Below are 57054 nucleotides of genomic sequence, written 5' to 3'. Positions count from 1 at the left end.
TCAGGCGAGGCCAATACCAGCGCCAGGTGGTCAAATTCCAGCACATAGCTGGGCGCATCCAGCGTGACTTTGCCCTGGTTCCACAAATTGGCGAACTGCATAAAGCGCTCAACGCTGCTGCCGTGCTCTTCGTTACCCATAATCGGATAAAACGGCAGGCTTAGCTGTTGCAGCACTGGCGTGGCATTTTCGTATTGCACTAAAGTGCCCTTGTGGGCGATATCGCCTACGCCAACAACAAAATCTAACCGCTGCTGCGTTGCCAGCCGGTTAATATCAGCCACCGCCGCAGCCATATTCGGAAACGCAGGTTCAGGTTTCGGCTCGGCATCGCCCAGTACGGCAAAGCGTAGCAGTACGTCATTCGCATCTTGCTGCGCTGCGGTATTGGCAGCATCGTTAGGTGAACAGGCTGACAATAACAGGCTAAGCAGCAGTGTCAGGCTGAGGCGGTAACGTGGTTTCATCTAATGTCCTTGAAAAATGTGGCAGGTTAGTGGGGATTAAACAGGCCTTTAAAGCTGCTGGGGATCACACCGGTCCAGCGTTTAAAAGCGCGGCGAAAGTTATGCTCGTCGGAGTACCCCAGCCTGGATGCAAGCTGGCGGTTGGAATAATGGCCTTGTTGCAATAATTGCCGGGCGGCATCACGGCGCACCCCATCCAGTAATGCAGCAAAGTGCGTGCGGTGCTGGCTAAGCTGGCGTTTCAGGCTGCTACTGCTTAACCCCAGCATAGCGGCAACCTGGTCCTGACTGAGCAGTTGTGGTAAGGCGCGCCGCTGCAGTCGGCAGAGTATTTCAGGCAGGGCCCGTTGTTTACAAAGTACACGGTTAAGCTGGCGGCAGCTGCGCGTTTTGGCACTGAATTGCACGGCGTTGGCATCTACAAAGGGCTGTCGCCAAAATGACAGCGGGATGCAAAGGCAATCAGCGGCCTGATTAAAACTGACCGCAACGCCCAAAAATTGTTGCTGCTGGGCTGATTCAGCATGCTGCAACTGCAAGCTGATGCCGCTGACGCTACCCAGCTGCTGCTTTATCAGGCCTAAAATCAATGAACACAGCAGGCTGAACATAAAGCCATGCTGGTTTGCCAGCCCCAGTGCTGGTTTAAATTCTATTGCTATGCAGTGTTGTTGCCGGTAAAGCCGGACATAGAAACAGGGAAACAGCTGATGACGGAAATAGTACAGCTGCGACAGTGCCTGCGACAGGTTTTGCGCATAGTGCAGGCTCTGGCACAGTGAAATATAACGGCTGTTAAGCAGCGCATTGCCCAGCAAATACGCTAGCTCCGGGCTGTTAAGCTGCTGCTGGCAGTTTTTTAGCAGGGTTAACCAGTCGCTAAAATGCAACCTGCCAAGCGGTTTATGTAAGTCTTGCTCAAAAATGCCGGTGCCACTTAGCAGCTTATGCAGCTCTGCGCCACGTCGTTGCGCCAGTGCCAGCAAGTCAGTACAGCCATGCTGCAGCAGCAAAATTTTATCCTGATAGCCAAAGTGGCGTGGGCTCATAACTCAGGCTGCCACTTTAATACGTTGCCGGCTTTGGCCTGTTTGATGGCGATGTCGGCCTGTTGCAGTGCCGTTTGGGCACTGCGCTGCTGCACCGTCATTCCGGCTACCGTTAGCTGCGGCGCTTCCTCCGCTGATACCAATTGCGTTATTTGCTGGCGTAAATGCTGCGCCATTATCTGTGCCTGCCCCGGCGTGGTGTTCGGTAACACCGCGACGAAGCGGTCACCGGCGTAGCGGCAGATCACATCACTATGTCTAAGCTGGCTGCTGAGCAATTCACTTAACCGGCTAAGGTAGGTATCTCCCGCAGCAATACCGTGGCGGCGGTTAAAACCGGCAAAATCATCAATATCCAGCACCAGCAAGCACAGGGTTCTGTGCTGGCTTAAGTGCAGTTCAATTTCACGCTGTAGCACGGCGTGCAAGTAGTCGGCACCATACAGTTGGGTGAGCGGATCGATCAGTTGATGATCGCGTAAAAACAGCTCGCGGCCACGCAATTGACGGTTAATAGCGCGCTGTTCTCGGTGCCAGCCTACCAGGCCGTAAGTCAGTACTAACATACCAACCGGCGCCGGTAGCGATTCCAACCAGCTCATCAGCCGGACTTGCTCCTGATAGCGGATAAACTCATCGAGCAGATCAAGAAAATACGAAAACACCAGCAGCAGGCTGCCGTAATACAACCATTCGGTAACCCGCCCGGCAGGGCGACTGCTGATAATCAGCCCCAGCCAGCCACAGGCAACCAACAAGGTGGTGCCTTCACCGAGAATATCCAGCGCATCAAATTCGCTGCTGTGTTTGGCCGCGCCGGTATTAATCGCCAGCAGTAAGCCGCAGACCAGTAAAATAAGGCTCAGCAGTATTTTATAACGATGTTGTCGCCACATGGTCAGGTTATCCCGGTAAATAAACGCCATTTTCTGCGCTGCGTATGACAACGGCATGACAGTTGACGGCGGTTGTGGCAGGGCGCTGCACTGCTAAGACCCGGGTCAGTACAGCGCAGCCTGAGTTGTTAATAAACGGCATTTTGTCACACAGCCGCGGCACACTTGCAGGCAACTATTCGCCGTGATCTGAGAGCAACCGATGAAACCGACCAAGCCTAAACTTTCCTCCCCCAGTGTTGTTGCCTGCGCCGTCAGCCTGGTACTTACAAGCGCAGTGCTGCCGGTGTTGGCCGATGCCGATGTGCAGGGCCGCATTACCGATAACCGCAGTAATTTGCTGCAGGGCGCTGAAGTCATTATTCCTGAGCTGAAACTACGCCGTACCACAACCGCAGATGGTCGCTTTGTGTTTAACCAGCTGCCGAGCGGCACTTACACCCTGCTGGTCAATTATCTCGGCGCTATGCCGGATACCCGGGTGCTGGTGGTGGCCGATAGCGCGCAGCAACTGGGCGATATTAAATTACTGTCGGCTACCGACAGCATTGAACATATTGAAGTGGTAGGTCAATCCGGTGCAGTAAGTAAAGCACTGAACCGCCAGCGCAATGCTGCAGGCATTGTTACTGTGGCCAGTACTGATGAGCTGGGTCAGTTTCCGGACAGCAATGTCAGTGAAGCGCTGCAGCGGCTGGCCGGTTTATCAGTAGAACGCGATCAGGGCGAAGGCCGTTTTGTCCGGGTACGGGGTTTAGCGCCGGATTACAACGCGGTAACCTATAACGGCACCCAGTTAGCGGCGCCGGAAGCCGGCCGTCGGGCGGTGGCGCTGGATGTGATCCCATCCGATTTACTCGAGTCGGTTGAAGTGAGCAAAACCATTACGCCGGATATGCCGGCCGGCTCTTTAGGCGGTACGGTAGAGATAAAAAGCTTATCGGCGTTTGACCGCAGCAATGACTTTTACTCCTTTACCGCTGAAGCGGGCTATAACGAACAGCAAAGCCAAACCAGCCCGAAACTGTCCGGCGTGTTTAGCAAAATTCTCGATGCCGGCGGTGAAACCGACAGCTTAGGTGTCGCAATAGCGGCCAGCTACGCTGAGCGTAAATTTGGCTCTGAAAACGTCGAAACCGGTGGCAGCTGGGATTTTGCAGACGGCTTAGAAGAGTTTGAACTGCGCGACTATAGCATCAGCCGCGAGCGCATCGGCCTGGCGCTGAACCTGGATTACCGGCCCGGCAACCATAACGAATATTATCTGCGTACCCTGTACAGTGAATTTAGCGATGATGAAACCCGCCAGGGCTTAGTGGTTGAGCTGGCTGAGCCGCAGTTTGCTGGCCAGCTGGGTGAAGCAGAGATAATCCGCTCACTAAAGCAGCGCAAAGAAACCCAGACCATCAGTGCTGTGGTGATCGGTACCAAGCAATTTTCAGGCAATTGGCAATGGCAACTGGAAGCTGGCGCCAGTAAGGCTGATGAAGACACGCCCTTTAATATCGCCTCAGCCGATTTTGAGCAGGCGTTTGACGCAGGTGTCGGTTTTAGCGGCAGCAATATTTTACGCTTAACGGCGCCGGATGAAGCCCGCCTGGCTGACGGCTATGCACTTAACGAAGTGGAAATGGGTGACACCTATGCTAAAGAAACCGAGCGTAATATCCGCTTTGATATCAGCCGCGAGATCATACAAGCGGCAGGCAGTTTAACGCTTAAAACCGGCGCGAAATTCAGCCAGCGCGAGAAAACCGCCGCCGAAGACGTCTGGCTGTTTGAAGACTTTGCAGAAGTGGGCATTAGTGCGTTAAGTCTGAGCGATTATGCCAGCGGCGTCATCGATTACAGCCTGAGCACTATGGGCCCGGCGGTCAGCAGCGGCAGTATTTATCAGCTTATCAGCACGCTTGACCGCGATGATTTTGTTGACGAGGTGGAGTCACAAATTAATGATTATCAGGTGGATGAAGATATTAGCGCTGCCTATCTAATGGCGCAGTGGGAGCGTGATAACTGGCAGTTAATTGGCGGGGTGCGCTTTGAACACGAACAGCGTGATGCAAGTGGCAGTCGTTATGATGCGATAGATGAGGAGTTCAGTACTAACAGCGACAGTACCTCTGAAGGCTATTGGTTACCGGCGCTGGTAGGCCGCTATAACCTGTCTGAGCAGACCATTATGCGGGCGGCGTTTAGCACCGGCCTGGTGCGGCCTAACTTTGAACAGCTGTCACCGGCGTTTATTCTGGAAGAAGACGACGATGAGCTGGAAGCGGCTTTTGGTAACCCAGAGCTTAAAGCGCTGACCAGCAACAATCTGGACCTGGGCATTGAGCACTATGCTGATAAATTAGGCGTGTTATCGGCAATGCTGTTCTATAAACAGATAGACAACTTTATCTATGAGGCCGATTTAGCCGGCCGTGGCGACTATGCCGATTTTGCCAAAGCCGAAACTTTTGTTAACGGCGGCAAAGCTGATTTATATGGCCTGGAGCTAAACGCCATTCATAAGCTGTCGGGTTTTGGTAACTGGTTAGATAACCTGTTGCTATCCGCTAACCTGACCTTAACCGATTCTGCCGCTGATATTGAGTGGTTTGATGACGGCATGCTGTTAAGCCGCGAAGTGGCACTGCCGAGCCAGTCAGATAAAACCGCTAACCTGAGTTTGGGGTATGAAACCGACGCTATCAGCCTGCGTCTGGCGGCCAACTATAAGTCTAAGTACCTGGCTGAAGTGGGTGATATTACCGACAGCGGCTATGATGTGTATGCCGACGACCACCTGCAGCTGGACTTTACCGCTAAGTGGACCTTTGCCCGCGGTATGCAGCTGTATTTTAATGTGGTTAACCTGAATGACGAGCCGTATTACGCTTACACCGGCCGCAAACCCTATAACTTTCAGTATGAGCAATACGGCCGCACCCTGGTGCTGGGCGTGCAAATCACTAATTGGTAAGCAAGGACAGCACTATGTTAGTAGCGAAAAAGTTAGCCACGAAAAAAATGTTTTTAGTGAGTACAGTCAGTCTGGCGCTGCTGGCCATGCTTAGCGGCTGTCAGGCTGGCAAGTCTGCCGCACCCATATCAGCTGCGGTCAAACCTTTATCTGTCAATGCCAGCCACTACTATAAGGTGCAGCTGGCCGGGCAGGATTATCAGCTATTCACCACAACCATGGCCTTGCAGATCCGTCAGGGCAGTAACGAACCGGTGCAGCAAGCCGGCCAGTTTAGCCGCCTGGTGCTACAGCCGCTTGATACGGATACGCTGTTATTGGCGGCGATGGATGTAAACAGTAATAGTTTGTTTCTATGGCGTTTTTCACCAGAACAAACACCAAAACTACAATTACTGCAACGCCGGTTGATCAGCAGCCGGGTGGTGGACGATCTGTGTTTTTATCACAGCACAGAAAACCAGCAGCTAAGCCTGTTTTTACTGGGGGGGCGCGGCGGTGCTGATCAGCTATTGCTGCAACAACAGCAGCAATGGCTGGCAACGCCACTGGTGATCCGCGAGTTGAATATCCCTTATGACAGTACCGCCTGTAGCGTAGACCAGCAAAGCGGCGCCCTGTATATCGCTGAAGCAGACCGCGCGATCTGGCGTTATCAGGCGGAGCCGGAAGCCGATGAAAGCCGCAGTTTAGTGCAGGTGAATAAGCCCTTTGGTCAGCTGCAAGGCGAGGTTAAAGCGCTGCAGCTACTCAGCGATGGCAGTTTGCTGGCGCTGGAAGAACAGCCAGCGCGGCTGCTGCATTTAAGCGCTAACGGCGAGTTGTTAGCCACGGCCCTGGTGCCGGCACTGGCCGAAGCCAGTGGTTTAGCGGTGCAGCAAAATGCTGAAGGCTTAACGGCTTTTATCAGCAGCGAACAGGCTGATGGCGTGCAGCAGCTTAAGCTTGCGGTGCCGGCCAATACCATGCGCAGCGCCAAAGCTGCTATGGTACAACTGATGCCAACCCTGCAGACTGAGGCCGCCAGTCAGCGCGGTGATGTGATAGATGATCCGGCAGTGTGGCATCACCCGTCAGCGCCGGCACGCAGCCTGATCCTGGCAACGGATAAACGCGCGGGGCTGGATGTGTACAACATGCAGGGTAAGCGCGTACAGCTGCTTAGTGTGGGGCGGCTAAACAATGTGGATGTGCGTTACGGTTTAGCTTGGCAAGGTGCTCAACATGATATTGCTGTCGCCAGTTTGCGTGATGATAACAGCCTGCAGCTGTTTGCTATTGATAGCAGCGGCACACTGCATAATGCCGGCAAGGTTGCTACCAATATGGCTGATATTTATGGCCTCTGCATGTACCAGAGCCGCAAAACCGGCCAGCACTTTGTGTTTGTGAACGATAAATCCGGCCTAATCCAGCAGTACCGTATTGATACTAACAGCCATGCCTGGCAGGGAAGCCTGGTGCGCAGTTTGCAGGTGCCGTCGCAGCCTGAGGGCTGTGTCGCCAATGATAAAGCCGGTGTGTTGTTTGTTGGCGAAGAAGACGCTGGTATCTGGCGCTTTGCCGCCGAGCCGGATGCGGCTGTGACCGGTGAGCAAATCATACTGGTTGACGGCGAAACCCTGGTTGACGATGTGGAAGGGTTAGCACTGGCAACGCATGGTGATAATCAATATTTGATTGCTTCCAGCCAGGGCAATGACAGCTACGTGGTTTATGATGCGGTAGCACCTTACGCTATGCGTCTGCGCTTTCGCGTTAGCACAAATCCGCAGCTGGCAATAGATGGTAGTTCGGAAACCGATGGTCTGGAAGTTACTACCCGTTCATTAGGGCCGGGCTTTGAACAGGGGGCATTAATAGTGCAGGATGGCCGTAACCGCATGCCGGAGCAGGGGCAAAACCTGAAACTGGTGCCCTGGGCGGATATTTTGCAGCAATTAAACTCGCCCTAACCATAAAGGCCGCGTGTATCGCGGCCTTTGTCATAGCGTTGCCAGGTTGGTACCTGTGTTAATTCAGTTTTGCTGCCAGGCAACGTTCAACGATGTTTTTGATTTTCAGTGGCGAAAACGGCTTGGCAATAAAACCGCTGGCACCGGCGGCAATACTTTGCTGCACGTTGTCGACTGAATTATGTGCTGTGACCATTACCACATGGGTTTTGTCGGCCTGGGTTTTAATTTGCTGCAGTAATTGCTGGCCGTTGATGTCGGGCAGCTCAATATCGAGAAAGACCAAGTCATGCTGGTGCTGATTAAATACCGATAAACCTTTATTACCTGATGACGCTTCATGCACCTGGCTAATGCCCAGATGCATCAGCGTCTGGCGCAGGTATTCGCGCACCGTGTAGGCATCGTCAATAATCAATACTGAGCATTGTTGTTGGGTCATAGCCGTTCCCTTGCGTTTGTACAAACGCTATCAGTGTAATGCATAAACAACATCACCGGGTAAAAACAGCGGCAAAGTGTAGTGTTGTTGCCTGAATGGCATATGAATGTCAGTAGGGTAAAGCTGTAAATTAAAAGTAGTGATTTGCAATATTATTGTTTAAGTGTATGGTAATTTTTCTTTTTGCTTATCGTTGATTTATTGCAGCATGTTGCTATTTTTACAACTTAACGATGCCCGTTATAGCAAGGAGCCAACTTTATGCGTCGTAACATGCCGGTTACAAATACCGAGAGAACCTTTCCTGCAGAACAAAAACTGATCTCTAATACCGATCTCAATGGCACTATCCGGCACTGTAACGATGCGTTTATTGCAATTAGTGGTTTTGCGAAAGACGAACTTATCGGCCAGCCGCACAATATAGTGCGCCATCCTGATATGCCGCCTTTGGCTTACAAAATAATGTGGGAACATTTAAAAGCCGGTAAACCCTGGATGGGACTGGTGAAAAACCGCAGTAAAAATGGTGATTACTATTGGGTTGATGCCTATGTTACCCCGGTTACCGAAAATGGCAAGGTGGTGGGCTATGAGTCGGTGCGCTCTTGTCCATCACGTAACGATATTCAGCGTGCCGAAAAACTCTATGCGGCTATTAATAACGGTAAATTTAAAGCCAGCCGTTTTCATTTACACTATTCAACGGCGGCCTTTGTTGGTGCATTGATTGTCGCCTGGCTACTTTACGCGCAAGGCTATCCGGCAGCGGGCATGGGCTTGCTGATGTTGTCAGCGCTGGCCTTCGCACTTTGGAGCAACATCAGTAAGAAGAATGCGCTGGAGAGTGTAAAAACGCTGCTGGCCAATGCGTTTAGCCATGAACTGGCAGTAAGAACCTTTACTGATGATCAACCTGAAGTAGGGGAGTTAAAAGTAGCGGTAATGAGTTCTAAAGCGCATTTAGGTGCAGTGCTAAGCCGGATGGAAGATGCGGCGAAAAGTGTATCCAGGCAATCTGATCAGGGTTTAGCTCTGGCGCAGGCATCAATGACGTTGATCCAACGTCAGCAGCAGGAAACGGAGCAGGCGGCAACCGCAATGCATCAAATGACGACGACCATAGCGGAAGTGTCGAAACATGTGCAAGAAACCGCTCAGCAGGCAGAGCAATCGAATGAGTTAGCTGGCCGCAGCCGCCAGACCGCTGTGGTGACCCGCCAGGCTATAGAGGCGCTTGGGCAAACGGTGAGCGAAATTAGTCATTCTGTCAGCGAAGTTTCTGAGCAGACCAAAAAAATTGCCAGCGTAGCGCAAATGATTGAGCAAATTGCCGAGCAAACCAATTTACTGGCGCTCAATGCCGCCATAGAAGCTGCCCGCGCGGGCGAGCAAGGCCGTGGCTTTGCCGTGGTGGCAGATGAGGTACGTAATCTGGCGCAGCGTACACAGGAGTCTACTAAGGAAATTCACCAAATTATTGCTGATCTAACTAGCAGGGCCGATACCGCGGTGCGGGTGGCGCACACCGGCACAGCCGGCGCCGAGGCGGGGCTTAACCGGGTGAAAGAAACCGAGGAAATGCTTAACGGTATTTCAGACGCCGTCGGCAGTATTGCTAATATGTCAATTCAAATGGCCGCCGCGGTAGAGCAGCAAGCCAATGTCGCTGAAGAGGTTAATCAGCAGGTGGTAAATATTTCCAGCCTGGCCAACAACAGTCTGACAGAAGCGGCTAACTCAGCTAACAGTATTAAACAACTGCAACAGGTATCAAACGAGCTGCATGAATTGGTCGTGCGCTTTGCGCGGTGAACATTACAAGGCCCGGTACTAACCGGGCCGCTAACATTATCAGGCCACTTTAAATTGTGAGGCTAATTGCTGCAGTTCGGTGCCCAGCCGGCTTAAATCGGTGCTGGCGTTTGCGGTTTCTTCACTGGCAGTAGCCGATTGCTCTGCCACATCCCTGATACTGAAAATACTGCGATTAATTTGCTCGGCAACGGTACTTTGTTGCAGGGCCGCTGCAGCAATTTGCTGGTTCATTTGCTGAATACTCATCACCGCGCCGCTGATGGCTTTAATGGCGTCGCCAGCGTCATCAGCGCTTTCCAATGTATTGTCGGCAAGACCGGAGCTTTTGTGCATATTGCTGACAGCCGCCTCGGCTTTTTGCTGTAAGGTGCTGATTAATTGTTCAATTTGGCCGGTTGACTCCTGAGTACGAAACGCCAGCGCCCGTACCTCTTCGGCAACTACAGAAAAACCACGGCCAGCTTCGCCGGCGCGGGCAGCTTCAATGGCAGCATTCAGTGCCAGCAGGTTGGTTTGGTCGGCAATGCTTTTTATCACGTCCAGCACTGAACCGATATTATTGCTTTGTTCTTTCAGCTCACCAATAGCTTGCGCTGAGGTGGTGACTTCATGCGCCAGCGCTTTGATCTGTTGCATGGTTTTTTCAACTACCTGCTCGCCAACTGTGGCTTGCTGTGCCGATTCAGTTGCCGCATTAGACGCATCTTCAGCACTTTTGGCGACATCCTGCACTGTGGCCGACATTTCATTCATGGCTGTAGCCACCTGCTCGGTTTCTTCTTTTTGCTGACTGACCCCGGCGGAATTTTGCACCGAGATAGCGGCCATTTCCTCAGTAGCGGTGGCTAACTGGGTAATACCAGCAGTTAGGTTATTAATCAGCGTGCGTAAGCTAATACTCATACGCTGCATTGCCGCCATCAACTGACCGGGTTCATCTTGCCGGTCAGTGGGTAAGTCTTCAGTTAAATCGCCAGCGGCTATTTTCTCTGCTACCTGTACCACTTGTTGCAGCGGCGCGACAACCATTTGCGTGATGACAACAGCGGCAAAGACTCCGACAATAATGGCCAGAAGAGCGGCAATAATAATTACCCATTCCAGCTCATTCATTTCTTGCTCAAGGATGGCAAGTTGGTTTTGCACTGAGCGGGTACCTGCTTCATCGGCGGCGAGGGCTACTTCGGTCATCCGCTCTTCTATTAGCAAGGCCTCTGCAGCATTGGTCTGCATATCAATACTGGCCAGTTGTTGTAATTGTTGCTGATAAAGATCGAGGTTGCGTAGTAACTCGCGCATTAATGCTGCACTTTGCTCATTGGTAAAGCTTGTCAGGCTGCTTTGACCTAATTGTCTTGCTTGATCAGTGATCTTAAGCGCTTGCTGATAAAACTTTGCATCATTGCGCAGCATAAAGTTTTTTTCCTGTTGGCGCGCCTCACTAATCAGTAAGTTGGTTTCACTGACATCGGTTACCAGTTTAAATCGGCTGGTCAGGCTGTTAAGTGCATTGTAACTAAGTATCGATATCAGCAGTAAGATCAGTAAAACCAGTGAAAAACCAGAAAGAAGTTTTACGCGGACGCTTAGGTTGCGTGCCAGATTGGAGAGTTTAGACATAGTCGGACCTCTGTTTAGCGGTAATAACTGATAAAGGGCTAATTTCCTCAGTTAGAAAAATATTGTGCTGATTAAGCTTAAGCCCTGAGTGCTCTAATGCAAGTTTTGCCCGTTACTGATGTTCGGAAAGTTAAACGGAGAATAAAAAGGCCAGCGTGCGCTGGCCTTTGTTTTTGCGACATTAATATCGTTAAACCATGATATTAATATTTTGCCCCAGGTTACCTACAGGGGCAGAGGATTGCATTTGTGCTGTAGATTGCACTGCACCTTGCAATAACATCATTGCCATTTTCGCTTCCTGGTTTTGCTGCTTTTTCGCCATCACAGCGCCAAGCACTTCAAAACCTTGGGCTGACGATGCAGCACCAACGGACTGACTCATGGTTTCCTCCTATGCCAATGCCTCAGCACTGTAACGGCAGCAAGATGCATTACTTTAGCCTTTATTTTAATTTTTTGCTGCGAATAGAAAAGCCGCCCTCTTTGACAGGCGGCTTGTTGTGTAGCTCGGTATAAGCGTTAAGACGCGCGGATTAGCGCCGTTTGCTGGGCTTTAATTTGTGAGTGGGACAAGGCTGGTACTGGCAAAGCATTGCTGCTGGTTGCCGGTTTTAAGGAGCGAACCGGCCGGGTAGGGCCTTTTTTCACTAAACCTTTAAACATAGGCTCGGGTTTAGCCACTACCTTACCCAAACGTGCTGCTATGGCGGCCTGAATATCGGCGGCAGTATAACCGGCTTTTATTTTCATGCGAAGGTAAGGCACACCAGCGGCATCTAAGGCGCCGTTAACAAACCAGTCCGGCACGGCTTTATGGCCATCTTTGCTGGTATTGTTCACCAAATCTAATACCGCTACTACACTGAAATCAGTGGGATCACACAGGACAAAATCAAGGTACTTGGCGTTTAGTTTCTGCATAGTGCTGGCGCGGGCTTTATCACTGATACCGGCTTTTAGCTCCATCACATCGGCCAGCTTTACCCGGTTAAGAATTTTGTACTCTTTGTCTACCGCTTTTTCCAGTAACTGCATAAAGGAACGTTCAACCGGGCTAAATAAGGTAGTTTTTTTCTGCAGTGGGAAGGGGTTACCACTGTCAATAAAGCGGCTGGCTACCATCGCCACGACGATGACTAACAGTAAAATTAATAACAAGACAAATTCCATGTGTACCTCCGACAGAAAATTGACATGGTGTCTGACACACCCAGGCATTGCCTTTAATCAAGCATAAGTTGTGCCAGCATTTTAGTTTGGTTACCGGGGTTAGTATTTGTATTATGAATGACTGGCATTGTTTGCATTGATGTATTTTATAACCAAAAAGCGCTTATAGTTAGGTGTATCCCGATCCTGGCTGTTGCTGATTTTCAGCCGAATAACAGCATGAGCATGGGTGTTGGCCGCTAAAAAGGACAAATTTATGACAACAAGCATTAGCCGCGCCGGTTTAACGATCAAGGCTCCGTTAACCAGTGCTTATGACAGTATTCTGACCGAGCAGGCCTGCGCCTTGCTGGTTGAACTGACCCGCGAGTTCCGGCCCAGGCTGAAACAATTACTGGCTGACCGCCAGAGCACGCAGCAACGCTATGATGCTGGCGCGTTACCGGATTTTCTGCCGCAAACGGCAAATATCCGTCAGTCTGATTGGCAAGTCGCAACTATACCTGCCGACTTACAAGACCGCAGGGTAGAAATTACCGGTCCGGTCGACCGCAAGATGATCATTAATGCGTTAAACGCTGACGTTAAAGTGTTTATGGCCGACTTTGAAGACTCGCAGGCGCCGAGCTGGGCTGGCGTGATTGAAGGCCAGATCAACCTGCGCGATGCCAACCTGGGTACTATCAGCTATACCGATGAGCAAACCGGCAAACACTATGCATTAAAGGATAACCCGGCGCTATTGATTGCCCGGGTACGTGGCCTGCATTTGTGGGAAAAGCACTTGCTGGTAGATGGCGAGCAGATCCCAGGCGGCCTGATGGACTTTGCGCTGTACTTTCTGCACAACTATCAAACCCGTTTAGCTAACGGCACCGGTGTGTATTACTACATACCTAAGCTGCAAAGCCACCTGGAAGCCAAGTGGTGGGATGATGTGTTTCGTTATACCGAGCAGAAATTCAGCCAGCCAATTGGCACGGTGCGCGCTACGGTATTGATAGAAACCCTGCCGGCTGTGTTTGAGATGGATGAAATTCTATATATGTTGCGCGAGCATATCGTGGCGCTTAATTGCGGCAGATGGGATTATATTTTCAGTTATATCAAAACGTTAAATAACCACCCTGATAGAGTGTTACCAGACCGGCAGGTGGTAACGATGAAACAACCGTTTCTAAATGCCTATTCGCGCTTACTGATTAAAACCTGCCATAAGCGTGGCGCCTTGGCGATGGGCGGTATGGCGGCCTTTATTCCGGCGAAAGATGCGGCACAAAATGCGGCTATTCTGGCCAAAGTTACCGCTGACAAAGAGCTGGAAGCCAGTAACGGCCACGACGGTACCTGGGTGGCGCACCCTGGTCTGGCCGCGACAGCTAATGCGGTGTTTGCTCAGTATCTGGCCGGCGGCAAGCCAAATCAGCTGGATGTCAGTCGTGCTGACGATGAAGAGATTACCGCAGCACAGCTGTTAGAACCCTGTGACGGTGAGCGCACTGAAGAGGGCATGCGCACCAACATTCGCGTGGCGCTGCAATATATTGCCGCCTGGATCAGTGGTAAAGGCTGCGTGCCAATTTATGGCCTGATGGAAGATGCTGCCACGGCGGAGATATCCCGCACCTCGATTTGGCAGTGGATTAAACATGGTAAGAGTTTGTCTAATGGCAAGCTGATTACCAAAACCCTGTTTGCTTCTATGTTAGAGGAAGAGGCAAAAGTGGTGCGTACAGAAGTGGGTGAAGCAGCTTGGGCAGAGCAAAATTTTGCCCGCGCACAAAGCTTACTGCTGGATATCACCACCTCTGATCAGCTGGTAGATTTCCTGACCCTGCCAGCCTATCAGTTACTTGATTAACACCTGAGTAAACCAAGCAAAAGGCGCTGACTTGCTGACAGCGCCTTTTTTATGGCTTCAAAGTTGATACATCCAAGGCCGGCGGCGTGAAAAAGACCCTGTTGAAGGAGTCGGGGAGTGTCTGAGCCCTGCCGTAGGCATTAGGGCGAGTCGCCCCGGCGAGTGAGGCAGGGGGTTTTACTAAGCCAGCAGCAAAGCTTCGGCTGCAACTCCCGCTTTGGCTCGCCACAGCAACTCGCTCGCGCTTGCGCACTCACTCAGACACTCTGTGTCGACCAAATCGGGATTCCAGCCTTCGCTGGAGGGTTTAGTTCAACTCATCTGCGGTTTCAACAATCAGTCTGCGAAACCAAATATGGCTGGCATCTTGGTGCAGCAGTGGGCTCCAAATCATCTTTAGCTCAATCGACGGTATGGCAAAGGGCGGATCCATAATGGCCATCGTCGGGTCATTCTCATACAACTTAGCGGCGCGGCTGGGCAGGGTAGCAATTAAATCGATGCCAACGGCCAAATGCATGGCGACATGGTAGTTGCGGGTAAATACCGAAATACTGCGCTGCTTGCCCAGTTTAGCCAGGGCTTCATCTACCCAGCCCAGTTTTTGCACGTCTTTCGGGTCCATACCCACGCCAACGCCAAAGCCGGTTTTACTGACCCAGATATGCTGCGCTTTTAAGTAGCTGTCTAAATTGAAGTTTTTAAGTACCGGATTTTGCACATTAATTAAACAGGAAAAGCTGTCGCGCCAGACGGTTTTCTGGTGGAACGACTGCGGCAACTGGTCAAAGCGGTTAATGGCCATATCGACTTTGCCGTTTTCAACGTCATGAAAAGTCACATCGGACGGCGTCATAATATCCAGGCTGGTATGCGGCGCCAGTACACGCATTTTTTTCAGCAGTGCCGGTATTAAGGTTGAAGCGGCATAGTCACTGGCCATAATACGAAACACACGCTGGCTGTTTAGTGGCTCGAAGTCTTTATTCGGCTGCAGGGTTTCCTCCAGTGTCAATAAAACACCGCGCACCACCGGTGCTAACTCACGCGCACGTTCGGTCGGTACCATGCCATCTGAGGTGCGCACTAAGATAGGGTCGTTGAGCAAATCGCGCAGCCGTTTTAAACCATTGCTCATCGCCGGCTGGGTGATATTCAGCTGGTTGGCCGCGCGGGTGACGTTTTTCTCGCGCAGCAGCACATCTAAGTACACCAGCAGGTTTAAATCCATCTTATTAATATTCATCAGTTTAATAACCCAGCCTGTTTGCATAACCTGACTGAATCATAGCATTGGCAGGCTGGCTGCCGTCAAGCCAACTTTGGTATTAATGCTATGAATGGCCAGCATCACAAAAATCACCTTTATGAATTATCAAAATGAAACCTATAGTGTAAGGCAACAGGTAACCATTCAGCCTGGGAACAGTCAGCGTCCGGCAAGCCGGGCAATAAGCAACAAGAGGATACTGCTATGTCAGCTTACCAAGATGCAATACAACAAATCGCCAGCTTACGTCAGCAAAACGGTGACGCCTGGAGCGCAATAAACCCTGAGTCTGCGGCGCGGATGAAGCTGCAAAACCGGTTTCATACTGGCCTGGATATTGCCAAATACACGGCGAAAATTATGCGCGCCGATATGGCCGCTTATGATGCTGACAGCAGCCAGTACACCCAATCTTTAGGCTGCTGGCATGGTTTTATTGGCCAGCAGAAACTGATCGCCATTAAGAAACATTTCGGCACCACTAAACGTAAATATCTGTATTTGTCCGGTTGGATGATAGCGGCGCTGCGCTCTGAATTTGGCCCGCTGCCGGATCAGTCGATGCATGAGAAAACCGCTGTGCCGGCCTTAATTGAAGAATTGTACACCTTTTTAAAGCAAGCCGATGCGCGCGAATTAGGCGGCTTGTTCCGTGAACTGGATGCTGCTAAAGCCGCTGGTGATAGCGCCAAAGCGGCAGCGGTACAAAGCAAGATTGATAACTTTGAAACCCATGTGGTGCCAATTATTGCCGATATCGACGCCGGCTTTGGTAATGAAGAAGCCACCTATTTACTGGCAAAGAAAATGATTGAAGCCGGTGCCTGCGCTATTCAGATTGAAAACCAGGTGTCGGATGAAAAGCAATGCGGCCACCAGGACGGTAAGGTTACCGTGCCACATGCTGACTTTTTAGCCAAAATAAACGCTGTGCGCTATGCCTTTTTAGAACTGGGCGTGGACGATGGCATTATCGTGGCCCGTACCGATTCTTTGGGCGCTGGCTTAACCAAGCAAATTGCGGTAACGAATGAACCCGGCGATTTGGGCGATTTATACAACAGCTTCTTAGACGGCGATGTCATCAGCGGTGCCGACGATATTGCCAATGGCGATGTCGTGGTAAAAGCCAATGGCAAGCTGTTAAAACCAAAACGCTTAGCCAGTGGTTTATTCCAGTTTAAGCAAGGCAGCGGTATCGACCGTGTAGTGCTGGATTGTATTACCTCACTGCAGCACGGCGCTGATTTACTGTGGATTGAAACCGAGAAACCGCATGTGGGCCAGATTGCTGAGATGGTAAACCGTATTCGCGAAGTGGTACCCAATGCCAAACTGGTGTACAACAACAGCCCCAGCTTTAACTGGACACTGAACTTCCGCCAGCAGGTATTTGACGCCTGGAAAGCGGCCGGTAAAGATGTGTCGGCCTATGACCGTGCCCAACTGATGAGTGCTGACTACGATGCGACTGAGCTGGCACTGGAAGCCGATAACCGCATTCGTACCTTCCAGGCCGATGCGGCGCGTGAAGCGGGTATTTTCCACCACCTGATCACCTTGCCAACCTATCATACTGCCGCGCTGTCTACTGACAACCTGGCTAAAGAGTACTTTGGTGCCGCCGGTATGCTGGGTTATGTCGAAGGTGTGCAGCGTAAAGAAATCCGCCAGGGCATTGCCTGTGTTAAACACCAGAATATGTCGGGCTCTGATGTGGGAGATGATCATAAAGAGTATTTCTCTGGTGAAGCGGCGTTAAAAGCTGGTGGTGCGCATAACACTATGAATCAGTTCTAAATGTTAAGTTAGGTTTTACACTACGTGGTCAGGTAACTGACAGTTTGGGCAGCCATTGGCTGCCCTTTTTTTAATAAAAAATTCATATCTGCGCTATTTTTATCCAAATAATTTGCTTTAGTGTAATGGTGCTGTCGGCGGTGGCGCTGACAGTATTTAGCCAAGGACAACCAGCATGAAAAAAATAACAATGAAAAACCTATCGCTTGCACTGGCATTATTTAGCTGTATCACTGGCGTCGCTCAGGCAGCGGTGCTTAATGGTGGCTTTGAACAATGGAGTGGCAACCAGCCGGCCAGTTGGAGCCTGATTGACAGTGGCATTAAGCTGAGTCCATCTACCACTATAAAGCTTGTCGGCGATAAAGCGGCTGCCATTACGGTTAACACCAGTGATCAGGCCAATACCGATATGCGGCAGTCAGTGAGTGTCAGCGCCGGGCAAACGTATAACTTCAGCACTGCGATATATCATACTGAAGGCAATGTCCGCGCCCGGCTGTATGTCAATGGCTACCAGGGCTACTCTAATGAGAACCTGACCGGGCAATGGCAAACGTTAAGCTACAGTTATACGGCAAGTAGCAATACCACGATTGAGGCGGGACTGCGGTTTTATGATGTCAGTGGCTTTGATGGCAGCGAGTTGGTGTATGTTGATGACTTCCAGCCAAGCGCTACACCGGTTGAACCACCGCCGGCAGGTTGTGCTGCAACCACGGCAACCTTCTCGTTAACCACAGACGGTTATGCCAGTGAAACCAGCTGGCAGCTGACAGATGGCAATAACCAGCAGCATTATGCCAGTGGCAGCCTGAGTAACAACACCAGTTACACCGAGCAGTGGTGTCTGACTGATGGCGAATATAGCTTCCGCATTGATGACAGTTACGGCGATGGTATTTGCTGCAACTATGGCAATGGCAGCTATAGCCTGAGCATAAACGGCGTTGACGTCTTCAGTGGTACTCATTTCAGTTATCAGCAAACGCATAGTTTTACCCTGGGCAGTAGCGGTGATGATGGCACCGATCTGGATGCCTACTACGCCGAGGCGGCCGGGTTAACCGGTTATACGTTAAAAACGGCTTTGCATAATATTATTAAAAGCCATACGGCGCAGGGTTACAGTGCTTTGTGGACGTTTTATACCGTCAATGAACTGGATAATTATTATGAGCAAGACGGCACTATTTTAGATATTTACTCAGAAAACCCGACGGCAACTGACGCTTATGTTTATGCCGCGGGTGTGAACCAGTGTGGTACCTACAACAGTGAGGCCGATTGCTATAACCGTGAGCATTCGTTTCCGCGCAGCTGGTTTGGTGGCGCGGTAGAGCCGATGAACTCAGATGTGCATCATATCTTCGCCACTGATGGCTTTGTTAACTCAAAACGCAGCAGCTATCCGTACGGTAAAGTCGGCAGTGCCAGTTATACTTCCGCAAATGGTTCTAAGCTTGGCACAGCGTTAAGCAGCAGTGGTTATAACGGTACTGTGTTTGAGCCAATCGACGAATTTAAAGGTGATATTGCCCGGGCGTATTTTTATATGGCGACCCGTTATCAGAATCAATTGGCCGGCTGGCAAAATAACAGCACTGAAGCTAACGCAGCGCTTAACGGCAGCAGCACGCAAGTGTTTGAAAGTTGGCTGTTGCAGCTGTTAAAGCAATGGCATCAGCTGGATCCGGTGAGCCAGAAAGAGCGCGACCGTAACGAAGCGGCACATCAATATCAGGGCAACCGTAACCCCTTTGTTGACCATCCGCAGTTTGTTACAGCAATCTGGGGCAACTAAACCAAATGTGTTAACGAAAACGCCAGCATGTTGCTGGCGTTTTTCTGACCCCCCGGGTTAATAGCGCTGCTTCACATAACTGACGACATCATGATACTTCTCCTGCATCAGGCGGATATGTTCGTTAATTACCGCCCAGTCGCTTTCTTCAGCGGCTTTTTCCAGTTTTAAAGCTTGCTCGGCCAGGCCCAGCGCGCCGATACTTTTGGCAATGGCTTTAAACTGATGTGCAATTGAGCGCACACCGCTGCGCTCCTGTGCACTGACATGCTGCGCCAGCGTTTGTAGTAAATCAGCAGCGTGTTTAACAAAGTAGTTTAAATGTTCTTCATGCTTGGCCGGATCGTTGCCGAGAAAGTTGGCAATGGTGGTAAAACAAATCGGCGAATTGTGCTGGCCATTATCGCTGCTTTGCGCAAGTGGCTTTTTGCTGTCAACCGGATGCGGTAACCAACGCGACAACATGGTCTCTAATGTGGCCAGTTCAATCGGTTTGGTAATATAGCCGTCCATACCAATACTCAGGCACTTTTGCTCTTCGCCTTTTAACGCATTGGCGGTCACCGCTATAATACGGGTAAATTCAGCGCCTTCACCGCTATGCAGGCTCTCTTTACGGATAGCGATAGCTAAGTCGTAGCCACTCATGTTGGGCATATGCAAGTCGGTCAGCAACAAGGGATAGTGGTAGTTGCGCCATTTTTCCAGCGCTATAGCTCCATCGTCTGCCACTTCTACCGCATAGCCCAGGGCGTTAAGCTGGTCGACAATGACGCGCTGGTTCATCAGATTATCTTCTGCCAGTAACACCAACCGCCGCTCTTTACGGGCCTGCTCAATCGATGGGGCCGCTGCCACGGCAATCTTTTCGCCGGGATACACTGGTTTGGCTTTGCGCTTAGCGGCAATTAACACAGCGTCATACAAGTGACTGCGGCAAATCGGTGAGCTATGCAGGTAGTAAACCCTGTCATTACTGCGCTCTGACAGCTCGACCTGATTAGTAATAACAACAAATTGTACCTGACTCATACTCTCCAGTTGCTGCAACTGGTCAATCTGGTTCGCCGAGATCTGCTCATAGGTAGCATCCAGCACCCAGACCGCCGCTTGCTTCGGTGGCAGCGGTTTTAGTTGCTGTGCCCGCTGCAGCAGGCTGTCAAACTGGCTTTCTGTCTCCAGTTCTGCGCCGGCATGACGGAAATAAGCCTGTAAATGCGCCTGATTTTGCTCATCACTGCTAAATAAACACAGATGCACATCACGCAGCAGTTCTTTATCCAGATAGTGAATTTCATCTGAACGGCGCATCGGGATACGCACTGTGAACTCTGTGCCTTTGTCTACCTGGCTGCTAACGTTGATGTCACCGTACATCAGTGTGGTCAGGCGCTGGCAGATAGATAAACCAAGGCCGGTGCCGCCAAATTTACGGGTAATAGAACCTTCGGCCTGGTTAAAAGGCTGAAACACATAGCTGATCTGGCGCTGTGTCATGCCTTTACCATTATCAATAATGCTGAACTGGATTTGGCTGAAATCCATATTTTCTTCCAGTAGTTCAGCTTTAATCACCACTAAGCCGGTTTTTTCCGGTGTGGTCTGGGTAAATTTAATCGCATTACCGGCCAGGTTGTACAAAATTTGCCGTAAACGCACCGGGTCGCCAATCAGACCATCGGGAATGCGTGGGTCGATAAACAGCTTTAAATCAATCTGGCGTTGGTGCGCCACCGACACCAGAATGCGGCCTACGGCTTCAATAATGTCTACCAGTGATAGCGGTATGGTTTCCAGCTCCAGTTTACCCGCCTCTATTTTTGAGAAATCCAGAATGTCATCCAGAATACGCAGTAGTGAGAACGACGATTCGCGCACGGTGTCTGTCATACGAAATTGCGAAGTAGATAATTGGGTTTTGCGCAGTAAATCGATAGTGCCGATAATGCCATTCATTGGCGTGCGAATTTCATGGCTCATTGTGGCCAGAAATGTCGATTTGGCTTCGTTGGCTTTTTCGGCGGTAAGCTTAGCGGTTTCCAGCGCGTCAGTGCGCTCTTTAATCCGGGTATCTACTTCGAGCTTCAGGTTCTTGATATTTTGTTCCGACTCGGCCAGCGCTTGCTGCGCCAGCTCAATTTTACGGAATAATTGGTTAATATAGCTGCCCAGGGTGCCATAGCTGTCTTTACTGTGGCTGTCGAGGCTGGCGCTAAACTGATCTTTTTCCAGTGCCTGGCGGGTGCCTTGCAATAGCGGTTTAATACGGCGGCTAAAAAAGCCGGAGATGCCGGTGGCAAACAACGCACTTAATATTAAAGCCAATACCAAACTGGCAGCAAAAACGCTGGCAAAAGGCCACCAGGGTTTGATATGCAGGCGCTGAACGTAGATCAGCAGCGCCTGTTGCTGGTCAGCCAGCCCCACCAGCTGGTGCACGACCAGATAGCTATCTTGCTGATCAGCGTTGTCCTGCCAGGTTGGCTGTGGCACATAACCCTGCACATTGTTGGTGTTGGCAATAAGTTCGCTGTCGCCGTTGTCGGTTGCCCGGTACAGATAGATAGCACGGTCTGTGTCACCGCTGCGCGTTTGAAACAGAATTTGCTCCGCAGCGCTGATATCGTTGCGTTGTAACAGTGGTGTCAGGGCTTTGACAACCAAACGGGCGTCGGCAGTTAGCCGCTCCAGTTGTTTATCCGTAACATCGGCCTCAGGCTTATTCAGCAGGGCAAACAGCGCCGCCTGCGCCAGCAGTGCAATCAATGACAGCAGAGCAAGAGGTTTAAATATGGCTTTACTAAATGAGCTATTTTCCATTCGTTGTCCAATGTTGGGCTGCGCATAAAGCAGGCTGGCTAATATATTGGGCATTTTAACAATGTTGGCTAGTAAAGTAGCTGCTTATTTGGTTGTTAATGCCGCCTTTTTTTCATTAATTGCTGTCTATTGCAGCGTTTTGTTCAATGAATAAGCTAACGCACCTTGCCAGTTAAAATATCTGTTGACTTAATATCGTAAAATCCGTTTAATACGACCCGCGTTGCCCAGATAGCTCAGTCGGTAGAGCAGCGGATTGAAAATCCGCGTGTCGGTGGTTCGATTCCGCCTCTGGGCACCATCATTATGCTAAAGCCCGTCTTAGGACGGGCTTTTTGCTTTTCCGACAACCGCCACGTAAAACCTGTTGAGCAGAAATAGGCAAAACCGGACATCTTTGTTAAGCTCATCCGCGTTATAACAACAAGAAACAGGGAGTCCCCGTAAATGAAACACCTCTTTAGTATTCTCACCGTATCTTTGCTGGCCGCCTGTGGCGGCGCACCGGGTACCGACAGCGTAAATGAGCCGAACAGTATTACTATGACCGAATCGAAACAAGCCGCTATTACCTATCCGCAAACGGCGAAAGGTGATGTGGTAGACAGCTATTTTGAGCAACAAATTGCCGACCCGTACCGCTGGCTGGAAGATGATCGTAGCAGCGAAACTGAAGCCTGGGTAAAGGCACAGAATAAGGTAACCTTTAGTTACCTGGAGCAAATTCCGTACCGCGAGCAAATCAAACAAAAGCTGGCCTCTTCATGGAATTACGAAAAAGTCAGTGCGCCATTTAAAGAAGGTAAATATACCTATTTTTATAAAAACGATGGCCTGCAAAACCAGTATGTGTTGTATCGCCAGTTAGACGATGGCACAAGCGAAGTCTTTTTAGACCCGAATACGTTTAGCGAAGACGGTACGACTTCACTGGCCGAAGTCAGCTTTTCTAAAGACGGTTCTAAGCTCGCGTACTCGATTTCAGAGGGCGGTAGCGATTGGCGCAAAATTATCGTTATTGACGTTGAAACTAAGCAGCCGCTGGAAGCAGAGCTGGTCGATGTAAAGTTTAGCGGTATCAGTTGGCGCGGCAATGAGGGCTTCTATTATTCCAGCTACGACAAGCCGGATGGCAGTGAACTGTCGGCCAAAACCGATCAGCATAAGTTGTATTATCATAAACTGGGTACAGCACAAAAAGAGGATGCTGTGGTCTTTGGTGGCACTGAGGCAGAAAAACATCGCTATGTTGGGGCTGCTGTCACCGAGGATGACCGCTATTTGTTGATTTCAGCGGCGGTGTCCACATCTGGCAATAAACTGTTTTTAAAAGATTTAACCAAGCCTGATAGCCCGCTGGTAACAGTGCTGGATCACACGGATTCCGATACTGAACTGCTGGATAACGACGGCAGCAAGCTATATCTGGTGACGAACCTGAATGCACCAAACAAAAAAGTTGTGGTGGTGGATGCGGCTCAGCCCCAAGCTGAGCACTGGGTTGACCTGATCCCGCAAACTGAACATGTGCTTAGCGTTTCTACCGGTGGCGGCTACATCTTCGCCGAGTATATGGTCGATGCGATAGCGAAAGTGCAGCAGTATGATTACAGCGGTAAATTAGTGCGCGATATCAGCCTGCCTGGCGTGGGCAGTGTTGGCGGCTTCAGCGGCAAAAAAGCTGATGACACCTTGTATTACACCTTTACCAACTATACCACGGCACAAACTATTTATCGTTTTTCGCCAGCAGAAGGTGAGTCGGCGTTATACCGCAAATCAGGTGCTACGTTTGACAGTGAGAACTATGTGTCTGAGCAGGTGTTCTACAGCTCAAAAGATGGCACTAAGGTGCCGATGATTATCAGCTACAAAAAAGGTTTAAAACGTGATGGCACTAACCCGACCATTTTATACGGTTATGGTGGCTTTAATGTCAGCCTGACGCCGGGGTTCAGTATTCCAAATGCGGTTTGGCTGGATATGGGTGGCGTTTATGCGGTGCCGAATCTACGCGGCGGCGGCGAGTACGGCAAAGCCTGGCATCAGGCGGGTACGCAGTTACAAAAGCAAAACGTGTTTGATGACTTTATTGCTGCGGCCGAATATCTGCAACAGCAAGGGTATACCTCCAGCAACAAGCTGGCGATCCGCGGTGGTTCAAACGGTGGCTTGCTGGTGGGCGCAGTCATGACGCAACGGCCAGAGCTGGTTAAAGTGGCGTTGCCGGCGGTTGGTGTGCTGGATATGCTGCGTTATCATACCTTCACTGCTGGTGCGGGCTGGGCGTACGATTATGGTACCAGTGAGCAAAGCAAAGAAATGTTTGACTACCTGTTGGGGTATTCACCGGTGCACAACGTGAAAGCCGGCGTGACTTATCCGGCAACCATGGTTACCACGGCCGATCATGACGACCGTGTGGTACCGGCGCATTCGTTTAAGTTCGCTGCCGAGCTGCAAGCCAAAGATGCCGGAGTTAACCCGCAGTTGATCCGTATTGAAACCAATGCTGGCCATGGCGCCGGCACGCCGGTGTCAAAACAGATTGAGCAAATGGCGGATATCTTCAGCTTTACCTTATACAATATGGGGTATCAGCAACTGCCATAACGCAGGTTTTGCTGACAAAACCCGCCGTTATGGCGGGTTTTGTGTTTTTAGCGCAACAGGCAGTTGTAAAGATTTATGCTTCGTTTTACACTGCGTGCCCTTTTTAAAAAGTGTCTGTCTGCTGTTGTATCGTCCGGCCAGCGGTTATGCTGGGATGATTAAGTCGCAAGACAGCGCAAAGATGTCAGGAGCAGGACGATGGCAAAAAAAGCAGTGATCCTGGTATTGGATAGTTTTGGCATTGGTTATGCGCCGGATGCCGCTACATTTGGCGATGTCGGTGCTAATACTTTTGCCAGTATTGCCAAAGCCTTTAAAGCGGTAAAAGGCCGCCAATTGGCGCTACCGAACCTGGCGCGACTGGGGCTGGTAAAAGCGGCTAGCGCAGCGTCGCAAGGGCAGCAAGCCGATGTGGCTGATACCGATGCAGTGGTTGGCGCCTATGGCTATGCCCGCGAACTGAGCAGCGGCAAAGACACCCCCAGTGGTCACTGGGAGATTGCCGGTGTACCGGTACTGTTTGACTGGGGCTATTTTCACGACAAAACGGACAGCTTTCCGCCGGCATTGCTTGATGAACTTTGTCGTCGCACCGGTGTGCCGGGCATTTTAGGCAATTGTCATGCTTCAGGCACCGATATTCTGGTACGGCTGGGTGATGAACATATTAAAACAGGCAAGCCAATTTGCTATACCTCGGCCGACAGTGTGTTTCAGGTCGCGGCGCATGAACAACATTTCGGTTTGGAAAAACTGCTGCAGTTTTGTCAGGTCGCGCGCGAATTATTGGATGATCACAATATTGGCCGCGTTATTGCCCGGCCATTTTTAGGTGATAATGCTGCTAACTATGCCCGAACCGGCAACCGGCGTGATTATTCGGTGTTGCCGCCAGCGCCAACAGTGTTAGATAAACTGACCGCTGCGGGGGGAACGGTGATCAGTATCGGTAAAATTGCTGACATCTATGCCCATCAAGGCATTAGCGAAAATATTAAAGCGACGGGGCTTGCCGCACTGATTGATACCACTGTGGCAGAAATGGCCACACAGCCAGATAATAGCCTGGTATTTACTAATCTGGTGGATTTTGACCAGAATTTTGGCCATCGCCGTGATCCGATTGGCTATGGCGAGGCGTTGGAATATTTTGACAGCCGCTTGCCCCAGTTAATGGCGGCCTGTGGTGATGACACCTTAATGATCCTGACTGCCGATCATGGCTGTGACCCCACCTGGCATGGCACCGAGCATACCCGCGAATATATTCCGGTATTGGCGTATAAGCCGCTGATGCAGGCAACCGATTTAGGCGAGCGCATGAGCTTTGCCGATATTGGCCAGACCCTGGCAGATTATTTTGCGTTGGACGCCATGGCGTACGGCGACTCCTTTATAGATAAAATTAACTAAGAGACCCTTATGGCTACTCCACATATTAATGCGCCAGCAGGCGCTTTTGCCCCTACGGTACTGATGCCGGGCGATCCGTTGCGTGCTAAGCATATCGCTGAAACTTTTTTAACCGATGCGGTTTGTGTCAATACCGTGCGTAATATGTTCGGTTATACCGGCACTTATAACGGGAAGCCGGTCAGTGTACTGGGCTCGGGTATGGGTGTACCGTCGATGTCAATCTACGCGACTGAACTGGTGAAGTTTTATGATGTGAAGAACATTATCCGCATTGGCTCCTGCGGCGGCTTGCCACTGGATGTTAAGGTGCGCGATGTGGTCATTGGTATGGGCGCCAGTACCGACTCCAGCGTAAACCGTAATCGCCTGGCCGGTATGGATTTTGCGGCGATTGCCAGCTTTGAATTGCTGGAAAAGGCCGTGAGTGCAGCACGGGCGAAAAATATTAATGTCAAAGTCGGTAATGTGTTTACCTCTGATTTATTCTATAACCCAAGCGAAACCCTGTTCGATACGCTGGAAAAGTATGGCGTGCTGGCGGTAGAAATGGAAGCAGCCGGTTTATATGGTGTGGCAGCAGAGTACGGTATTAATGCGCTGGCGATCTTTACCGTCAGCGATCATATCCGTACCGGCGAGGCCTTAAGTGCTGAGCTGCGTCAAACCAGTTTTAACGAAATGGTTGAAGTGGCCCTGGGCTGTTTATAATTGCCGTTTAATCTGTTGCAGGACAAAATAATGTCGTTATCCACTAATAAAATGTTTTATGTTTCCTGGGAAGCCTTTCACCGCGCAACCAAAGAGCTGGCGCATCAGTTGCTGGGCAAAAACTACAGCGCTATTGTCGCGGTAAGCCGGGGCGGCCTGGTGCCGGCAGCGATACTGGCGCGTGAATTAAATATTCGTGTGGTCGACAGTATCTGTGTTGCCAGCTATGAGCATGACAAGCAAGGCAGCTTAAGTGTGTTAAAAGATGCCAGCCTGGCCGATTCTGAGCAGCTGTTAGTTGTCGATGACCTGGTTGATACCGGTGAAACCGCTAAAGCGCTGCGCGAGCACTTTCCAAAGGCCTGTTTTGTTACCGTGTATGCCAAGCCGCAGGGTAAACCTTTGGTGGATCACTATATTACCGATATTGAACAGGACACTTGGATCCAGCTGCCCTGGGATATGGAACTGGCTTACAGCAAACCGCTGGCAGATAAATAATGAGCGCAGTACAGCAATTAACACTACATTTACCAGCATGGATTGACGAGGTCGTTGACTGGCAAAAAGTGTATCAAAACGATGAAGAAAAAATGGCGCTGGCGGTAGAGCTGTCCCGGCAAAACGTGCTGCGTGGTAGCGGTGGCCCTTTTGGTAGTGCTATTTTTGATTGTGCCAGCGGTAAACTGGTTAGCGTTGGTGTGAACCGCGTCATGCCGCTGCATAACTCGACGGCGCATGGTGAAATGATGGCGATAATGCTGGCAGAGCAAAGTGTGCAGAGCTTTAGTTTATCGGCCGACGGTGTCAAACGAGAGTTGTTTACGTCATGCGAGCCCTGCGCTATGTGCCTGGGCGGCACCTTATGGAGTGGTGTTAAACGCCTGGTGTGTGCCGCTACCGCAGACGATGCCCGTGCTATTGGCTTTGATGAAGGCCCGGTGTATGACACTAGCTACGATTATCTGAAAAATACCGGTGTTGAAGTGGTGCGACAGGTGCTGCGCGATGAAGCTAAAGCGGTGCTGGATGCTTACCTGCACAGCGGTGGCACCATTTATAACGGCTGATGCCAGTGCCCAGGTGTTATGCTCTGACCGGTTTGAAAAGCTTTATCAGCGCTGCTGATAAAGCTTTTTTGCAATATACAGCTGCTCGACTTTTTCCCGTGCCCACGGTGTTTTTCGCAGAAACTTCAAACTGCTTTTTACCGAGGGATCCACTTTAAAGCAGTTGATGTCTACCTGCTTTGCCAGACCAGGCCAGCCGAAATGGTCGACCAGGGCAGTAACGATTTGCTCCAGCGTAACGCCGTGCAGCGGGTTATTCGGTTGCGACATGCCATATCCTCGTTGTTGCTGACAAAAAAATAGCCACCAGAAGGTGGCTATTTTAGCAAAATAACGGCTTATAAACGCTCTAATACGGCCGCGGTAAAGTCAGTGGTACCAAAGCTACCACCCAGATCACGGGTCGTGCGGTCGCCGCTGGCAATGACATCGGCCAGAGCATTGCGGATTTTCTCGGCTTTATCCTGCATACCTAAGTATTCTAACATCTGAATCGATGCCAGGATCACTGAACTGGGGTTCGCCAGGTTTTTACCGGCAATATCAGGCGCACTGCCGTGTACCGCTTCAAAAATAGCGCAATCGGCGCCAATGTTCGCGCCTGGCGCCATGCCTAAGCCGCCAACTAAGCCGGCACACAGATCAGATAAAATATCGCCAAACAGGTTAGTGGTAACAATAACGTCGAATTGCTGCGGGTTCATCACCAGCTGCATGCAAGCATTGTCGACAATCATTTCCTGCGCTTCAATATCCGGATACTTAGCGGCCACTTCACGGGCAGTTTTTAAAAACAGCCCAGAGGTCGATTTTAAGATATTGGCTTTATGCACTATGGTCACTTTTTTGCGTTTTTCGCGCCGTGCTGTTTCAAAGGCAAACTCGGCAATACGACGGGCACCTTCTTTGGTGACAATACTGGTAGCTTCGGCAACCAAACCATCTTCCGATACAACCTGACCATGGCCTGAGTACATGCCTTCCGTGTTTTCCCGGATGGTGATAATGTCGATGTTTTCGTAGCGCGCCTTGGTGCCTTTAAACGAAATAACCGGCCGCACGTTAGAGTACAGATTAAACTTTTTGCGCAGGGTGACATTAATTGACGTGAAGCCTTCACCTACTGGTGTCGTCAATGGGCCTTTCAGCGTGATCTTGTTACGTGCTATGGCATCCAGCGTCGCTTGCGGCAGCAACTCACCGGTTTTCTCCAGTGCGGTCAAGCCGGCATCAACGTACTCGTAGTCAAAATCACAGCCAACTTTATCTAACACCGCAATAGCGGCTTCAACAATGCTCGGGCCTATGCCGTCGCCTTTTATGACAGTAATAGTTTGCTTGCTCATGGGGATCCTTAGCTGTCGTAATTATTCGAAAAGGGGCCTCTGACGGGCCTGGAAACGGCGCAGAATATAGCATTTTTCGGCACATTACGCCAGTTTGCGACGGGTTAACGCCAGTTTTGCCATTTATACCCTGTATAAGTTTGCTGAATGTTGTAATAAAACTACAATGTAACTTAGTCGGTAGTGCTGACAAGGGTTTGATATTGTTGCACTGCAGGAGCGCCTATCGCAATCAGGCGACGGTTTTTAAATAATAAGGCGGTGCATTCATCTGCCGTTGTGATGCCATCAGGGGTATTACGATGCGTACGGTAATATAACACCTGATACAGCTGGTTATCTGCTTGCAGGGCCGCGGTAATATCCGGGCTACCAAGACGCTGTAACACCTGCTGCTGGCTGATATTGTCGCTTAGCTGATACTGGCTGATGATCTTATGGTTAAACACTTCCCGGTCAACCCAGGTCATTTGTTCAACATCATCCGGATACCAGTTCAACACGGCAAGGGTCAGCAGCAGATAAATCAGGATACCCACGGCAAAGGCGCTAAGTTTGTTGTTATAAAGCCATACCAGCGCGGACGGCTTACTGTGGCTGTCGCTACGAAGTAGCATAACCAATACGCATTTGCTGCAGGTTCAGCCCCAGCTGAACATCTGTTTTTAAACTTAAGATTTGCATAAAGATTTTAATCTGCTCTTTGTGCTGTAAAATTTTCTGTTTTAACTTTTTATGGCAATCCGGGTGTTCCAGTGCCTCGGTAAGGGTAGCGCCCAGCGCCAGCAAGTCGTGAGCCCCTTTGGGGCCTATGCCGTTAACACCGGGAATATTATTGGTGCTGTCGCCGACCAGGCTCCAGTATCGCACTAGCTGCGAAGTATCAACGCCAAATTTTTGCAGCACGGCTTCAGCGCTGTGCTGTTGGCGGGCAAAGGCATCGTAAATATGGATCTGTGCCGACAACAAGGGTAAGAAACCTTTATCTGTCGATACTATGGTGACCTGTTGGCCATGCCGGGCCATCTTTACCGCAATGGAAGCAATCACATCGTCTGCTTCATAATCATCCTGTTGCACACTGTTAAAGCCGTTGTCTGATGCCTGCTGCTTCAACAGTGGCAAAGCCTCAGCCAGAATGGCCGGCATGGGCTTACGGTTGGCTTTGTAGTCGGGATAGAGCTGTTTACGCCAGACACTGTCTCTGCCATCAAATACCAATAAAGCGTGGCTGGGCTGCAGTTCCTGTTGCAGCCTTAGCAAGGCCTGGCGCAGCATGGCTTCAGTGTTGCGGATGATCTGCGTTTTGGTGCTTTCCGCTACGTCATCCGGCAAGGGCAAATAAGGCCGCTCCTGTACGGCGTACAGGCGGCGGATCAGGTTAAGCGCATCGATTAACAGCAAGTGGGTCATTTAGCGCACAACCTTGTAGCAGGGCTCGTATTTGCTGCCAGGCAGCTTCATCCGTCCCTGATCAACAAAGGCTTGCAGCAAGGTATCCATCATTTGCATCAGTTTAGGCTCACCACTTAGCTGAAACGGACCATGTTGGCGAATGGCTTTAATACCGTCGTCTTTCACATTGCCGGCGACAATACCGGAAAACGCCCGGCGTAGGTTTGCCGCCAGTGTTGCGCTGTCCTGGTTAAGGTGCAAGTCCAGTGCGGCCATATTCTGGTGATTCGGGATAAAAGGTTGCTGAAATCCCGGTTCTATTTGTAAGGTCCAGTTAAAGTGATAAGCATCACCCACTGATTTGCGGTAGTGGCGCACTTCAGCGGCGCCGAGCTTCAACTTACGCGCGACGGCGGGGGCGTCATCAATAATAATTTCAATCAGTTGTAGGGCGTTATCGCCCAGGGTGCTGGCGATAAAACTGGCGATCTCACGAAAATACGCTTCACTTTGTTTCGGGCCGGTAAGAATAATGGGCAAGGTTTGCTGCTGGTTGTCCTGGTGCAGCATGATACCCAGCAAGTAGAGTAATTCCTCAGCTGTACCGGCGCCGCCCGGAAACACAATAATGCCGTGGGCTACGCGGACAAAAGCTTCGAGGCGTTTTTCAATGTCGGGCAGGATCACCAGCTCGTTAACAATAGGGTTGGGGGGCTCGGCAGCGATAATGCCGGGCTCGGTTAAGCCAAGGTAGCGGCCACTGTTACGGCGCTGCTTGGTGTGGCCAATAGTGGCGCCTTTCATCGGGCCTTTCATCGCGCCCGGGCCGCAACCGGTACAAATATCCATACCGCGTAAGCCAAGCTCATAACCGACTTCTTTGGTGTATTTGTATTCAGCTTCATTAATGGAGTGGCCGCCCCAGCAGACAATCATATTGGGCTCGTTACTGGCATCGATAACACGGGCGTTACGCAAAATATCAAACACGGTATGGGTAATATGGGCGCTGTTGCTTAAATCCAGCCAACTTTTATTGCTTTGCAGCCGGCTGTGGTAAAACAAAATATCACGTAGCACCGCAAACAGATGCTCATGGATACCTTTGATAATTTGACCATCAACAAAGGCGCTGAGCGGTGGGTTAAACAACTCTATTTTGATACCGCGCTCGCGGCTTAGCAGGTTAACGGCGAAATCCTTGTATTGCTCATAAATTTCTGCTGAGCTGTCGGTATGGCTGCCAACATTCAGTACTGCCAGGCAGCAGTTGCGAAATAACCGGAAGGCCTCCTGCTGGGTGTTTTGTTTTAAATGGTCAACTTCCAACTGTGATAATAAGTCCATCGACCCAAGCGGGTTTAATTGCACATGCATGTGCGCTCCTTTGTTATCGTCTTGCGGCGGCCGTTAGTCGCCGGCTTTCAATATCACTTTATCGCGGCCGGCTTTTTTTGCCTCATAGAGTGCTTCATCGGCACGGTCAAAAGCGGCGCGGCCAGATTCAGATGCCAGCATCTGGGTGGCACCAAATGAAATGGAGATAGGGACACTGACATTTTTAAACTTAAACGGAATTTTTTTTATTTTTTCCCGCAGCTCATTTAATGGTGCGGCTATTGCTGCCAGCTCGGTTTCCGGAAACAACAGCACAAACTCTTCACCACCGTAACGGGCAATAAAGTCGGTTTCGCGCAGGTTGAGCTTCAGCGTTTTTGCAATCACTTTCAGTGTCTTATCGCCGGCGCTGTGGCCATAGCTATCGTTAATGTTTTTAAAGTGATCCACATCTGCCAACACGACGCAAAGTGGCTTTTTATAGCGTTGCCAGCGCTTAATTTCCAGTGCATAGCGTTCGTCAAAGGCCGCACGATTCGGAATTTCTGTCAGGGCGTCCTGCAAGCTACGGAAGTTCTGATCGGCAATCCGCTTTTTAAAGGTCGTCGCTTCAGTTTCCAACTCATCCAGCCGGCGCTCCATATCACCCAGCGTTAACAGCAACTGATGCCGCTCTTCTTGCTCCAGCTCGTTCTTCTCACGAAGTGAACCTGTGATGGCCGACAATTTTTCGCTGACCAGGTTTTTCAGCTGCTCCAGCGAGGTCGCTTTTTGGCTGGCCTGGCCCAAATGTTCAATTTGCTGCGCTATTTGCTGGTTTAGCAGCTGCATTTTTTGTTTGAGTTCAGCCGAGCTGTTTAATGATGAAACAACAGCTTGTTGCACACTGGACAATGCATCGTTGAGTTTCAACAGAAAACTTTCGGCAGACTGGCGCTCGCGGTTAATGCTGTTGATAATGATGCTGATGGTTTTCAGGCAGGCTTCCAGCAGCGCATCTATTGGCAATTTGTCCAGCAGACTAAGGCGGATTTTATCCATTTCCGTTGCGCTATCTTCAGCAAATGCCAGTTCGCTGAGTAAGTTCGTTAACTCAACACTGATTTGCCGGCAAATATGGCTGTAGCGGTCTTCATCATTACTGCTGCCATTGTTCAGTTGCTGTTTAGCTTGCAGGGCGTGCTGATACAATTTTGTCAGATCATTGAGGTAGGGTAAAAAGGCATGTACGGTGGCCGATGGCTGCTCTACTTTACCCAGCAGCATGCGTAGGTCTCGGCGTAATTGATCCGGTAAGCCTTTTTGTTGCTGTAACAACTTGCCAGCCTCAGCCAGGCCTTGCTGCACTTTTAGCACGTCAGCCTGGTGCTTAGACTCGAGTTGTTTCAGGTTTTCGCTGGTACCCTCGATAAAAGGCAGCAGTTTTTCCAGATCGGTGCCGCGATTTAACTCGGTACGCAATTTCGCCAGCCGGTTGTCCAGATCAACATCTACACCTTTGCAGGCTAACGACAGTCTGGAGACAAATAATGCCAGAATTTTAAACTGTGCTTCATAAGTGTCCTCCAGCGCTTTACGCGCGTTGAGGGCATTGGTCAATTGTCTTTGAGTGTCGTCCTGCAAGGCCATCACCTGAGCGTTCGTGTTAAATCCATGTTTAGACTTAAGTATATCGACAATCGCGCTAAATGCGATCACTGATTAGTGATAAAAGTGACTAAACAAAAAAACAGCGGACCAAAAGGTCCGCCGGGGTAGGGAATATTGTTATGTCTGGTTTACGGCTTACTGGCTGTTTACTTTTTGCACAGGTAGTAAGGCAACCAGGATGCTTCTTCAGCAGAGGTCAGATATTGCATAATCAGCAGTCCTTGTTGGAACTTCTGTCTGGCAGTCCATCCGCCAGACGCTGCATATTTAAGCAGAAAATGCGGCTTTTTGAAAGTTGATTTGTAATGTTTCTTTTTGGGTTTCAGTTTTTGCGCTTTATTATGGCAAGTTATTTTTACTGATTCTTATTAAGTTGCTGATTAGCTTTATTTTATTTTAACTTGCGGTTTCGCTGATTGTGAAACCGCTATGGTAATAAAACAGGGTTACTGTCGGCTTAAGCGGATCGCCGGCGGGGTACAGGGTTCGCTGGCGCGCCAGGGGTTAATGTCGAGGCCGCCACGGCGGGTATAGCGGGCATATACCGCTAAAAACTCTGGCTGACAGCGGGCCCAGATATCGCTGAAAATACGCTCGACACACTGCTCGTGAAACTCATTGTGGCTGCGAAAGCTGATCAAATACCGCAGCAGGCCTTCATGATCCAGCGCTTTACCGCGGTAATGAATATAAACACTGGCCCAATCTGGTTGTGAGGTGATCAGGCAATTGGATTTTAACAGGTGTGAATGCAGCTTTTCCTCTACCCGATCGCCGTCTTGTTGCAACTTAAGCAAACTGGCATCGTACTGATACTGCGTAATTTCAATATCCAGATCGTCGATACAGCGGCCGGGGATCCAGGTCGGCTGAAACGCCATAATTTCGTTGACATTGTGCAGGCTGACTTTAACCGGCTTACCAGCACAGGCAGACAAATCCTGCTGCAGATGCTGGTATACCTGGCCCAAATCGGTAAAGCGGCTTTGGTTAAAGCTATTTAAGTACAGTTTAAACGACTTAGACTCTATCAGATTAGCCGAATCAAACGGCACCACAAAGGTAGCCAGCGCCACCATAGGTTTGCCTTTGGCATTGAGCCAGGACAATTCATAACCATGCCAGATATCCTGACCGACAAAAGGCAGGGCAGCAGCGTCCAGGCCTATATCGTCGCGGCCCAAACTGCGAGGCACGGCCTGTAGTAAACTGGCATCGTATTTATCGGCGTAGGCGGTTATTTTGCCCAGGCTTAAACCGGCTAATGCCTCTGAATGGCCTTTGCTCATATCTGTTGCTGTCATCACATTGGGTTAGCGTTACAATGTGGCAAGTTTATCATAAAGTTTAATGGAAGGTCGCGTGGCGCTTGCAAGCAATTACACTGATTTTATTCAGCAGTCTGTGCGCTGGTATCAGCAGCAACAACTTAAGTTAACGACCTGGGCCGATCCGGCTAGCCCATCGCCTTGTCAGGTTGGTGAGATCAGTGACAATACCGTGCAATGGCAGCCGGTGTTACAGCAAGCCCCGGCAGATTTTCTCAACGTGGAGCAGGCACTGGAGCTGACATTACATCCGGACGTTAAGTGCTTTTATCAGCTGTACTATGGTGCCGGGTTAGCCGCACAGCATGCTCGCGGCAAATTGATGTTATTAATGCTGTGGAATAGCGACGATGTTAAACGGCTGCAGGAAAACATCATTGGCCACATTATAATGAAACGCCGTTTAAAACAGCGGGAAACGGTGTTTTTTGCCACCACTGAAGATGATGATATATTGTTGTCGGTATTAAACAGCACCGGCGAGGTGTTTTTAGAGCATGTCGGGCAGGAAGTCAGCGAAAAACTGGCGGATAATCTGGCCGGGTTTATGGCTCAGCTGTCTCCCTGTTCTGCAGAAGGGCTTTGACAGTCCCAGGCAATATTGCCAAGTAAGCGACAGGGCTCGCATTGAAAATCAAAGCGCTGATGCAGAGGCTCGGCTAAGCGCCAGTTGCCACCGCAGCCGGGGCAGCTTTTGTTGCGTTCGGCGGCACAGTCAGTACTGCTGCCGCTGTATAGCGCATAGTACACCGCAGCACCGCTGGCCTGTTCCAGCTGGCGGGCTAATTGCCGGCCTTGGCGGTTTAACCGGCTGTGCAGTTGTTGCAAACTGCGCTCAGCCGTTTTTCGCAGCACCCTGTTTTGTTGCATCTGGATTTCATCCAGTGCCTGGTATTGCAATTGCCAGCGGATCAACTGTTGATGATCGCCGTCACGGGCCGGGATCTGGTACAGCGGCACCGGTGCCAGGTGTTCGGCGCAGCGCAGTGGCGAGCAGGTATCGCTAAACCGGCTATATAAAATGTAACTACGGGCTTGCTGACAGGGATCGGTGTGTGGCGACATCAGATCCATGCCCAGTGTCTGGCATTGTGGGTAGGCTAAGCCGGCCGCAGCCAACTGCTGTAGCGCGAACATCGCGGCAGGACTGTGGTGCTTTTGCAGCAAAGCGTCGGTGGCCGGCAACACCACCCGGCTGGCAAAGCGGTCTTGCTGCCAGGCGGTTGGAAATTCACGGCCTAACAGCTGGCCATTAAAAATCAGCGTTTCGATATAGCGGCGAATAGCCGCTTCAGCGCTACTAAAGTCGGTATCTGCAATCACTTTAAACGTTAGCTCAGCCAGGTACATCTTCAGCGCTCCAGTTTATTCAGAAGCAGATCTAACTTGGCTTCAATGCGTTGTAAGCGGTGGTTGATGTCATCATGTTGCGCCTGATCAGGCTGTGGCTTATCCGGCGGCAATGACGGTGTGGTGGCCATCTCAGCATACACCGGGTTATTGCGCCAGTGCTGGTAAGCAGCAAACAGTTGCTGCGGCGCAATCCGGCCGGCTAAGCGGGCACGAAACAACGCCAGGCTGGGGGTTTTTCCTTCTTGCTGCAGTTGGCTGGCAACCTGCTGCAGCAGTTGTAGTGCATCGTTCATGCTATTTGCCTGTTTGACTAACGAGTAGCGAAATTTACCACTGTTTGGTGTTTGGTTACAGCGCTCTATTTTCAATGCCTTGTTTTATAAGGAATAAATCAATGGCATGTTCTTTGCTGTTATCGCTGCAGGCTGCACAGGCGGCTGCTTTATTAAAACAACAAAGGAAAATCATTATGTTAGCAAAAGTTGCGCTGGCTGCGGCTCTGGCGGTAAGTTTATCAGGATGTGTGGTTGCGGTGGGCGGTAACCATGAGTTTGATGATGACAACAGCTGGAAAAAAACGCAGCGCTTTAATCAGGAACAAATTAATAAACTCACGCTGGATATGAGCGCTGATGATATCCGCACTCTGATGGGCACCCCGGATTTTACTGAATCATTTAACAAAGACGGTGACACAGTGCAGGTGTTGTTCTACCGTACTCATCATCAGAAAAGTGATGGCAAGACCACTAAAGAGGAATGTACGCCACTCATTTTTAAGCAAAACCGTCTAACCGGCTGGGGCGACAAGGCGTATCAGTATCTTTAAGCACACTTTATCTTTGTAAACGCACTTTGCTCAGCGCATTACAGCGCTGAGCGGCCAACCGGGCGCTATTGTTAGTGCAGCAGCGTATTTAATTCATCAATAATCTCGCACCATTCGGCGTCTTGCTTTAACGACTCGCGTAAAAAGCTGGCCTGAGCGCTATTCCAAAAAGGGGCATCCTGAATAGCCATACCCGGCGCTAACTTATGCTGGTGAATAAACTGCTTTATCGCCTGTTCGTTGTTGTCCAGCCCCAGCTGAGCAAACAGCGTATGCAGCGTATGCGCTGTGGTGTCCATAGTGGCCTCCTGTTCATTTAATGCCTGTTTTAAAGCATAGCCAGTTTTGTATTTTTTGCTGCAGGCAGTGGCTTGGCAAGTGTCAGCCTTACTGCTATTGTGAATAAAAAAACAACAATAACCACACTATCTGCAGGGAGTCATCATGTTGACAGAGTTAAATACGCTGGAGCTGGAACGCTTAAAAGCCATGTTGCTTAGCGCCGATGAGTTAAAGCTGGCGGCGTCTTTGTTGTATCAGTCTTATTATGATGACCCGCTGTTTATGGAAATTTTCCGCGCCGACAAGCCCGATTACGAGCAGCGTTTGCGCGCCGCTATCCGCGAAGAGTTAAACACGTTTTGGCAGGCGCAGCAGCCAATGATAGGCTTGTTTAATGCAGAGCAATTGCTGGGCGTGGCTTGTGTTATTACGCCGGACTCCGGCATTGGTGCTGGTCGGTTGTGGCACTGGCGCTTGAAAATGCTGCTTACTGCCGGTTATGTGTCAACTAAACAGCTGCTCGACAAAGAGCAAAAAATCCATGCAGCTATGCCAGCTGAGCGCTACCATATGCTTGCTTTTATTGCAGTTGCTCCTAAGCATCAGCATTTAGGCTTAGGCCACTACCTGATCCATGCGGTGGATTCTATAGTGGATAAAGATCAGCACTCTGCTGGTATTGGTGTTTTTGTCACGCTGGACAAATACAAGACATTTTTTGCCGGCGATCAGTATCAGCCGGTGACCGAACTTGCCTTTAATACCGTCAGTGGTACCCTGATGTTCCGCCAGCGTCAAAATGTCGCAGCTTAACCAGACAGGCCTCAGCGTATGCATAAGTTCAGTCGTTTTGCCGAATTTTATCCGTATTATTTAGCCGAGCACCAACACCCGGTGTGCCGTGCCTTGCATTACACCGGCAGTATGCTGGTGATAGCCGTGCTGTTGTATGCCGTACTTAGCCAATACTGGCAATTGTTGTGGTTATTGCCGGTTATTGGTTACGGCTTTGCCTGGTTAGGACACTTTTTATTTGAACACAACAAGCCCGCTACCTTTAAATACCCGTTTTACAGCCTGGCGGCCGATTGGGTGATGCTAAAAGATTTTTTAACCGGGCAGTTAAAAGGCAAATTGCCGGCTAATTAATGCGATAAGCCGGTAAGTTAAACGCCGCCAGGCGCATGCCGCTCAGCAGTAATTCTGCCTGGTAGCGGCTTTCTCCATCTCCGCTAAAGTCGACCTGATACAGCGTGATAAAGCGCAGACGCCCCTGTATTTTACGAAAGCTGTGACCACTGCGGCCGCAATCGAGTAGCTGTAGTTGCTGTTGTTGGCATAGCTGACGTGCCACCACGACAGCACGCTCGTCTTGTTTGCGCTGTAACCAGAACAAATAACAAATCGTGCTGATCAGCAGCAGTAATAATACTGAACCCATGTGTGTCTCCTGAAACTATTGGCTGATAATGCTGATTGCTGTCGGCTTTTACAAGGGCTGATGCTGGCTTTTGCTTATGTTAAACTTGGCCACCCGGATCTGAGGTTCTTATGTCAGAAGTAGTACAACAGCTGTTAGATGAACTGGAAGCCGAGCTAAAGGCCCAACAACTGTGGGCGTCACAAGCGCCCGATGCCACATCGCTTAGCAGCACTTTACCGTTTTGTTATGACACCCTAAAGCTGGAACAATGGCTACAATTTATCTTTCTGCCACGGCTGCAGGCGCTACTGGATGCTCAGCACGCCTTGCCAACTAAGGTCAGTATACTGCCGATGGCCGAGCTGGCGTTTAATGATAGCGCGCCACGCCCAGCTATATTACTGAACATTATTAGGCGCATTGACAACATCTTGTCAGGAGTAGCATGAGTTCAGCTGAACCTTTTATTTTAACTGCACCGCTGACGATTCTGTATCAGGATGAGCATATTGTCGCGATAGATAAACCCAGTGGCATGCTGGTGCATCGCTCATTTCTGGATAAGCACGAAACGGTGTTTGTTATGCAAAGCTTGCGCGACCAAATTGGCCAGCATGTGTTTCCAGTGCACCGCTTAGACAGGCCAACATCCGGTGTGCTGCTGTTTGCATTATCTGCTGAGGTAGCACGTCTGCTGGGCGAGCAGCAGCAACTAAAGCAATGGCGCAAGTATTATCTGGCCGTGGTACGCGGCTTTTTGCCCGCTGGCGGCGAGCTGGATTACCCGCTCAAAGAGCAGCTGGATAAAATTGCTGATAAATTCAGCCGGGAAGATAAAGCGCCGCAGCAAGCGATAACCCGTTATCAGCCGCTGCAGCAGGTAGAGCTACCAATACCGGTCAGTAAGTATCCGGCCGCGCGATATTCTTTAATTGCACTGCAACCGCTAACCGGTCGTAAGCACCAGCTACGGCGCCATCTGGCGCACTTACGTTACCCAATAGTGGGGGATACCAGCCATGGCGATGGTAAACACAATGCGTTATTTAAACAGCAGTTTAATTGCCGTCGCTTAATGTTAGTGGCCAAGCAATTGCAGCTGCTGCATCCGGTTAGCGGTGAACCTTTGCTGTTTAGTGCCGGTCTGAACGAACTTGAACCCTTATTTCGTCAGTTTGGCTGGCCAACGGATGATAAGTATTATCAGCAACAGTTTGCTGAGCATTTTATGGAGGAAAAATGGCAAAAATCGCAGTAATGGTAGGCAGTGTGTATGGTGCGGCGCAGTATGTTGCGGAGGAAGCCCAATCGCTGCTGACTACAATAGGGCATGACATCAGGTTGTATGAAGAGCCTAAGCTGGACGATGTGCTTAACTTTAATGCCGATATCTGGCTGCTGATTAGCTCTACCACCGGTCAGGGCGATATTCCGGATAATCTGCTGCCATTTTATCTGGACGTACAAAACCGCTTTCCGCTACTGACCGGCAAACACTTTGCCGTGATTGCGTTGGGCGATAGCAGCTATGACACCTTTTGCGGCGCCGGTGAGCAACTGCGTGAGCTGCTGCTGGAAATTCAGGGCACAGAGCTAGCCCCTATGCTGCGTATTGATGCCGGTGAAACGCTGGAACCAGAAACGATCGCCTTGCCATGGCTTAAACAACAGTTTAGCGCGCAGAGTTAACAATATTTATCCAGCTTGTTATAGGCCTTTGCGCCCGGTACTTTTAGTGCCGGGTCGTTTTGTGCTGCCAGTTTATCCACCCACATCGCGGTGGCGCCGCATACGGCTATCGGCATAACAAACAGGTTAAACAGCGGGACCATGCAGGCAATATTTACCGTAATGCCAAAAGCAAAGCTGTTGCCCGGTTGGTTGCGCAGTTGCTGGCGCATGGTGCGAAAGTCTATTTTGTGGTTGTCGTAGGGGTAATCAATATACTGAATGGCCAGTAGCCAGCTGGTAAATAAAAACCACAATATCGGGCCTATAACCGGCAGAAATAAAAACAGGATAAATAAAATAATGGCGCGCGGCAGCGCGTACAGCAGTTTTTGCCATTCGCGCCCCAACATGCGCGGCATATCTTTGATAAAACCGCCGACGCCGATATCGGGCAGGGTTTTGCCGCTTAAATGGGCTTCTACTTTTTCGCTTAATAAACCATTAAAAGGTGCGGCGATGAAGTTGGCCACCATCGTAAAGCTATAGGCTAAACCAATCACCAGCGTCATCACACCCAGCGGGATCAGCAAATACTCCAGCCAATGTAGCCAGGATGGTAAATACTGCTGTACTGCGCTAACCATGGCATTAACCTGAGCCAGTAAAATATAAAAAGCAAAGGAGAACAACAGCAGGTTAATTAGCAGCGGCACCAGCACAAAACGCTTTAAACCTTTGGTGTGGATCAAACTTAAGCCACGGAAAAAATAGTACATTACTACCTCGACAGAAAAATGGTAACGCTAAGTGCAGTATAAAGTGTCTGAGACCTAAGTCTGCGTTGTTGATTGGGGTTTTTTGGTAACAGAATATAACGCTGTTACACAGCGCTGGCACAACAGGGGCGGTTTTATGCTAGAATGCGCCCAGTTTTTACCGCAGCGCGGTGCAACCGGTTCTAAATAAATGAAGGGTGAGATATGGCGATGTTAGGTTCGGCGCTGGTATTTGGTTTAACCACACTGTGCTTACTGGCAGGCTTAACCTGTCTGTTTTCGGCGCTGTTAGTGCCGGCAGAGGTGGGCCCGGAAAAGCGTTTTGAAAAGCGGCTGGAATACGTGATGTTTGCTGCCGTTGGTCTGGTCAGCTTTGCAGTGCTGTTGTTTATCAGTTAATGCACTCTGTCAACTGATGCAAAAACGGCAGCCTTAGGCTGCCGTTTTGTTATCTGGCTGAAGCGGGCTTACTCCACGCTGCGCAGCAGGGCATTAATACCCACTTTGGCGCGGGTTTGCGCATCCACTTTCTTGACGATAATCGCCGCATATAAACTGTGGCTGCCATCTTTAGATGGAATTGAACCTGGCACCACTACGGCGCCGGCTGGCACCCGGCCATAGCTGATTTCACCGGTTTCGCGGTCATAAATACGGGTACTCTGGCTGATATAAACACCCATTGATAGCACAGCGCCTTCTTCAATAACAACACCTTCCACCACTTCAGAGCGGGCACCGATAAAGCAGTTGTCTTCAATAATGGTTGGGTTGGCTTGCAGTGGCTCTAATACACCACCTATGCCGACGCCGCCGGATAAATGCACGTTTTTACCAATTTGCGCGCAGCTGCCCACGGTGGCCCAGGTGTCTACCATAGTGCCTTCACCGACATAGGCACCAATATTGACGTAAGAGGGCATCAGTACCACGTTTTTCGCAATATAACTGCCGCGGCGCACCGCGGCCGGTGGTACTACGCGCACACCGTCAGAGCGGAATTGCTCATCAGTGTAAGACGCGTATTTCATTGGCACTTTATCGAAAAAGCGGTTTTCCGCGCCATCCATTACCTGGTTGTCGTTAATGCGAAACGACAGCAATACGGCTTTTTTCAACCATTGATGCACGACCCATTCACCGGCAATTTTCTCAGCCACCCGGGCGCTGCCGTTATCCAGCATGCTAATGACTGTTTCTACTGCCTGTTTCACATCTAAGGTTACGGTGTTTGGCGTAATGTCGGCGCGTTGTTCAAATGCCTGCTCGATAATACTTTTTAACTCTGACATTGGGTATATTAGCCTTCTGTTTGCTGTGAAAGTTGCTCGATCAATGCCCGTTTCAGTGTGCTTTGCTGCTCAGTGGACAGCGCCTGATCGTCGCTATTTGAAATCATAAAAAAGTCTTCTGCCCGCTCACCTATGGTGGTGATTTTCGCCGCATGAATATTGACATCGCAGCGCTGAAATACTTCACCGATATTGGCCAGCAAGCCAGGCGTATCCAGTGCGGCCAGCTCTATCATAGTGCGCTTGCTGGTATTGCCGGGCAGAAACACCACCTTGGGCGGTACATTAAACTGGCGCATCTGGCGCGATAGTTTGGTTTTTTGCCGCGATAAATCCGGCTTACCGGCAATATACAGCTCCAGTGCGCGTTTAATGCTTTGCTGGCGCGATGGCGAATTCACCGGATCGCCGTTTTGCTCAAGAATAACAAAGGTATCCATGGCATAACCATCTTTATTAGTCATGATCTGGGCATCAAAAATATTCACCTTTTTGCTGTCCAGTGCCGCCACTAAACGGGCAAATAATTTCGGCTGATCTTTAGTGTAAATAAACACCTGGGTGCCGCCACGAATCGGTGCCTTGCTAATTAACACCAATGGTTCGTCCGGGTTTTTGTGCCGCAGTATATGCTCACAATGCCAGACAATTTGCTTGGCGCTGTAGCGGGCAAAGTAATCGGCTTTAATCCGGCTCCACAACTGCAGAATTTCGCTCTCGCTAAAGGTTTGCTTTAGCAGCAGTGGCATGGCCTCGCTCTGGTTTTCACGAATTAAGTCACGCAGGTCCATCGGTTTTTCCAGGCCACGGCGAAAAGCTTTTTGTGTGGCCAGAAACAGCTCACGCAGCAGCGAGCCTTTCCAATCGTTCCATAAGTTGTCGTTGGTGGCGCGAATATCAGCCAGCGTTAAACAATACAGGTAATTAAGCCGGGTTTCGTCGCGTACTTTTTCGGCGAACTCGGCCACTACCGCAGGGTCATGAATATCGCGGCGCTGCGCCGTCACCGACATGAGCAAATGGTGCTCGACCAACCAGGCAATCAGTTTGCTGTCAAACTCCGACAGTTTATGCAGTTTGGCAAACTCTCGTACATCCATCGCGCCCAGCTCTGAGTGGTCACCGCCGCGGCCTTTGGCAATGTCGTGAAAAATACCGGCCAGATATAACAGCTCTGGCTTTTCCATTTTTTTGACGATGTCGCTACACAGCGGAAACTCGCTTTCATGCTCGCTTAAGGTGTATTTGTATAAGTTTTTCAGCAAACGGTGGGTATGTTCATCCACGGTGTAAGCATGAAATAAATCAAATTGCATCTGGCCGACAATGTTGCGCCACTGCGGCAGATAGGCAGCTAACACACCGTAGCGGTGCATTAGCGTTATAGCTTTGTCCATACCACGCGGGTGACGCATGATGGCTAAAAACAGTTGGCGGCAGGCTTCATAGTCTTGCAAATCGCCCATTAAACGCCGCCGTACCTGGCGGATAAGCCGCATGGTAGAGGAGTGCACACCAGTAATATTGGAGTTATTGGCAATATGCCAGAACAGCCGCAGCAGATTATCACGCCGGGCAAAAACGGCATTATCACGGGCGCAGATCAAATGGCCCTGCAGCTCGAAATAATCATCGAGGATCAGCGTTTTCACTTTCTCTTTGTGGTTTAAAATGCTGCCGTCAAAGTGTTGCAGCAACATTTCATTTAGCTCGGCGACGCGTTGCACGGTGCGGAAAAACCGCTTCATCATGCGCTCTACTGAGGCTTTGCCGTCAGAGCCAAAGCCCAGCCGCTCTGCTACTGCCGGCTGGTAATCAAACAGAATACGGTTTTCGTTGCGGCCCGCTTCGATATGCAGCGCAAAGCGCATTTGCCATAAATAAGCTTCACACTCCATCAGCTCCTGATATTCATCTTCAGTCAGGTACTGATACGCTACCAGCTCTCGCATGGTGCGGGTTTGAAAGTGGCGTTTTGCCACCCAGCCAATGGTTTGAATGTCACGTAAACCACCCGGGTTGGCTTTTAAATTGGGTTCCAGATTATACGCCGTGCCATGGTACTGGGCATGGCGCTGTTGCTGCTCGTGGCGTTTGGCCTGAAAAAATGCCTGGCTGGTCCAAAAACTGTCTTTACTCACCTCAAGCTGCAACTGCTCAAATATCGTTTTGTTGCCGGTTAGCAGGCGCATTTCCAGTAAGTTGGTGGCGATGGTAATATCGTCTTTACCCAGCTTTACCGACTCTTTTACCGTGCGTACGCTGTGGCCGACTTCGAGGCGTAAATCCCATAATAAGGTAATAAACTGGCCGATGGCGTCCTGCTGCGCGGCAGATAACCGGCCCTCGGCCAGGATCAGTAAATCGATATCAGAGCAGGGGTGTAGCTCGCCGCGGCCATAGCCGCCAACGGCAATCAGGCTTAAATCCTTGCTTTTATGCAGTTCAAATTTATGCCATAGCTGTAGCAGTACTTCATCAATAAACGTAGCCCGCGCTTTCACCAGGCTATTAACCGGATGCTGCGAGAAGCTTCTGCTTAACCAGTCGTGAAAGTCGGCGAAATGTTTTTTATAGCTGTCCAGGCTGTAACTGTCCGGAAGCGTTTTGCTAAAGGTTACCGCCTGGCTCATGTCGCAAACTCCGAGGTGAGGTTTATTCTGCCGTTAAAATCCGTTCTATGGTGTCATCCTGGCGCAAGGTCAGAATTTCACAGCCGGTATCGGTGACCAAAATAGTGTGCTCAAACTGGGCGGATAAACTGCGATCTTTGGTGACCACTGTCCAGCCATCGGCCAGTAATTTACTATGGCGGCCGCCGGCGTTAATCATCGGCTCTATGGTTAAACACATGCCGGTTTTTAACACTTCGCCGCTGCCTGGCTTGCCATAGTGCAGCACTTGCGGGTCTTCATGAAACACCGCGCCAATACCATGGCCGCAGTATTCGCGCACCACAGAGTAGCTGTGTGCTTCAGCATGTTGCTGAATAACATGGCCGATATCACCTAAGCGGGCGCCATTTTTTACTTTCTTCAGGCCCAGGTACATACATTCTTGTGTAACCCGGATCAGCCGCTCGGCCATAATGCTGGGTTTGCCGACAACAAACATTTTCGAGGTGTCGCCGTGGTAACCGTCTTTTATCACTGTGATATCGATATTAATAATATCGCCGTCTTTCAGTTTTTTATCGCCAGGAATGCCATGGCAAATCACCTGATTAACCGAGGTACAGATTGATTTGGGAAAGCCGTGATAATTCAGCGGTGCCGGTATCGCTTGTTGCTCGTTAACAATATAGTTATGGCAAATCGTATTTAACTCGTCAGTGGTGACGCCGGCTTTTACATAAGGCTCAATCATTTCCAGCACATCGGCGGCAAGGCGGCCTGCCACGCGCATTTTTTCTATTTCGGCTGGCGTTTTGATAGTCGCAGTCATGCTGTCTCTCTGTTTTGGGGTAATGCCGCTACCCGGCATTACTGCTGCAAAAATACACATTTCATTGTGTTTCTAAGGTGTCTATGGTATAAAGCGCGCCGCAAATTAGCAAATCGCATTAGCGTATATTGCAGAACCTTTTGTTCTTAATAGTGCTAAAACGAAGTTAGTCGGCGAAATTAAACCAAAACACACATGTATCGACACATATTCCGGGGTGCTTTGCCCTGCACTGAACCACAGTCAGGCCAGAGTCGGCATATGGGATACATGGAGGCTTAACCCCTTATACAGGAAATTAAATCATGGCAAAAGTTTCTATGCGCGACATGCTCCAGGCGGGCGTGCACTTCGGTCACCAAACCCGTTACTGGAATCCAAAAATGAAGCCATTCATTTTCGGTGCGCGTAACAAAGTACATATCATCAACCTGGAACAAACTGTTCCTATGATGAACGATGCACTGGCATTCATTCAGCAAGTAGCAGCGAAAAAGGGCAAAATCCTGTTCGTTGGTACTAAGCGTGCCGCTTCTGAAGCCATCAAAGAAGCTGCAATCAAGTCTGATCAGTTCTACGTAAATCACCGTTGGTTAGGTGGTATGCTGACTAACTGGAAAACTGTACGTCAGTCAATCAAACGTTTAAAAGATCTGGAAGCGCAAAGCCAGGACGGTACTTTCGACAAGCTGACCAAGAAAGAAGCTTTAGACCGTACCCGTGAAATGGACAAGCTGGAAAAGAGCTTAGGCGGTATCAAAGACATGGGCGGCTTGCCAGACGTGCTGTTCGTGATCGACGCTGACCATGAACACATTGCGATCAAAGAAGCTAACAACCTGGGTATCCCAGTTGTATCTATCGTTGATACCAACTCTGATCCAAAAGGCGTTGACTATGTAGTGCCAGGTAACGATGACGCGATCCGCGCTATCCAGTTGTACCTGAGTGCTGTTGGTCAGGCTATCCTGGAAGGTCGTGACAAAAACATCGAAGTACAGGCAGAAGCCGAAGCCTTCGTTGAAGCAGAGTAATTTCTCTGTCATTAGCGCAGGCTAAGCTTGCGCTAAACAGTGCAAAATTGCAACAGGGGCCAAGGCCCCTGTTTGTCCAACCAGAATTATTACGAGGAAGCTCCCATGGCTGTAACTGCCGCTTTAGTTAAAGAACTTCGCGAGCGCACTGGCGCTGGCATGATGGATTGTAAAAAAGCATTGGAAGAGACTGCAGGTGATATCGAAGCTGCAATCGACGCGATGCGTAAAAGTGGTCTGGCCAAAGCTGCCAAGAAAGCAGGCCGTATTGCCGCTGAAGGTACCATTATCACTCGCGTAGCCAACGGTTACGGTGTGGCTATCGAGTTTAACTGTGAAACAGACTTCGTTGCCCGTGATGCCAGCTTCCTGGCGTTTGCTAACGCTGTTGCTGATTTAGCTCACGCTAACAAGCTGTTTACTGCTGAAGCTATCTTAGCTGCTGACTTAAACGGCACTTCAGTTGAAGACACCCGCGCTACTTTAGTGGCGAAAATTGGTGAAAACATCAACGTACGTCGCGCAGCGGTCGTTGAAGGCGCTGTTATCGGCCAATACGTGCACTCTGGTCGTATCGGTGTATTAGCCGTACTGGAAGGCGGTAACGAAGATATCGCTAAAGATGTTGCGATGCACGTTGCTGCTAACAACCCAGGTTATGTTAACCCGGAAGACGTATCAGCTGAAGTGGTTGAACGTGAGCGTCAAATCCAGGTTGAAATCGCGGTTAACTCTGGTAAGCCACAAGAAATCGCTGAGAAAATGGTTGCTGGCCGTATGACCAAGTTCACTGGCGAAGTGAGCTTAACCGGTCAACCGTTCGTGAAAGACCCATCAATTACTACAGGTGAATTCCTGAAGCAAAATGGTGCTAAAGCGGTTTCTTTCATTCGCTTAGAAGTAGGCGAAGGTATCGAGAAGAAAGAAGAAGACTTCGCAGCAGAAGTTGCTGCGCAAATCGCGGCTGCCAAGAAGTAATTTATTCTTCTGCCTTTGGGCAAAACCCGCTAGAATAACCGCGGCTTCAGGTTTGACGACCTGACCGCGGTTTTTTTTACCCGCAATACTGCAACTTTACCCAGCACTATGAGGATGTCATGAGCACGAATCCAAAACCAACCTACCGCAGGATCTTATTAAAACTGAGTGGTGAAGCTCTGATGGGCGATGAAGGCTTTGGTATCGACCCCAAAGTACTGGACCGCATGGCGCAGGAAATAAAAGAACTGGTTGAACTGGGTGTGCAGGTGGGTATTGTTATCGGTGGCGGTAATATTTTCCGCGGCGAAGGCCTGGCCAAAGCCGGAATGAACCGGGTGGTGGGCGACCATATGGGGATGTTGGCCACGGTAATGAATGGCCTGGCGATGCGTGATGCGCTGCACCGCGCTTATGTTAACGCCCGTATGATGAGTGCTATTCCACTTAACGGCGTCTGTGACAACTACAGCTGGGCAGAAGCGATAAGCTTATTAAAATCGGGCCGGGTAGTGATTTTCTCTGCTGGTACCGGTAACCCGTTTTTTACCACTGACTCGGCTGCCTGTTTACGCGGTATCGAAATTGAAGCCGATGCGGTGTTAAAAGCCACTAAAGTCGATGGCGTATTTTCAGCCGATCCGGTCAAAGACCCGACGGCTACCCTGTACCATCAGCTGACGTACAATGAAGTGCTGGATAAAGAGCTTAAAGTGATGGATTTAGCGGCCTTTACCCTGGCACGGGACCACAACTTACAAATTCGGGTGTTTAATATGAACACCGCCGGCGCGCTAAAGCGGGTTATTATGGGCGAGCAGGAAGGTACGGTCATCGACCACGCCGAAAATTTACAGTAAACTAGTTCGCTTGGTCATGCAGAGTGCATCAAAGAGACAAAGTATAAAAGGATACAGATCGTGATTAACGACATTATTAAAGACAGCAAAGTGCGGATGGAAAAAAGCGTAGAAGCGCTGAAAAGCCAGTTAACCAAGGTACGTACCGGCCGCGCCCATCCCAGTTTATTAGACGGTATTATGGTGTCTTATTACGGTGCCGATACCCCTCTGCGTCAGGTCGGTAACGTGTCTATCGAAGATGCCCGCACCCTGGCCATTACCGTATTTGATAAAAGCCTGACGGCGGCGGTAGAAAAAGCCATTATGGCATCAGATTTAGGTTTAAACCCAATGTCTGCAGGTACTATCATTCGGGTACCACTACCGCCACTGACCGAAGAGCGGCGTAAAAGCCTGGTGAAGCTGGTGCGTAACGAGGCCGAAGGTGGCCGTGTAGCAGTGCGTAATATCCGTCGTGATGCTAACGCTGAGTTAAAAGCACTGCAAAAAGATAAAGCCATCAGCGAAGATGATGAGCGCCGTGCTACTGACGAAATCCAAAAAATCACCGATGCTTTTGTGAAGAAAATTGACGAAGTTTTGGCAGAGAAAGAAAAGGAACTGATGGAGGTGTAAAACACACTTCTGTTAGCGTATCAGCGTCGTGACGCTTGGGCATTACGGCGCTTTTTTCTATGTAAACGTTTATTTTTTTGTTAGGCAAAGCGCTAAACCAGTAGCAGACTGGTTGTGATTCAGCTAAAGGACAGGTCGCACGTTATGACTGCAGACTCGCAGCTCAAACCGCAGAATTTGCCGCAGCATGTGGCAATTATCATGGATGGAAATGGTCGTTGGGCACAGCAGCAAGGCAAGCCCCGGGTTTGGGGCCACAAAAGAGGCGTCGAAGCTGTCAGGCGCAGTGTTAGCTTTTGCCGCGAGCTGGGGATTAAATCGCTGACATTATTTGCTTTTAGCAGCGAAAACTGGCGCCGGCCAGAAGATGAAGTGTCAACCCTGATGCAGCTGTTTTTAATGGTGTTGCAAAGTGAAGTAAAGACACTGCACAAACATAATGTCAGATTAAAAGTGATTGGCGATTTGTCGGCGTTTAGCGATAAACTCAGAGCCAGCATTGATAAAGCCGAGCAGCTGACAGCGAACAATAGCGCCTTAACGCTGAATATCGCAGCCAATTATGGTGGCCGCTGGGACATGGTCAATGCGGCCCGGCAGCTGGCACGACAAGTAGAGCAAGGTACGCTGCGTGCCGAGCAAATTGATGAACATCTGTTTGCACAACAGGTGCAGATGCATGAACAACCCGAGCTGGATTTATTAATCCGTACCGGTGGAGATTTGCGCATCAGTAATTTTTTATTATGGCAAGCCGCTTATGCTGAGTTCTGGTTTACTGAAACCTTATGGCCGGACTTTGATCAGCAGGTGTTTTCTGAAGCGATAGCTGCCTTTGTCAACCGTGAGCGTCGTTTTGGTTGTACCGGAGAACAAATCCGGCAGCTGGCGACCTTGGGTAAAGGATAACGAGATTGTTTAAACAACGGGTTATTACCGCGCTTATTTTGGCGCCATTGGCCTTAATGGCCGTATTTTATTTACCGCTTGCAGGTTTTGCGGTGTTTATTTCTGCGGCATTTTTGCTCGGCGCCTGGGAGTGGAGTGGTTTTTGCGGTTTGCCGGATAAAGCCAGCCGTGGTGGGTATGTTGGTTTAACCGCTATAGTGCTGGCGCTGTTATATTGGCAATTGCCACAGCAGGCCAGTTGGCCACTGGAAAACAATATTTTGCTGAGCAGCTTGCTAATGGCCGGTGTAGGTTGGTGGCTGCTGGCGATAGTGTTAGTGCTTACTTACCCTCGCAGCCAACGGCTTTGGGTCAACAGTGATTGGGGCAAGGCACTGATGGGCTGGTTAACCCTAATCCCGGCCTGGGCAGCGGTGTTATTTATCCGCTCAACCGATTATGCCGCGTCTAGCTTTACCGGTGCCTGGCTGATTTTTGCGCTGCTTGCGCTGGTGTGGGCTGCGGATATTGGCGGTTATATTGTCGGTAAACCCTTTGGTAAACATAAATTATTGCCCAAAGTCAGCCCGGGAAAAACCGTTGAGGGTATGTTGGGCGGGCTGGCGTTGGTGGCGTTGGTTGTCACGGTGGTGGCCATGTTACAGGACTGGCCGGCACAAACACCGGTATGGTATATCGCGGCGCTGCTGCTGACGGTGCTGTCAGTATTCGGTGATTTAACGGAGAGCATGTTTAAACGTGCAGCCGGTAAGAAAGACAGTGGTGCTTTTTTGCCAGGCCATGGCGGTATTTTAGACCGCATTGACAGTTTAACGGCCACAGCGCCGTTGTTTGCCATTATTGTCGCCTTGTATAGCGGTTTTTATTGATGCGCCAGGTCGTAATTCTCGGGTCAACCGGTTCTATTGGTATTAGCACCTTGTCGGTGCTGGCGGCGCATCCGCAGCAATATCAGGTATTGGCACTGACGGCCGCGACACAAACAGAAAAGTTGTTGCAACAATGTCTGACGGTGAAACCGCGCTTTGCTGCCATGCTGGACGCACAGGCAGCCAAAACCTTAGCGGCTGCGCTAAAGCAAGCCGGCAGCAGAACCGAAGTATTAACCGGTATTGATGGCCTGTGTCAGCTGGCAGCACACCCTGACGCCGATATCGTGATGGCAGCTATAGTAGGCTCGGCCGGTTTGCTGCCAACATTGGCGGCGGTAGAGCAGGGTAAAACGGTGCTGCTGGCCAACAAAGAAGCACTAGTGATGAGCGGTGAGCTGTTTATCAGTAAAGTAAAGCAGCATGGCGCTACCTTGCTGCCGATAGACAGCGAACACAATGCCATTTTTCAGTGTTTGCCGGCTGCGCTGCAGCAACATACGCATGATCAGAGCATTAATGACTTCGGTATTAGTAAGTTATTGCTAACCGGCAGTGGCGGGCCTTTTCTGCATACGCCGCTTGCTGAATTTGACCGTATTACGCCAGAGCAGGCAGTGGCCCATCCCAACTGGAGTATGGGGCATAAAATTTCTGTCGATAGCGCGACTATGATGAACAAAGGTCTGGAGTTTATTGAAGCGCGCTGGTTATTTAACTGTCAGGCTGACGATATCGACGTTGTTATTCATCCGCAAAGTATCATTCATTCAATGGTGCAGTACAGTGACGGTTCAGTGCTGGCGCAATTGGGTCAGCCGGATATGCGCACGCCTATTGCGCATGCGCTGGCGTTTCCAAACCGTATTGCCAGCCCGGTTGCGCCACTTAATTTTAAGCAAATGCGTGACTTTACCTTCACTGAGCCAGAGCCAGAACGTTACCCGAACTTATATCTGGCAATAGCGGCCTGTGCGGCGGGGCAGGGCGCGACGACGGCGCTAAATGCGGCGAATGAGGTTGCCGTGCAGGCTTTTTTGGCGCAACAATTGCGATTTACCGATATTGCCAGATTAAATGCGCAGTGCCTGGATCACTTTAGCGGCTTTCACGTCAGTACGCTGGATGATATATTGGCACTGGATTTACAAGCGCGCCATTATGCGCAGTCACTGTTGAGGAAAGGGTTGTAATGTCGGGTGCGATTTGGAATTTACTGTCATTCGTCGTCGCACTTGGGGTGTTGATCACGGTTCACGAGTTTGGCCATTTTTGGGTGGCCCGCAAAAATGGCGTGCTGGTAAAGCGGTTTTCTATTGGTTTTGGTAAGGCGTTGCTCAGCTGGCGTGACAAGCAGGGTACAGAATTTGTCATTGCGGCTATTCCGCTGGGCGGCTATGTGCGGATGCTGGATGAACGGGTTGATCCGGTGCTGCCGCAATTTAAAGATCTGGCTTTTAACCATAAAACCGTATGGCAGCGGATGGCGATTATCGCCGCTGGCCCCGCAGCAAACTTTATCTTCGCGTTATTTGCATTGTGGTTAATGTATATTCTTGGCGTACAGACCATGCGGCCGATAGTCGCAGAGGTGGCGCCGCAGTCTATAGCTGCGCAAGCCGGTATGCAGGCGCAACAACAAATTATTGCGGTGAATCAGCACAAGGCAACCGATGCCAGCAGTGTAAATTTACTGCTGGTTGAACAACTTGGCCGCGACACTATTACGCTGGGTTTATTGGATGTCTCTACACAGCAGCAACGTTCGGTAACGTTAAATACCACCGACTGGCAGTTTGATCCGGAAAAACAATCGGTATTTGACAGCCTCGGCCTGGTGCTGGCGCGGCCGCAGGTGCTTACGGACATTGCCGCTGTGGCCCCAGATTCTGCAGCGCAGCGCGCAGGTCTTCTGGTAAATGACAAAATTCTTAGTATCGATGATACGCAGATTAATGATTGGCAACACTTACAAAAGCTTATCAGTAATGCGCCGGAGCAGCAGTTGGTATTGCAAATATTGCGTGATGGCCGTCAACTGACGTTGCAAGTGACGCCTGAGCGGGTTATGGCCGCGGATGGGTTTTCCAGCGGAGTGTTGGGGATATCACCCAAGGTAAGTGACTGGCCTGAAGGGGTGTTGTATACCCAACGTTATGGTGCATTTGATGCTATTGCCGCGGGTGCAGCGCATACCTGGCAACTCACCCGGCTTAGTTTTGCCATGATTGGCAAACTGTTGACCGGCGATGTGTCGGTAAAGCATCTCAGTGGCCCTATCTCGATTGCACAAGGTGCTGGCACCACAGCCAGTATAGGTTTGGTAGCATTTTTATCGTTTTTGGCGCTGATTAGTGTTAACTTAGCCGTCATCAATTTGCTGCCGCTACCGGTACTGGATGGTGGCCACTTAATGTATATGCTGCTGGAACTAATACGCGGCAAACCTGTCTCTGAGAAGACGCAGGAAATAGGTTTCCGGTTCGGAGCCATGATCCTGCTGATGTTGATGGGAATTGCGCTGCTCAACGATATTTCTCGTTTGTAAATAACTAATCATAAGTAGTTCAAATAATGACAATTAAACGATTAGTAGCGGCGATGTTACTTGCTACAGGCAGTAACTCGGTGCTCGCTGAAGACTCTTTTACGGTGCAGGATATTCAGGTTGAAGGCCTGCAACGCGTGGCACTGGGTGCGGCGTTGAATAATTTACCGTTTAACGTTGGTGATACGGTCACTGAGTATAGCCTGTCGCGCAGCATCCGCACGTTATACGGTGCGGGTCACTTTGAAGATATTAAAGTATTTCGTGATGGTAATACGGTCATTTACCGCTTGCGCGAGCGGCCTACCATTAACGCCATTGAGTTTGATGGTAACAAAGATATCAAAGAGGAGCAGCTCAACGAAAGTTTGGCTGGCAACCGCATTGAAGTCGGCGAGCCGTTGGATAAAACCATTTTAAAGAATATCGAGAATGGTTTAACCGAGTTCTACCATGGTGTCGGTAAATATCAGGCCGAGGTGGATGTTGAGGTTACTTACCTGCCCCGTAACCGGGTTAATTTAAAGATAAAGTTTGAAGAGGGCGACGCCGCTTCTGTCCGGCAAATCAATATTGTTGGTAACAAGCTGTTTTCAGATGAAGAGCTGTTAAAGGACATCGAATCTAAGCAAGATTTACCCTGGTGGCGCTTTTTGTCTTCTGATCGCTACCAAAAGCAAACGCTACAGGGCGATATTGAAAAAATTACCAGTTATTACCTGGACCGCGGCTATCTGCGTTTCAATATTAATTCCTCTCAGGTGTCTGTCAGCCCGGATAAAGAATCTGTTTATGTTACGCTGAATGTCAGCGAGGGTGAACAATATACTATCAAAGGGGTTAAATTTGTTGGCGACCTGATTGGTCAGGATGACTTTATCAGCAAAATAGTACCGCTAAAAGACGGCGATATGTATAACGGCGCTCTGGTCACCTATACCGAAGAAAGTATTGCCAAGTTACTGGCCCGCTTTGGTTATGCTAACTCTAAAGTGCGCACTATTCCGCAAATCAATGACGATACCAAAGAGGTTGAACTGACGATCAGTGTTGACCCTGGGAAACGCGTCTATGTGCGTCGTATCAACATGACGGGCAACGTCAATACCAAAGACGAAGTACTGCGTCGTGAACTTAGGCAAATGGAAGGCGCCTGGTTGTCGAACGATGCGCTGGAGCTGTCTAAGCAGCGTATTCAGCGTTTGCCCTATGTTGAGTCCATTGAGTTTGAAACCATCCCTGTGGCTGGTGTAGACGATTTAGTGGATGTTGGCTTTACCGTAAAAGAGCAGCCATCAGGCAGCTTTAATGCCGGTATCTCCTATGGCAACTATATGGGGTTGTCATTCCAGATTGGTGTGCAGCAGGAGAACTTCCTGGGTAGTGGTAACAGTGCCGGTATTAGCCTGAGCACCAACAAATATCAAAAATCTGTTAGCATGACTTATACCGATCCGTACTTTACGTTGGATGGTGTCAGCCTGGGCGGTCAGGTGTTTTACTCTGAACTGGACTATGGTTCTTCAAACCTTGAAGCCTATGATTACAGCCGTTATGGCATAGGCGCAAATATCGGTTACCCGATAAATGAATATAACCGGTTAAACTTCGGTGCTAATTACGTTTTCAATAAAATTAATCCCACCACGGATTATGACCAATTGCGGCATTTCCGCGCCGTGCTGTTAGACGCAGAAAACCCGGATGGCGGTTACAAGTACACGAACTATGAGTTAACGGCAGGCTGGGTGCGCAGCACCTTAAACCGGGGCTTATTCCCGACGGCAGGTCATTATCTGGGCGCGAGCATTAAGGTCACGACACCGAATTCAGATTTAACCTTCTTTAAAACCTCGTTTGAAGGGCGCAATTATATTCCGCTGAGCAATGATCATACCTGGTCATTTCTGACCAAACTGGAACTGGGCTACGGTAACGGTTACGGGTCTAAAAACGGTTATGATTACACCTTACCCTTTACCGAAAACTATAATGCTGGCGGCCAGAATTTGCGTGGTTTTGAAAGCCGTATTATCGGCCCGCGTGCGATTTTCCGTTATGCGCAGCAGGTTCCGGGGTTGCCAGAACTGGGCAGCGGTACCGGCAATTTGCCGGCCGATCCTGACTCTGACACTTACTCGGTGTCACAGCGTTCTATCGGCGGTAATGCGATGGCGATATTAACACTGGAGCTGATTACCCCAACGCCGTTCTTAAGTGATGATTACCGTAACTCAGTACGGACCAGCGTATTTGTTGACGCCGGTAATGTTTGGGACACTGAATTTGATATTAATCGTTATGCCGGTTTAACACCGCGCGTTACTGTGCGTAATCAACCTGAGCTGGCGGATTATTCAGATCCTGGTTTGATTCGGGCTACGGCTGGTGTATCTTTACAATGGATTTCGCCAATGGGGCCGCTAACCTTCAGCCTGGCAAAAATCATCAAGAAGTATGAAGGTGATTTACAGGAAAACTTTAGTTTTAATATTGGTACAACATTCTAGATTAGAAAAATAGGGAATATAAGATGTTAAACACACGTTTGGTAAAATCTGCACTTATCCTGGCAGCAGGCTTATTAATGGCCGGTACTGTTGCGGCCAAAGAAATGAAAATTGCTTATGTTGATGTGCAGGCCGTGGCTGCCAAGATACCTCAATCTGCCGCGATGCAGGAAACGATTCGCAGCGAATTTGCCCAGCGCATCGAAACCGTGGGCAAACTGGAAAAAGACATTAATTTTAATATTGAAAAACTGCGCCGCGATGGCCCTACGATGAGCGAGAAGCAGCAGGAAGAGCTAAAAGCTACCGTAACCAGTCAGCGTCAGCAATATGAGCAGCTGGCCCGGCCATTAGATGAAGAGATCCGTAACCGTCAGGCTGAAGAGCGCAATAAAGTGCTGGCACTGATCAAAACTGCTATTGATGTGGTGGCCGAGCGTGAGAAGTTTGACTTAGTATTGAACTCTGGTGCCGCGGTTTACGCTAAGCCTGAGTATGATATTTCTGAAGCAGTCATTACCCAGGTTAGTAAAGCGAAATAATGTCCGAATATCTGTTATCAGACTTAGCTGAGCGCTTAGACGCTCAGCTGATAGGCGATGCGGCATGCCGCATCGTGGCAATTGCGACACTGGAAAGTGCCGGTGCTGGCCAGTTAAGCTTTTTATCTAACAGCAAGTATCGTAAGTTCTTAGCCGAAACCTCAGCTGCGGCAGTATTGATTAGTGCGGATGATGTGCCCTTTGTTGCCCCTGGCGTGAATGCGTTGGTGGTAAAAGACCCTTATGTCGCCTTTGCCCGTGTTGCCCAGTTACTTGATACGACACCGGCTGCCGCCAACGGTATACACC

Annotated in this window: 54 protein-coding genes and 1 tRNA gene (2 of these 55 only partly in view); 31 read left to right on the top strand and 24 right to left on the bottom strand. The window is 49.9% G+C overall.

Going from position 1 to position 57054, the window contains the following annotated elements:
* The 3 genes in view from EYB30_RS10485 to EYB30_RS10475 are tightly spaced (at most 26 nt apart) and all read right to left on the bottom strand, a layout consistent with a single transcriptional unit that may run on beyond the window.
* On the bottom strand, positions 1 to 467 hold the 5' portion of the coding sequence (locus EYB30_RS10485) for a metallophosphoesterase family protein (RefSeq protein ID WP_166838865.1). 436 nt of this gene lie to the left of the window's left edge; 467 of the gene's 903 nt are visible here — the first part of the coding sequence; its start codon is at positions 465 to 467; its stop codon lies beyond the left edge, outside the window.
* Between the two features lie 26 nt (positions 468 to 493).
* Complete coding sequence (locus tag EYB30_RS10480) at positions 494 to 1516, bottom strand: helix-turn-helix transcriptional regulator (protein WP_166838864.1); 1023 nt, start codon at positions 1514 to 1516, stop codon at positions 494 to 496.
* Positions 1513 to 2442, bottom strand: a complete 930-nt coding sequence (locus tag EYB30_RS10475) for a GGDEF domain-containing protein (RefSeq protein WP_241698009.1) — start codon at positions 2440 to 2442, stop codon at positions 1513 to 1515. Before EYB30_RS10475 ends, EYB30_RS10480 begins: the two co-directional genes overlap by 4 nt.
* 172 nt (positions 2443 to 2614) lie before the next feature.
* On the opposite strand from EYB30_RS10475, the gene EYB30_RS10470 reads away from it, so the two are divergent.
* Positions 2615 to 5380, top strand: coding sequence for a TonB-dependent receptor (locus EYB30_RS10470; RefSeq protein WP_166838863.1), 2766 nt, complete (start codon positions 2615 to 2617; stop codon positions 5378 to 5380).
* 14 nt (positions 5381 to 5394) lie between these two features.
* Positions 5395 to 7335: a phytase gene (locus EYB30_RS10465; RefSeq protein WP_166838862.1), complete on the top strand. Its 1941-nt coding sequence runs from the start codon at positions 5395 to 5397 to the stop codon at positions 7333 to 7335.
* A gap of 58 nt (positions 7336 to 7393) precedes the next feature.
* Here the strand turns inward: EYB30_RS10465 and EYB30_RS10460 are convergent, their stop codons facing one another.
* On the bottom strand, positions 7394 to 7777 hold the full coding sequence (locus EYB30_RS10460; protein ID WP_166838861.1) for a response regulator: 384 nt from the start codon (positions 7775 to 7777) through the stop codon (positions 7394 to 7396).
* Between the two features lie 261 nt (positions 7778 to 8038).
* Between EYB30_RS10460 and EYB30_RS10455 the strand changes: the two genes are divergently transcribed.
* Complete coding sequence (locus EYB30_RS10455; RefSeq protein ID WP_166838860.1) at positions 8039 to 9592, top strand: methyl-accepting chemotaxis protein; 1554 nt, start codon at positions 8039 to 8041, stop codon at positions 9590 to 9592.
* A gap of 39 nt (positions 9593 to 9631) precedes the next feature.
* Here EYB30_RS10455 and EYB30_RS10450 read toward each other — a convergent pair whose 3' ends face one another.
* The 3 genes from EYB30_RS10450 to EYB30_RS10440 form a co-directional block, all read right to left on the bottom strand.
* On the bottom strand, positions 9632 to 11215 hold the full coding sequence (locus tag EYB30_RS10450) for a methyl-accepting chemotaxis protein (protein WP_166838859.1): 1584 nt from the start codon (positions 11213 to 11215) through the stop codon (positions 9632 to 9634).
* Positions 11216 to 11405: 190 nt separating this feature from the next.
* A complete protein-coding gene (locus EYB30_RS10445; protein WP_166838858.1) occupies positions 11406 to 11600 on the bottom strand; it encodes a hypothetical protein in 195 nt (64 codons plus the stop codon).
* Between the two features lie 137 nt (positions 11601 to 11737).
* Positions 11738 to 12388, bottom strand: coding sequence for a DUF2726 domain-containing protein (locus EYB30_RS10440; RefSeq protein ID WP_166838857.1), 651 nt, complete (start codon positions 12386 to 12388; stop codon positions 11738 to 11740).
* A gap of 256 nt (positions 12389 to 12644) precedes the next feature.
* Here EYB30_RS10440 and aceB point away from each other — a divergent pair, with 256 nt between their 5' ends.
* On the top strand, positions 12645 to 14249 hold the full coding sequence (aceB, locus tag EYB30_RS10435; protein ID WP_166838856.1) for a malate synthase A: 1605 nt from the start codon (positions 12645 to 12647) through the stop codon (positions 14247 to 14249).
* A gap of 307 nt (positions 14250 to 14556) precedes the next feature.
* Here aceB and EYB30_RS10430 read toward each other — a convergent pair whose 3' ends face one another.
* Positions 14557 to 15495 (bottom strand): LysR family transcriptional regulator, encoded by a 939-nt coding sequence (locus tag EYB30_RS10430; protein ID WP_166838855.1) that lies wholly within the window; start codon positions 15493 to 15495, stop codon positions 14557 to 14559.
* A gap of 228 nt (positions 15496 to 15723) precedes the next feature.
* On the opposite strand from EYB30_RS10430, the gene EYB30_RS10425 reads away from it, so the two are divergent.
* Together EYB30_RS10425 and EYB30_RS10420 are read left to right on the top strand one after the other, a co-directional pair.
* The gene (locus EYB30_RS10425) at positions 15724 to 17319 is read left to right on the top strand and encodes an isocitrate lyase (protein ID WP_166838854.1); all 1596 of its coding nucleotides are present in this window, start codon (positions 15724 to 15726) and stop codon (positions 17317 to 17319) included.
* A gap of 175 nt (positions 17320 to 17494) precedes the next feature.
* Entirely contained in the window at positions 17495 to 19123 is a 1629-nt protein-coding gene (locus tag EYB30_RS10420) for an HNH endonuclease signature motif containing protein (protein WP_206674619.1), read from the top strand.
* Between the two features lie 57 nt (positions 19124 to 19180).
* On the opposite strand, the gene EYB30_RS10415 is transcribed toward EYB30_RS10420, so the two are convergent.
* Positions 19181 to 21943: a hybrid sensor histidine kinase/response regulator gene (locus tag EYB30_RS10415; protein WP_166838853.1), complete on the bottom strand. Its 2763-nt coding sequence runs from the start codon at positions 21941 to 21943 to the stop codon at positions 19181 to 19183.
* A gap of 225 nt (positions 21944 to 22168) precedes the next feature.
* Here EYB30_RS10415 and EYB30_RS10410 point away from each other — a divergent pair.
* From EYB30_RS10410 to EYB30_RS10385, 6 genes are all read left to right on the top strand, one after another.
* Positions 22169 to 22244, top strand: a tRNA-Phe gene (locus tag EYB30_RS10410).
* 146 nt (positions 22245 to 22390) lie between these two features.
* Positions 22391 to 24556, top strand: a complete 2166-nt coding sequence (locus EYB30_RS10405; protein ID WP_166838852.1) for a prolyl oligopeptidase family serine peptidase — start codon at positions 22391 to 22393, stop codon at positions 24554 to 24556.
* A gap of 198 nt (positions 24557 to 24754) precedes the next feature.
* On the top strand, positions 24755 to 25969 hold the full coding sequence (locus EYB30_RS10400; protein ID WP_166838851.1) for a phosphopentomutase: 1215 nt from the start codon (positions 24755 to 24757) through the stop codon (positions 25967 to 25969).
* A gap of 9 nt (positions 25970 to 25978) precedes the next feature.
* Positions 25979 to 26680: a purine-nucleoside phosphorylase gene (gene deoD / locus EYB30_RS10395; protein WP_166838850.1), complete on the top strand. Its 702-nt coding sequence runs from the start codon at positions 25979 to 25981 to the stop codon at positions 26678 to 26680.
* 30 nt (positions 26681 to 26710) lie between these two features.
* Positions 26711 to 27181, top strand: a complete 471-nt coding sequence (gpt, locus tag EYB30_RS10390) for a xanthine phosphoribosyltransferase (RefSeq protein ID WP_166838849.1) — start codon at positions 26711 to 26713, stop codon at positions 27179 to 27181.
* A complete protein-coding gene (locus EYB30_RS10385; protein WP_166838848.1) occupies positions 27181 to 27750 on the top strand; it encodes a nucleoside deaminase in 570 nt (189 codons plus the stop codon). The genes gpt and EYB30_RS10385 overlap by 1 nt, the downstream gene beginning before the upstream one ends.
* Positions 27751 to 27795: 45 nt before the next feature.
* Here EYB30_RS10385 and EYB30_RS10380 read toward each other — a convergent pair whose 3' ends face one another.
* The 7 genes from EYB30_RS10380 to queF form a co-directional block, all read right to left on the bottom strand.
* Positions 27796 to 28020 carry a VF530 family protein gene (locus tag EYB30_RS10380; RefSeq protein WP_166838847.1) on the bottom strand — a complete coding sequence of 75 codons (225 nt, stop codon included), beginning with the start codon at positions 28018 to 28020 and terminating at the stop codon, positions 27796 to 27798.
* Positions 28021 to 28088: 68 nt separating this feature from the next.
* Positions 28089 to 29096, bottom strand: a complete 1008-nt coding sequence (locus tag EYB30_RS10375) for an isocitrate dehydrogenase (protein WP_166838846.1) — start codon at positions 29094 to 29096, stop codon at positions 28089 to 28091.
* 173 nt (positions 29097 to 29269) lie between these two features.
* Positions 29270 to 29713 carry a DUF3192 domain-containing protein gene (locus EYB30_RS10370; RefSeq protein ID WP_166838845.1) on the bottom strand — a complete coding sequence of 148 codons (444 nt, stop codon included), beginning with the start codon at positions 29711 to 29713 and terminating at the stop codon, positions 29270 to 29272.
* Positions 29700 to 30509, bottom strand: coding sequence for a flap endonuclease Xni (gene xni, locus EYB30_RS10365; protein WP_166838844.1), 810 nt, complete (start codon positions 30507 to 30509; stop codon positions 29700 to 29702). Before xni ends, EYB30_RS10370 begins: the two co-directional genes overlap by 14 nt.
* Entirely contained in the window at positions 30510 to 31868 is a 1359-nt protein-coding gene (ppnN, locus tag EYB30_RS10360) for a nucleotide 5'-monophosphate nucleosidase PpnN (protein ID WP_166838843.1), read from the bottom strand.
* A gap of 33 nt (positions 31869 to 31901) precedes the next feature.
* Positions 31902 to 33458, bottom strand: coding sequence for a GGDEF domain-containing protein (locus EYB30_RS10355; RefSeq protein WP_166839333.1), 1557 nt, complete (start codon positions 33456 to 33458; stop codon positions 31902 to 31904).
* Positions 33459 to 33925: 467 nt separating this feature from the next.
* Positions 33926 to 34768: an NADPH-dependent 7-cyano-7-deazaguanine reductase QueF gene (gene queF / locus EYB30_RS10350; protein WP_166838842.1), complete on the bottom strand. Its 843-nt coding sequence runs from the start codon at positions 34766 to 34768 to the stop codon at positions 33926 to 33928.
* 73 nt (positions 34769 to 34841) lie between these two features.
* Here queF and syd point away from each other — a divergent pair, with 73 nt between their 5' ends.
* Complete coding sequence (syd, locus tag EYB30_RS10345) at positions 34842 to 35393, top strand: SecY-interacting protein (protein WP_166838841.1); 552 nt, start codon at positions 34842 to 34844, stop codon at positions 35391 to 35393.
* Here syd and EYB30_RS10340 read toward each other — a convergent pair.
* Both EYB30_RS10340 and EYB30_RS10335 read right to left on the bottom strand, forming a co-directional pair.
* A complete protein-coding gene (locus EYB30_RS10340; protein ID WP_166838840.1) occupies positions 35360 to 36157 on the bottom strand; it encodes a Zn-ribbon-containing protein in 798 nt (265 codons plus the stop codon). The genes syd and EYB30_RS10340 overlap by 34 nt on opposite strands.
* A 2-nt stretch (positions 36158 to 36159) precedes the next feature.
* Positions 36160 to 36453, bottom strand: coding sequence for a hypothetical protein (locus EYB30_RS10335; RefSeq protein WP_166838839.1), 294 nt, complete (start codon positions 36451 to 36453; stop codon positions 36160 to 36162).
* A 176-nt stretch (positions 36454 to 36629) separates the two neighbouring features.
* On the opposite strand from EYB30_RS10335, the gene EYB30_RS10330 reads away from it, so the two are divergent.
* Complete coding sequence (locus EYB30_RS10330; RefSeq protein WP_166838838.1) at positions 36630 to 36989, top strand: DUF3192 domain-containing protein; 360 nt, start codon at positions 36630 to 36632, stop codon at positions 36987 to 36989.
* Positions 36990 to 37060: 71 nt separating this feature from the next.
* On the opposite strand, the gene EYB30_RS10325 is transcribed toward EYB30_RS10330, so the two are convergent.
* On the bottom strand, positions 37061 to 37288 hold the full coding sequence (locus tag EYB30_RS10325; RefSeq protein WP_166838837.1) for a DUF2789 domain-containing protein: 228 nt from the start codon (positions 37286 to 37288) through the stop codon (positions 37061 to 37063).
* Between the two features lie 145 nt (positions 37289 to 37433).
* Between EYB30_RS10325 and EYB30_RS10320 the strand changes: the two genes are divergently transcribed.
* Both EYB30_RS10320 and EYB30_RS10315 read left to right on the top strand, forming a co-directional pair.
* Positions 37434 to 38084, top strand: coding sequence for a GNAT family N-acetyltransferase (locus EYB30_RS10320; RefSeq protein WP_166838836.1), 651 nt, complete (start codon positions 37434 to 37436; stop codon positions 38082 to 38084).
* 18 nt (positions 38085 to 38102) lie between these two features.
* Positions 38103 to 38420, top strand: coding sequence for an Mpo1-like protein (locus tag EYB30_RS10315; protein WP_166838835.1), 318 nt, complete (start codon positions 38103 to 38105; stop codon positions 38418 to 38420).
* Here the strand turns inward: EYB30_RS10315 and EYB30_RS10310 are convergent.
* Positions 38413 to 38712 carry a DUF3301 domain-containing protein gene (locus EYB30_RS10310; protein WP_166838834.1) on the bottom strand — a complete coding sequence of 100 codons (300 nt, stop codon included), beginning with the start codon at positions 38710 to 38712 and terminating at the stop codon, positions 38413 to 38415. The two genes, EYB30_RS10315 and EYB30_RS10310, sit on opposite strands and share 8 nt — an antisense overlap.
* A 110-nt stretch (positions 38713 to 38822) precedes the next feature.
* On the opposite strand from EYB30_RS10310, the gene EYB30_RS10305 reads away from it, so the two are divergent.
* From EYB30_RS10305 to EYB30_RS10295, 3 genes are read left to right on the top strand one after another with little or no spacing between them, the layout of a single operon-like run.
* Positions 38823 to 39143 carry a YqcC family protein gene (locus tag EYB30_RS10305; protein ID WP_166838833.1) on the top strand — a complete coding sequence of 107 codons (321 nt, stop codon included), beginning with the start codon at positions 38823 to 38825 and terminating at the stop codon, positions 39141 to 39143.
* On the top strand, positions 39140 to 39952 hold the full coding sequence (truC, locus tag EYB30_RS10300; protein ID WP_166838832.1) for a tRNA pseudouridine(65) synthase TruC: 813 nt from the start codon (positions 39140 to 39142) through the stop codon (positions 39950 to 39952). The genes EYB30_RS10305 and truC overlap by 4 nt, the downstream gene beginning before the upstream one ends.
* Complete coding sequence (locus tag EYB30_RS10295; RefSeq protein ID WP_166838831.1) at positions 39934 to 40383, top strand: flavodoxin; 450 nt, start codon at positions 39934 to 39936, stop codon at positions 40381 to 40383. Before truC ends, EYB30_RS10295 begins: the two co-directional genes overlap by 19 nt.
* Here the strand turns inward: EYB30_RS10295 and cysZ are convergent.
* Entirely contained in the window at positions 40380 to 41141 is a 762-nt protein-coding gene (gene cysZ / locus EYB30_RS10290) for a sulfate transporter CysZ (protein ID WP_166838830.1), read from the bottom strand. The two genes, EYB30_RS10295 and cysZ, sit on opposite strands and share 4 nt — an antisense overlap.
* Positions 41142 to 41345: 204 nt before the next feature.
* Between cysZ and EYB30_RS10285 the strand changes: the two genes are divergently transcribed.
* Positions 41346 to 41540 (top strand): hypothetical protein, encoded by a 195-nt coding sequence (locus EYB30_RS10285; RefSeq protein ID WP_166838829.1) that lies wholly within the window; start codon positions 41346 to 41348, stop codon positions 41538 to 41540.
* A gap of 68 nt (positions 41541 to 41608) precedes the next feature.
* Here the strand turns inward: EYB30_RS10285 and dapD are convergent, their stop codons facing one another.
* Genes dapD through map form a run of 3 tightly spaced genes read right to left on the bottom strand, consistent with a single transcriptional unit; the run spans position 41609 to position 45877 of the window.
* On the bottom strand, positions 41609 to 42433 hold the full coding sequence (gene dapD / locus EYB30_RS10280) for a 2,3,4,5-tetrahydropyridine-2,6-dicarboxylate N-succinyltransferase (protein WP_166838828.1): 825 nt from the start codon (positions 42431 to 42433) through the stop codon (positions 41609 to 41611).
* A gap of 8 nt (positions 42434 to 42441) precedes the next feature.
* Complete coding sequence (gene glnD / locus EYB30_RS10275; RefSeq protein WP_166838827.1) at positions 42442 to 45066, bottom strand: bifunctional uridylyltransferase/uridylyl-removing protein GlnD; 2625 nt, start codon at positions 45064 to 45066, stop codon at positions 42442 to 42444.
* A gap of 22 nt (positions 45067 to 45088) precedes the next feature.
* Entirely contained in the window at positions 45089 to 45877 is a 789-nt protein-coding gene (gene map / locus EYB30_RS10270) for a type I methionyl aminopeptidase (protein ID WP_166838826.1), read from the bottom strand.
* 305 nt (positions 45878 to 46182) lie between these two features.
* Here map and rpsB point away from each other — a divergent pair, with 305 nt between their 5' ends.
* From rpsB to lpxD, 11 genes are all read left to right on the top strand, one after another.
* Positions 46183 to 46911, top strand: coding sequence for a 30S ribosomal protein S2 (rpsB, locus tag EYB30_RS10265; protein ID WP_166838825.1), 729 nt, complete (start codon positions 46183 to 46185; stop codon positions 46909 to 46911).
* Positions 46912 to 47016: 105 nt separating this feature from the next.
* Positions 47017 to 47889 (top strand): translation elongation factor Ts, encoded by an 873-nt coding sequence (tsf, locus tag EYB30_RS10260; protein WP_166839332.1) that lies wholly within the window; start codon positions 47017 to 47019, stop codon positions 47887 to 47889.
* 119 nt (positions 47890 to 48008) lie between these two features.
* A complete protein-coding gene (gene pyrH / locus EYB30_RS10255) occupies positions 48009 to 48749 on the top strand; it encodes a UMP kinase (RefSeq protein WP_166838824.1) in 741 nt (246 codons plus the stop codon).
* 60 nt (positions 48750 to 48809) lie between these two features.
* On the top strand, positions 48810 to 49367 hold the full coding sequence (gene frr / locus EYB30_RS10250) for a ribosome recycling factor (protein ID WP_166838823.1): 558 nt from the start codon (positions 48810 to 48812) through the stop codon (positions 49365 to 49367).
* 144 nt (positions 49368 to 49511) lie between these two features.
* On the top strand, positions 49512 to 50276 hold the full coding sequence (uppS, locus tag EYB30_RS10245) for a polyprenyl diphosphate synthase (protein WP_166838822.1): 765 nt from the start codon (positions 49512 to 49514) through the stop codon (positions 50274 to 50276).
* Between the two features lie 5 nt (positions 50277 to 50281).
* Positions 50282 to 51145: a phosphatidate cytidylyltransferase gene (locus EYB30_RS10240; protein ID WP_166838821.1), complete on the top strand. Its 864-nt coding sequence runs from the start codon at positions 50282 to 50284 to the stop codon at positions 51143 to 51145.
* Entirely contained in the window at positions 51145 to 52338 is a 1194-nt protein-coding gene (gene ispC, locus EYB30_RS10235) for a 1-deoxy-D-xylulose-5-phosphate reductoisomerase (RefSeq protein ID WP_166838820.1), read from the top strand. Before EYB30_RS10240 ends, ispC begins: the two co-directional genes overlap by 1 nt.
* A complete protein-coding gene (rseP, locus tag EYB30_RS10230) occupies positions 52338 to 53693 on the top strand; it encodes a sigma E protease regulator RseP (protein ID WP_166838819.1) in 1356 nt (451 codons plus the stop codon). The genes ispC and rseP overlap by 1 nt, the downstream gene beginning before the upstream one ends.
* Before the next feature lie 26 nt (positions 53694 to 53719).
* Entirely contained in the window at positions 53720 to 56203 is a 2484-nt protein-coding gene (bamA, locus tag EYB30_RS10225; protein WP_166838818.1) for an outer membrane protein assembly factor BamA, read from the top strand.
* 23 nt (positions 56204 to 56226) lie between these two features.
* Positions 56227 to 56745 (top strand): OmpH/Skp family outer membrane protein, encoded by a 519-nt coding sequence (locus EYB30_RS10220; RefSeq protein WP_166838817.1) that lies wholly within the window; start codon positions 56227 to 56229, stop codon positions 56743 to 56745.
* Positions 56745 to 57054, top strand: partial view of a UDP-3-O-(3-hydroxymyristoyl)glucosamine N-acyltransferase gene (lpxD, locus tag EYB30_RS10215; protein WP_166838816.1) — the beginning only. 743 nt of this gene lie beyond the right edge of the window; only the first 310 of its 1053 coding nucleotides appear in the window; the start codon lies at positions 56745 to 56747; its stop codon lies off the right edge, out of view. Before EYB30_RS10220 ends, lpxD begins: the two co-directional genes overlap by 1 nt.

Source organism: Rheinheimera pleomorphica (assembly GCF_011634895.1).
Lineage (GTDB): Bacteria > Pseudomonadota > Gammaproteobacteria > Enterobacterales > Alteromonadaceae > Alishewanella > Alishewanella pleomorphica.
Note: the sequence above shows the minus strand (reverse complement) of the source record. Positions and strands in the feature narration are given on the sequence as shown.

Excerpts from the sequence above, each read along its gene's own strand:
- EYB30_RS10480 (WP_166838864.1), bottom strand. The coding sequence starts at position 1,516 with ATGAGCCCACGCCACTTTGGCTATCAGGATAAAATTTTGCTGCTGCAG.
- EYB30_RS10475 (WP_241698009.1), bottom strand. The coding sequence starts at position 2,442 with ATGGCGTTTATTTACCGGGATAACCTGACCATGTGGCGACAACATCGT.
- EYB30_RS10470 (WP_166838863.1), top strand. The coding sequence starts at position 2,615 with ATGAAACCGACCAAGCCTAAACTTTCCTCCCCCAGTGTTGTTGCCTGC.
- EYB30_RS10465 (WP_166838862.1), top strand. The coding sequence starts at position 5,395 with ATGTTAGTAGCGAAAAAGTTAGCCACGAAAAAAATGTTTTTAGTGAGT.
- EYB30_RS10460 (WP_166838861.1), bottom strand. The coding sequence starts at position 7,777 with ATGACCCAACAACAATGCTCAGTATTGATTATTGACGATGCCTACACG.
- EYB30_RS10455 (WP_166838860.1), top strand. The coding sequence starts at position 8,039 with ATGCGTCGTAACATGCCGGTTACAAATACCGAGAGAACCTTTCCTGCA.
- EYB30_RS10450 (WP_166838859.1), bottom strand. The coding sequence starts at position 11,215 with ATGTCTAAACTCTCCAATCTGGCACGCAACCTAAGCGTCCGCGTAAAA.
- EYB30_RS10445 (WP_166838858.1), bottom strand. The coding sequence starts at position 11,600 with ATGAGTCAGTCCGTTGGTGCTGCATCGTCAGCCCAAGGTTTTGAAGTG.
- EYB30_RS10440 (WP_166838857.1), bottom strand. The coding sequence starts at position 12,388 with ATGGAATTTGTCTTGTTATTAATTTTACTGTTAGTCATCGTCGTGGCG.
- aceB (WP_166838856.1), top strand. The coding sequence starts at position 12,645 with ATGACAACAAGCATTAGCCGCGCCGGTTTAACGATCAAGGCTCCGTTA.
- EYB30_RS10430 (WP_166838855.1), bottom strand. The coding sequence starts at position 15,495 with ATGAATATTAATAAGATGGATTTAAACCTGCTGGTGTACTTAGATGTG.
- EYB30_RS10425 (WP_166838854.1), top strand. The coding sequence starts at position 15,724 with ATGTCAGCTTACCAAGATGCAATACAACAAATCGCCAGCTTACGTCAG.
- EYB30_RS10420 (WP_206674619.1), top strand. The coding sequence starts at position 17,495 with ATGAAAAAAATAACAATGAAAAACCTATCGCTTGCACTGGCATTATTT.
- EYB30_RS10415 (WP_166838853.1), bottom strand. The coding sequence starts at position 21,943 with ATGGAAAATAGCTCATTTAGTAAAGCCATATTTAAACCTCTTGCTCTG.
- EYB30_RS10405 (WP_166838852.1), top strand. The coding sequence starts at position 22,391 with ATGAAACACCTCTTTAGTATTCTCACCGTATCTTTGCTGGCCGCCTGT.
- EYB30_RS10400 (WP_166838851.1), top strand. The coding sequence starts at position 24,755 with ATGGCAAAAAAAGCAGTGATCCTGGTATTGGATAGTTTTGGCATTGGT.
- deoD (WP_166838850.1), top strand. The coding sequence starts at position 25,979 with ATGGCTACTCCACATATTAATGCGCCAGCAGGCGCTTTTGCCCCTACG.
- gpt (WP_166838849.1), top strand. The coding sequence starts at position 26,711 with ATGTCGTTATCCACTAATAAAATGTTTTATGTTTCCTGGGAAGCCTTT.
- EYB30_RS10385 (WP_166838848.1), top strand. The coding sequence starts at position 27,181 with ATGAGCGCAGTACAGCAATTAACACTACATTTACCAGCATGGATTGAC.
- EYB30_RS10380 (WP_166838847.1), bottom strand. The coding sequence starts at position 28,020 with ATGTCGCAACCGAATAACCCGCTGCACGGCGTTACGCTGGAGCAAATC.
- EYB30_RS10375 (WP_166838846.1), bottom strand. The coding sequence starts at position 29,096 with ATGAGCAAGCAAACTATTACTGTCATAAAAGGCGACGGCATAGGCCCG.
- EYB30_RS10370 (WP_166838845.1), bottom strand. The coding sequence starts at position 29,713 with ATGCTACTTCGTAGCGACAGCCACAGTAAGCCGTCCGCGCTGGTATGG.
- xni (WP_166838844.1), bottom strand. The coding sequence starts at position 30,509 with ATGACCCACTTGCTGTTAATCGATGCGCTTAACCTGATCCGCCGCCTG.
- ppnN (WP_166838843.1), bottom strand. The coding sequence starts at position 31,868 with ATGCATGTGCAATTAAACCCGCTTGGGTCGATGGACTTATTATCACAG.
- EYB30_RS10355 (WP_166839333.1), bottom strand. The coding sequence starts at position 33,458 with ATGGCCTTGCAGGACGACACTCAAAGACAATTGACCAATGCCCTCAAC.
- queF (WP_166838842.1), bottom strand. The coding sequence starts at position 34,768 with ATGAGCAAAGGCCATTCAGAGGCATTAGCCGGTTTAAGCCTGGGCAAA.
- EYB30_RS10340 (WP_166838840.1), bottom strand. The coding sequence starts at position 36,157 with ATGTACCTGGCTGAGCTAACGTTTAAAGTGATTGCAGATACCGACTTT.
- EYB30_RS10335 (WP_166838839.1), bottom strand. The coding sequence starts at position 36,453 with ATGAACGATGCACTACAACTGCTGCAGCAGGTTGCCAGCCAACTGCAG.
- EYB30_RS10330 (WP_166838838.1), top strand. The coding sequence starts at position 36,630 with ATGTTAGCAAAAGTTGCGCTGGCTGCGGCTCTGGCGGTAAGTTTATCA.
- EYB30_RS10325 (WP_166838837.1), bottom strand. The coding sequence starts at position 37,288 with ATGGACACCACAGCGCATACGCTGCATACGCTGTTTGCTCAGCTGGGG.
- EYB30_RS10320 (WP_166838836.1), top strand. The coding sequence starts at position 37,434 with ATGTTGACAGAGTTAAATACGCTGGAGCTGGAACGCTTAAAAGCCATG.
- EYB30_RS10315 (WP_166838835.1), top strand. The coding sequence starts at position 38,103 with ATGCATAAGTTCAGTCGTTTTGCCGAATTTTATCCGTATTATTTAGCC.
- EYB30_RS10310 (WP_166838834.1), bottom strand. The coding sequence starts at position 38,712 with ATGGGTTCAGTATTATTACTGCTGCTGATCAGCACGATTTGTTATTTG.
- EYB30_RS10305 (WP_166838833.1), top strand. The coding sequence starts at position 38,823 with ATGTCAGAAGTAGTACAACAGCTGTTAGATGAACTGGAAGCCGAGCTA.
- truC (WP_166838832.1), top strand. The coding sequence starts at position 39,140 with ATGAGTTCAGCTGAACCTTTTATTTTAACTGCACCGCTGACGATTCTG.
- EYB30_RS10295 (WP_166838831.1), top strand. The coding sequence starts at position 39,934 with ATGGCAAAAATCGCAGTAATGGTAGGCAGTGTGTATGGTGCGGCGCAG.
- cysZ (WP_166838830.1), bottom strand. The coding sequence starts at position 41,141 with ATGTACTATTTTTTCCGTGGCTTAAGTTTGATCCACACCAAAGGTTTA.
- EYB30_RS10285 (WP_166838829.1), top strand. The coding sequence starts at position 41,346 with ATGGCGATGTTAGGTTCGGCGCTGGTATTTGGTTTAACCACACTGTGC.
- dapD (WP_166838828.1), bottom strand. The coding sequence starts at position 42,433 with ATGTCAGAGTTAAAAAGTATTATCGAGCAGGCATTTGAACAACGCGCC.
- glnD (WP_166838827.1), bottom strand. The coding sequence starts at position 45,066 with ATGAGCCAGGCGGTAACCTTTAGCAAAACGCTTCCGGACAGTTACAGC.
- map (WP_166838826.1), bottom strand. The coding sequence starts at position 45,877 with ATGACTGCGACTATCAAAACGCCAGCCGAAATAGAAAAAATGCGCGTG.
- rpsB (WP_166838825.1), top strand. The coding sequence starts at position 46,183 with ATGGCAAAAGTTTCTATGCGCGACATGCTCCAGGCGGGCGTGCACTTC.
- tsf (WP_166839332.1), top strand. The coding sequence starts at position 47,017 with ATGGCTGTAACTGCCGCTTTAGTTAAAGAACTTCGCGAGCGCACTGGC.
- pyrH (WP_166838824.1), top strand. The coding sequence starts at position 48,009 with ATGAGCACGAATCCAAAACCAACCTACCGCAGGATCTTATTAAAACTG.
- uppS (WP_166838822.1), top strand. The coding sequence starts at position 49,512 with ATGACTGCAGACTCGCAGCTCAAACCGCAGAATTTGCCGCAGCATGTG.
- ispC (WP_166838820.1), top strand. The coding sequence starts at position 51,145 with ATGCGCCAGGTCGTAATTCTCGGGTCAACCGGTTCTATTGGTATTAGC.
- rseP (WP_166838819.1), top strand. The coding sequence starts at position 52,338 with ATGTCGGGTGCGATTTGGAATTTACTGTCATTCGTCGTCGCACTTGGG.
- bamA (WP_166838818.1), top strand. The coding sequence starts at position 53,720 with ATGACAATTAAACGATTAGTAGCGGCGATGTTACTTGCTACAGGCAGT.
- EYB30_RS10220 (WP_166838817.1), top strand. The coding sequence starts at position 56,227 with ATGTTAAACACACGTTTGGTAAAATCTGCACTTATCCTGGCAGCAGGC.